The organism is Streptomyces sp. NPDC004266 (genome assembly GCF_042874095.1).
Lineage (GTDB): Bacteria > Actinomycetota > Actinomycetes > Streptomycetales > Streptomycetaceae > Streptomyces.
Genome location: NZ_JBIAMM010000003.1, coordinates 503,167 through 556,062, shown reverse-complemented (window position 1 = coordinate 556,062; position 52,896 = coordinate 503,167). Strand labels below are relative to the sequence as shown.

Annotated in this window: 58 protein-coding genes, 2 tRNA genes and 1 pseudogene (2 of these 61 cut by a window edge); 27 read left to right on the top strand and 34 right to left on the bottom strand. The window is 72.0% G+C overall.

The genetic code is table 11. The features are described from left to right. Positions 1-631 carry the final stretch of a DoxX family membrane protein gene (locus ACFYUZ_RS10645; protein WP_389307569.1) on the top strand. 926 nt of this gene lie to the left of the window's left edge, so the window shows 631 of its 1,557 coding nt (coding positions 927-1,557); its start codon lies off the left edge, out of view; the stop codon is at positions 629-631. A 123-nt stretch (positions 632-754) separates the two neighbouring features. On the opposite strand, the gene ACFYUZ_RS10640 is transcribed toward ACFYUZ_RS10645, so the two are convergent. From ACFYUZ_RS10640 to ACFYUZ_RS10630, 3 genes are all read right to left on the bottom strand, one after another. Beyond that, a complete protein-coding gene (locus ACFYUZ_RS10640) occupies positions 755-1,471 on the bottom strand; it encodes a nucleotidyltransferase family protein (RefSeq protein WP_093874856.1) in 717 nt (238 codons plus the stop codon). A 52-nt stretch (positions 1,472-1,523) separates the two neighbouring features. Next, entirely contained in the window at positions 1,524-1,934 is a 411-nt protein-coding gene (locus ACFYUZ_RS10635; protein WP_093874855.1) for a hypothetical protein, read from the bottom strand. A 207-nt stretch (positions 1,935-2,141) separates the two neighbouring features. Beyond that, on the bottom strand, positions 2,142-3,239 hold the full coding sequence (locus tag ACFYUZ_RS10630) for an ABC transporter ATP-binding protein (protein WP_389307566.1): 1,098 nt from the start codon (positions 3,237-3,239) through the stop codon (positions 2,142-2,144). 182 nt (positions 3,240-3,421) lie between these two features. On the opposite strand from ACFYUZ_RS10630, the gene ACFYUZ_RS10625 reads away from it, so the two are divergent. Further along, a tRNA-Thr gene (locus tag ACFYUZ_RS10625) sits at positions 3,422-3,495 on the top strand. Between the two features lie 192 nt (positions 3,496-3,687). Here ACFYUZ_RS10625 and ACFYUZ_RS10620 read toward each other — a convergent pair. The 13 genes and pseudogenes from ACFYUZ_RS10620 to ACFYUZ_RS10560 all read right to left on the bottom strand — a co-directional run bounded on the left by ACFYUZ_RS10620 (position 3,688) and on the right by ACFYUZ_RS10560 (position 11,131). After that, on the bottom strand, positions 3,688-4,116 hold the full coding sequence (locus ACFYUZ_RS10620; RefSeq protein ID WP_389307564.1) for a hypothetical protein: 429 nt from the start codon (positions 4,114-4,116) through the stop codon (positions 3,688-3,690). A 33-nt stretch (positions 4,117-4,149) separates the two neighbouring features. Beyond that, positions 4,150-5,291: pseudogene (locus ACFYUZ_RS10615) on the bottom strand (tyrosine-type recombinase/integrase). Continuing rightward, positions 5,291-5,494, bottom strand: a complete 204-nt coding sequence (locus tag ACFYUZ_RS10610) for a helix-turn-helix domain-containing protein (RefSeq protein WP_389307562.1) — start codon at positions 5,492-5,494, stop codon at positions 5,291-5,293. The pseudogene ACFYUZ_RS10615 and the gene ACFYUZ_RS10610 overlap by 1 nt, the downstream one beginning before the upstream one ends. 2 nt (positions 5,495-5,496) lie before the next feature. Next, positions 5,497-6,900 (bottom strand): replication initiator protein RepSA, encoded by a 1,404-nt coding sequence (gene repSA / locus ACFYUZ_RS10605; RefSeq protein ID WP_389307560.1) that lies wholly within the window; start codon positions 6,898-6,900, stop codon positions 5,497-5,499. Beyond that, entirely contained in the window at positions 6,897-7,136 is a 240-nt protein-coding gene (locus tag ACFYUZ_RS10600; RefSeq protein ID WP_389307559.1) for a hypothetical protein, read from the bottom strand. Before ACFYUZ_RS10600 ends, repSA begins: the two co-directional genes overlap by 4 nt. A gap of 5 nt (positions 7,137-7,141) precedes the next feature. Next, positions 7,142-7,321, bottom strand: coding sequence for a hypothetical protein (locus tag ACFYUZ_RS10595; protein WP_389307558.1), 180 nt, complete (start codon positions 7,319-7,321; stop codon positions 7,142-7,144). 92 nt (positions 7,322-7,413) lie between these two features. Next, entirely contained in the window at positions 7,414-7,959 is a 546-nt protein-coding gene (locus ACFYUZ_RS10590) for a GGDEF domain-containing protein (protein WP_389307774.1), read from the bottom strand. A 5-nt stretch (positions 7,960-7,964) separates the two neighbouring features. Beyond that, positions 7,965-8,276, bottom strand: coding sequence for a SpdD-like protein (locus tag ACFYUZ_RS10585; RefSeq protein ID WP_389307556.1), 312 nt, complete (start codon positions 8,274-8,276; stop codon positions 7,965-7,967). Between the two features lie 12 nt (positions 8,277-8,288). Next, a complete protein-coding gene (locus ACFYUZ_RS10580; RefSeq protein ID WP_389307555.1) occupies positions 8,289-8,444 on the bottom strand; it encodes a hypothetical protein in 156 nt (51 codons plus the stop codon). Positions 8,445-8,464: 20 nt separating this feature from the next. Then, positions 8,465-8,653 carry a mobile element transfer protein gene (locus ACFYUZ_RS10575; protein ID WP_389307553.1) on the bottom strand — a complete coding sequence of 63 codons (189 nt, stop codon included), beginning with the start codon at positions 8,651-8,653 and terminating at the stop codon, positions 8,465-8,467. Positions 8,654-8,672: 19 nt separating this feature from the next. Next, positions 8,673-9,362, bottom strand: coding sequence for a DUF2637 domain-containing protein (locus tag ACFYUZ_RS10570; protein WP_389307551.1), 690 nt, complete (start codon positions 9,360-9,362; stop codon positions 8,673-8,675). Positions 9,363-9,443: 81 nt separating this feature from the next. Further along, positions 9,444-10,796 (bottom strand): FtsK/SpoIIIE domain-containing protein, encoded by a 1,353-nt coding sequence (locus tag ACFYUZ_RS10565; RefSeq protein WP_389307549.1) that lies wholly within the window; start codon positions 10,794-10,796, stop codon positions 9,444-9,446. A 2-nt stretch (positions 10,797-10,798) separates the two neighbouring features. Continuing rightward, positions 10,799-11,131, bottom strand: a complete 333-nt coding sequence (locus tag ACFYUZ_RS10560; protein WP_389307547.1) for a hypothetical protein — start codon at positions 11,129-11,131, stop codon at positions 10,799-10,801. 154 nt (positions 11,132-11,285) lie between these two features. Here ACFYUZ_RS10560 and ACFYUZ_RS10555 point away from each other — a divergent pair, with 154 nt between their 5' ends. The 5 genes from ACFYUZ_RS10555 to ACFYUZ_RS10535 all read left to right on the top strand — a co-directional run bounded on the left by ACFYUZ_RS10555 (position 11,286) and on the right by ACFYUZ_RS10535 (position 15,061). Further along, positions 11,286-12,080, top strand: coding sequence for a GntR family transcriptional regulator (locus ACFYUZ_RS10555; RefSeq protein ID WP_389307545.1), 795 nt, complete (start codon positions 11,286-11,288; stop codon positions 12,078-12,080). Continuing rightward, positions 12,077-12,757: a YdcF family protein gene (locus ACFYUZ_RS10550; protein ID WP_389307543.1), complete on the top strand. Its 681-nt coding sequence runs from the start codon at positions 12,077-12,079 to the stop codon at positions 12,755-12,757. The genes ACFYUZ_RS10555 and ACFYUZ_RS10550 overlap by 4 nt, the downstream gene beginning before the upstream one ends. 145 nt (positions 12,758-12,902) lie before the next feature. Continuing rightward, positions 12,903-13,241: a hypothetical protein gene (locus ACFYUZ_RS10545; RefSeq protein ID WP_389307542.1), complete on the top strand. Its 339-nt coding sequence runs from the start codon at positions 12,903-12,905 to the stop codon at positions 13,239-13,241. Between the two features lie 587 nt (positions 13,242-13,828). Further along, positions 13,829-14,491 (top strand): HNH endonuclease, encoded by a 663-nt coding sequence (locus ACFYUZ_RS10540; protein WP_389307540.1) that lies wholly within the window; start codon positions 13,829-13,831, stop codon positions 14,489-14,491. Between the two features lie 192 nt (positions 14,492-14,683). Continuing rightward, positions 14,684-15,061 (top strand): hypothetical protein, encoded by a 378-nt coding sequence (locus ACFYUZ_RS10535; protein ID WP_389307538.1) that lies wholly within the window; start codon positions 14,684-14,686, stop codon positions 15,059-15,061. Positions 15,062-15,332: 271 nt separating this feature from the next. On the opposite strand, the gene ACFYUZ_RS10530 is transcribed toward ACFYUZ_RS10535, so the two are convergent. After that, complete coding sequence (locus tag ACFYUZ_RS10530) at positions 15,333-15,647, bottom strand: hypothetical protein (RefSeq protein ID WP_389307537.1); 315 nt, start codon at positions 15,645-15,647, stop codon at positions 15,333-15,335. Positions 15,648-16,313: 666 nt separating this feature from the next. Here ACFYUZ_RS10530 and ACFYUZ_RS10525 point away from each other — a divergent pair. The 4 genes from ACFYUZ_RS10525 to ACFYUZ_RS10510 all read left to right on the top strand — a co-directional run bounded on the left by ACFYUZ_RS10525 (position 16,314) and on the right by ACFYUZ_RS10510 (position 18,633). Beyond that, positions 16,314-16,379: transfer RNA gene (locus ACFYUZ_RS10525), tRNA-Thr, on the top strand. A gap of 72 nt (positions 16,380-16,451) precedes the next feature. Then, positions 16,452-16,751: a YdcF family protein gene (locus ACFYUZ_RS10520; protein WP_389307773.1), complete on the top strand. Its 300-nt coding sequence runs from the start codon at positions 16,452-16,454 to the stop codon at positions 16,749-16,751. 202 nt (positions 16,752-16,953) lie between these two features. Further along, positions 16,954-17,394, top strand: coding sequence for a phage tail protein (locus ACFYUZ_RS10515; RefSeq protein WP_389307535.1), 441 nt, complete (start codon positions 16,954-16,956; stop codon positions 17,392-17,394). Between the two features lie 228 nt (positions 17,395-17,622). Next, entirely contained in the window at positions 17,623-18,633 is a 1,011-nt protein-coding gene (locus tag ACFYUZ_RS10510; protein WP_389307772.1) for a quinone oxidoreductase family protein, read from the top strand. A gap of 604 nt (positions 18,634-19,237) precedes the next feature. On the opposite strand, the gene ACFYUZ_RS10505 is transcribed toward ACFYUZ_RS10510, so the two are convergent. Beyond that, entirely contained in the window at positions 19,238-20,341 is a 1,104-nt protein-coding gene (locus ACFYUZ_RS10505) for a M23 family metallopeptidase (protein WP_389307533.1), read from the bottom strand. A gap of 530 nt (positions 20,342-20,871) precedes the next feature. Here ACFYUZ_RS10505 and ACFYUZ_RS10500 point away from each other — a divergent pair. After that, positions 20,872-21,267 (top strand): hypothetical protein, encoded by a 396-nt coding sequence (locus tag ACFYUZ_RS10500; RefSeq protein WP_389307531.1) that lies wholly within the window; start codon positions 20,872-20,874, stop codon positions 21,265-21,267. Positions 21,268-21,539: 272 nt separating this feature from the next. Here the strand turns inward: ACFYUZ_RS10500 and ACFYUZ_RS10495 are convergent, their stop codons facing one another. After that, positions 21,540-22,268: a hypothetical protein gene (locus ACFYUZ_RS10495; RefSeq protein ID WP_389307529.1), complete on the bottom strand. Its 729-nt coding sequence runs from the start codon at positions 22,266-22,268 to the stop codon at positions 21,540-21,542. A 588-nt stretch (positions 22,269-22,856) separates the two neighbouring features. On the opposite strand from ACFYUZ_RS10495, the gene ACFYUZ_RS10490 reads away from it, so the two are divergent. Continuing rightward, positions 22,857-24,290: a PA14 domain-containing protein gene (locus tag ACFYUZ_RS10490; protein WP_389307527.1), complete on the top strand. Its 1,434-nt coding sequence runs from the start codon at positions 22,857-22,859 to the stop codon at positions 24,288-24,290. Between the two features lie 126 nt (positions 24,291-24,416). Then, a complete protein-coding gene (locus ACFYUZ_RS10485; protein ID WP_389307526.1) occupies positions 24,417-26,510 on the top strand; it encodes a restriction endonuclease in 2,094 nt (697 codons plus the stop codon). Positions 26,511-26,736: 226 nt separating this feature from the next. Here the strand turns inward: ACFYUZ_RS10485 and ACFYUZ_RS10480 are convergent, their stop codons facing one another. Beyond that, positions 26,737-28,125 (bottom strand): NAD(P)/FAD-dependent oxidoreductase, encoded by a 1,389-nt coding sequence (locus tag ACFYUZ_RS10480; protein WP_389307524.1) that lies wholly within the window; start codon positions 28,123-28,125, stop codon positions 26,737-26,739. A 100-nt stretch (positions 28,126-28,225) separates the two neighbouring features. Between ACFYUZ_RS10480 and ACFYUZ_RS10475 the strand changes: the two genes are divergently transcribed. The 3 genes from ACFYUZ_RS10475 to ACFYUZ_RS10465 are packed head-to-tail and all read left to right on the top strand — an operon-like array spanning position 28,226 to position 29,945. After that, entirely contained in the window at positions 28,226-29,107 is an 882-nt protein-coding gene (locus tag ACFYUZ_RS10475; RefSeq protein ID WP_389307522.1) for an aminoglycoside phosphotransferase family protein, read from the top strand. A gap of 19 nt (positions 29,108-29,126) precedes the next feature. Then, positions 29,127-29,606: a GNAT family N-acetyltransferase gene (locus ACFYUZ_RS10470; RefSeq protein ID WP_389307520.1), complete on the top strand. Its 480-nt coding sequence runs from the start codon at positions 29,127-29,129 to the stop codon at positions 29,604-29,606. Positions 29,607-29,615: 9 nt separating this feature from the next. Further along, positions 29,616-29,945, top strand: a complete 330-nt coding sequence (locus ACFYUZ_RS10465) for a hypothetical protein (RefSeq protein ID WP_030691147.1) — start codon at positions 29,616-29,618, stop codon at positions 29,943-29,945. Between the two features lie 3 nt (positions 29,946-29,948). Here the strand turns inward: ACFYUZ_RS10465 and ACFYUZ_RS10460 are convergent, their stop codons facing one another. Together ACFYUZ_RS10460 and ACFYUZ_RS10455 are read right to left on the bottom strand one after the other, a co-directional pair. After that, the gene (locus tag ACFYUZ_RS10460) at positions 29,949-30,953 is read right to left on the bottom strand and encodes a zinc-binding dehydrogenase (RefSeq protein WP_389307518.1); all 1,005 of its coding nucleotides are present in this window, start codon (positions 30,951-30,953) and stop codon (positions 29,949-29,951) included. Positions 30,954-31,011: 58 nt separating this feature from the next. Beyond that, positions 31,012-32,199 carry an FAD-dependent oxidoreductase gene (locus ACFYUZ_RS10455; RefSeq protein ID WP_389307516.1) on the bottom strand — a complete coding sequence of 396 codons (1,188 nt, stop codon included), beginning with the start codon at positions 32,197-32,199 and terminating at the stop codon, positions 31,012-31,014. 99 nt (positions 32,200-32,298) lie between these two features. Here ACFYUZ_RS10455 and ACFYUZ_RS10450 point away from each other — a divergent pair, with 99 nt between their 5' ends. After that, positions 32,299-32,964, top strand: coding sequence for a pentapeptide repeat-containing protein (locus ACFYUZ_RS10450; RefSeq protein WP_389307514.1), 666 nt, complete (start codon positions 32,299-32,301; stop codon positions 32,962-32,964). Between the two features lie 81 nt (positions 32,965-33,045). On the opposite strand, the gene ACFYUZ_RS10445 is transcribed toward ACFYUZ_RS10450, so the two are convergent. The 3 genes from ACFYUZ_RS10445 to ACFYUZ_RS10435 are packed head-to-tail and all read right to left on the bottom strand — an operon-like array spanning position 33,046 to position 35,442. Continuing rightward, complete coding sequence (locus tag ACFYUZ_RS10445; protein WP_389307771.1) at positions 33,046-33,546, bottom strand: hypothetical protein; 501 nt, start codon at positions 33,544-33,546, stop codon at positions 33,046-33,048. A 58-nt stretch (positions 33,547-33,604) separates the two neighbouring features. Beyond that, entirely contained in the window at positions 33,605-34,261 is a 657-nt protein-coding gene (locus ACFYUZ_RS10440) for a response regulator (RefSeq protein WP_389307512.1), read from the bottom strand. Further along, positions 34,258-35,442, bottom strand: a complete 1,185-nt coding sequence (locus ACFYUZ_RS10435; RefSeq protein WP_389307510.1) for a sensor histidine kinase — start codon at positions 35,440-35,442, stop codon at positions 34,258-34,260. Before ACFYUZ_RS10435 ends, ACFYUZ_RS10440 begins: the two co-directional genes overlap by 4 nt. A 132-nt stretch (positions 35,443-35,574) precedes the next feature. Between ACFYUZ_RS10435 and ACFYUZ_RS10430 the strand changes: the two genes are divergently transcribed. Together ACFYUZ_RS10430 and ACFYUZ_RS10425 are read left to right on the top strand one after the other, a co-directional pair. Continuing rightward, positions 35,575-36,516, top strand: a complete 942-nt coding sequence (locus ACFYUZ_RS10430; RefSeq protein ID WP_389307508.1) for an ATP-binding cassette domain-containing protein — start codon at positions 35,575-35,577, stop codon at positions 36,514-36,516. Further along, a complete protein-coding gene (locus tag ACFYUZ_RS10425) occupies positions 36,516-37,322 on the top strand; it encodes an ABC transporter permease subunit (protein WP_389307506.1) in 807 nt (268 codons plus the stop codon). The genes ACFYUZ_RS10430 and ACFYUZ_RS10425 overlap by 1 nt, the downstream gene beginning before the upstream one ends. 68 nt (positions 37,323-37,390) lie before the next feature. Here the strand turns inward: ACFYUZ_RS10425 and ACFYUZ_RS10420 are convergent, their stop codons facing one another. From ACFYUZ_RS10420 to ACFYUZ_RS10410, 3 genes are all read right to left on the bottom strand, one after another. After that, a complete protein-coding gene (locus ACFYUZ_RS10420; RefSeq protein WP_389307504.1) occupies positions 37,391-38,596 on the bottom strand; it encodes an FAD-dependent monooxygenase in 1,206 nt (401 codons plus the stop codon). Positions 38,597-38,702: 106 nt separating this feature from the next. Then, entirely contained in the window at positions 38,703-39,323 is a 621-nt protein-coding gene (locus tag ACFYUZ_RS10415) for a response regulator (RefSeq protein ID WP_389307502.1), read from the bottom strand. Continuing rightward, positions 39,323-40,489 carry a sensor histidine kinase gene (locus ACFYUZ_RS10410; protein WP_389307500.1) on the bottom strand — a complete coding sequence of 389 codons (1,167 nt, stop codon included), beginning with the start codon at positions 40,487-40,489 and terminating at the stop codon, positions 39,323-39,325. Before ACFYUZ_RS10410 ends, ACFYUZ_RS10415 begins: the two co-directional genes overlap by 1 nt. Positions 40,490-40,754: 265 nt before the next feature. On the opposite strand from ACFYUZ_RS10410, the gene ACFYUZ_RS10405 reads away from it, so the two are divergent. Further along, the gene (locus ACFYUZ_RS10405) at positions 40,755-41,291 is read left to right on the top strand and encodes a heme-binding protein (protein ID WP_389307499.1); all 537 of its coding nucleotides are present in this window, start codon (positions 40,755-40,757) and stop codon (positions 41,289-41,291) included. An 80-nt stretch (positions 41,292-41,371) separates the two neighbouring features. Next, a complete protein-coding gene (locus ACFYUZ_RS10400; protein WP_389307497.1) occupies positions 41,372-42,766 on the top strand; it encodes a M1 family metallopeptidase in 1,395 nt (464 codons plus the stop codon). Here ACFYUZ_RS10400 and ACFYUZ_RS10395 read toward each other — a convergent pair. Next, entirely contained in the window at positions 42,763-43,278 is a 516-nt protein-coding gene (locus ACFYUZ_RS10395; RefSeq protein WP_389307496.1) for a GNAT family N-acetyltransferase, read from the bottom strand. The two genes, ACFYUZ_RS10400 and ACFYUZ_RS10395, sit on opposite strands and share 4 nt — an antisense overlap. 135 nt (positions 43,279-43,413) lie before the next feature. Next, the gene (locus ACFYUZ_RS10390) at positions 43,414-43,989 is read right to left on the bottom strand and encodes a TerD family protein (RefSeq protein ID WP_190160808.1); all 576 of its coding nucleotides are present in this window, start codon (positions 43,987-43,989) and stop codon (positions 43,414-43,416) included. A gap of 141 nt (positions 43,990-44,130) precedes the next feature. Between ACFYUZ_RS10390 and arfB the strand changes: the two genes are divergently transcribed. Further along, entirely contained in the window at positions 44,131-44,568 is a 438-nt protein-coding gene (arfB, locus tag ACFYUZ_RS10385) for an alternative ribosome rescue aminoacyl-tRNA hydrolase ArfB (protein ID WP_389307494.1), read from the top strand. A gap of 5 nt (positions 44,569-44,573) precedes the next feature. Here arfB and ACFYUZ_RS10380 read toward each other — a convergent pair whose 3' ends face one another. Beyond that, on the bottom strand, positions 44,574-45,137 hold the full coding sequence (locus tag ACFYUZ_RS10380; RefSeq protein WP_389307492.1) for a flavin reductase family protein: 564 nt from the start codon (positions 45,135-45,137) through the stop codon (positions 44,574-44,576). A 260-nt stretch (positions 45,138-45,397) separates the two neighbouring features. Here ACFYUZ_RS10380 and cdgB point away from each other — a divergent pair, with 260 nt between their 5' ends. Both cdgB and ACFYUZ_RS10370 read left to right on the top strand, forming a co-directional pair. Continuing rightward, positions 45,398-47,149 (top strand): diguanylate cyclase CdgB, encoded by a 1,752-nt coding sequence (gene cdgB, locus ACFYUZ_RS10375; RefSeq protein WP_389307490.1) that lies wholly within the window; start codon positions 45,398-45,400, stop codon positions 47,147-47,149. A 73-nt stretch (positions 47,150-47,222) separates the two neighbouring features. Then, the gene (locus ACFYUZ_RS10370; protein ID WP_389307489.1) at positions 47,223-48,185 is read left to right on the top strand and encodes a CBM35 domain-containing protein; all 963 of its coding nucleotides are present in this window, start codon (positions 47,223-47,225) and stop codon (positions 48,183-48,185) included. 12 nt (positions 48,186-48,197) lie between these two features. Here the strand turns inward: ACFYUZ_RS10370 and ACFYUZ_RS10365 are convergent, their stop codons facing one another. The 3 genes from ACFYUZ_RS10365 to ACFYUZ_RS10355 all read right to left on the bottom strand — a co-directional run bounded on the left by ACFYUZ_RS10365 (position 48,198) and on the right by ACFYUZ_RS10355 (position 51,338). After that, the gene (locus ACFYUZ_RS10365) at positions 48,198-49,118 is read right to left on the bottom strand and encodes a 1-phosphofructokinase family hexose kinase (RefSeq protein ID WP_389307487.1); all 921 of its coding nucleotides are present in this window, start codon (positions 49,116-49,118) and stop codon (positions 48,198-48,200) included. Positions 49,119-49,245: 127 nt separating this feature from the next. Further along, the gene (gene nagA / locus ACFYUZ_RS10360) at positions 49,246-50,400 is read right to left on the bottom strand and encodes an N-acetylglucosamine-6-phosphate deacetylase (protein ID WP_389307485.1); all 1,155 of its coding nucleotides are present in this window, start codon (positions 50,398-50,400) and stop codon (positions 49,246-49,248) included. After that, positions 50,400-51,338: an ROK family protein gene (locus ACFYUZ_RS10355; RefSeq protein WP_389307484.1), complete on the bottom strand. Its 939-nt coding sequence runs from the start codon at positions 51,336-51,338 to the stop codon at positions 50,400-50,402. The genes nagA and ACFYUZ_RS10355 overlap by 1 nt, the downstream gene beginning before the upstream one ends. A gap of 185 nt (positions 51,339-51,523) precedes the next feature. On the opposite strand from ACFYUZ_RS10355, the gene ACFYUZ_RS10350 reads away from it, so the two are divergent. Both ACFYUZ_RS10350 and ACFYUZ_RS10345 read left to right on the top strand, forming a co-directional pair. Further along, entirely contained in the window at positions 51,524-52,831 is a 1,308-nt protein-coding gene (locus ACFYUZ_RS10350) for an extracellular solute-binding protein (RefSeq protein WP_389307482.1), read from the top strand. 12 nt (positions 52,832-52,843) lie between these two features. Continuing rightward, on the top strand, positions 52,844-52,896 hold the 5' portion of the coding sequence (locus ACFYUZ_RS10345) for a DUF3263 domain-containing protein (protein ID WP_389307480.1). It continues 205 nt past the right edge of the window; only the first 53 of its 258 coding nucleotides appear in the window; its start codon is at positions 52,844-52,846; its stop codon lies beyond the right edge, outside the window.

Here is a 52,896-nt window from a genome sequence, read left to right as displayed (position 1 = left end):
GCTGATCATCGCCGGCGCCCCCGTCTACTCCCTCGACGGCCGCCTCGCCGGCGAGGCCTGGCGCACCCTCGGCCCCCGCGCCGAGCTCTGGGACCTCCGCCGCCGCGTCACCCGCCGCAGCACCCTCCTCGCCGCCGTCGTCGTCGGCCTCACCCTCCTCGTCGGCTCCGTCCTCGGCGGCGCCGTCCGCTCCACCGAGATGGTCACCGTCCCGGGCCCCAACGACGACCCGATCAACCACCTCCCCGGCCAGCCGCTCCCCCAGGAGCCGACCCGCCGCGCCCCCTCGAAGGCCGCCTCCACCGCGCCCGAGCCCGCCACCGCGACCAGCGAGGCGCCCGCGCGGAGCGAGGAGACCGAGGAGGCCGCCCGGCCCACCGAGACGACCCGCGAGTCCACCCGGACCCAGGAGCAGCGCCCGACCGCCACCCAGGGCACCAGCACCGGCGGCACCACCAGCCGTACGCCCACGAAGTCCGAGCCGGCGCCCCCGCCGACCACCAGCGACAGCCCGGCCGGCACCACCGGCGGCACGACGAGCGGCGGTTCGACGGGTTCCACCTCCACCCCGTCCGAGAGCGGCTCGACGACGGGCGGCGCGCGGAACCCGATCGGCGGCCTGCTGGGCTGACGTACGGGCGGCTGCCGTACGGCAGCTGACGTACAGGAGCTGACGTACGAGAGGCTGCCGTACGGGAACGAGAAGGCCGGCACCGCGAGGGACGCGGTGCCGGCCTTTCCGTACGCCCGTCGGTCAGGCCTTCTGGGCGGCCAGCTCCTTGGCCGCCTCCGTCAGGTCCTTGGCGGTGTCGATGGCCCTCCAGTACGCGCCGTGGGGCAGCGGGAAGCCCGCCAGGCGGCGCTCGCGGGCGAGGCGGGGGAAGGTGGCCCGCTCGTGGTCGCCGACGTCGGGGAGGAGCTCGGTGAAGGCCGCGGAGAAGACGTACACGCCCGCGTTGATCAGGAACGGCGAGGGCGGCGCCTCGATGAAGTCGGTGATGTTCCCGAAGGTGTCGGTCTCGACGGCGCCCCACGGGATCCGGGGGCGGGCCAGGGCGAGCGTCGCGAGGGCGTCCCGCTCCGTGTGGAAGGCGGCCATCTCGCGCAGCGAGAAGCGGGTCCAGATGTCGCCGTTGGTGGCGTACCAGGGCTGGTCCGGGGCGGGCAGGTGCGCGGCGGCGTACTTGAGGCCGCCGCCGCGGCCGAGGGGTTCGGTCTCGACGACCGTCGTCACCCTCAGCGGCAGGTTCGCGGAGGCCAGCCACTCCTGGAGCACCTCGGCGAGGTGGCCGCAGGAGACGACGGCGTCCGTCACGCCCTCGGCGGCCAGCCAGGAAAGCTGATGGCCGATGATCGGGGTCCCGGTGCCCGGGATCTCGACCATCGGCTTGGGGCGGTCGTCGGTGTACGGGCGGAGCCGTGAGCCCTGGCCGCCCGCCAGGACCACGGCCTGCGTCGGAGTGATGTGCATACGGGGAACGATAGGTGCCCCGTACGTGCTCGGCCGGTCAGCTCGCGGGCGTTCAGCTCGCGCGCATCACGCCGGTCGCGTACGAGGTGTCGCAGACCGGGCGGGAGAAGGACTGGGCGCGCGAGGGGCCGTAGTGCTCGACGGCGGCGCGGCCGAGGGCGCGGGCGATGGAGAAGCAGTGCTGGGCGAGGGAGGGCCGGTTCTCCACCTCGCGCTGGAGGTGGGTGAGGGCCACGCCCGGGTCCTTCTCCTGAAGCTCTGCGAGGAGCTGGTCGCGGAGAATATCCTGCGGGGCACGGGACTTGGCCCGGGTGGAGACGTCCGTGGAGGACGCCGTGAGCTGGGTCCCGGAGTCCTGGCCGGCCCACGGAACGGCGGACACCGCGAGCGTTCCCGAGAGCACCAGGACGACGGGCAGGACGAGGGCGAGAGAGCGGCCGATTCGGCGGGCAGTGTGCGTCACGCAGGCGAGCGTAGCGGCCGGTAGTGATATGGCGACATTTAGTCACTCTCGCGAGGGATGGTTCGAGGCGGCTTTTCGAATCCCGTGTTGACGCGGGGGCCGGGGCGAGGCCCTGAATGCCGGGGTTTTCCGGAGTAAGCCCGTTTAAACGAACGGCCCCGCGTCTGCAACAGACGCGGGGCCGTACGGCAGAGCCAGGGGGCGGTCTCAGTCGCTGAGGCGGGCGCCCGTGGAGGTCGAGAAGACGTGCAGCTCGTCGGCGCGCGGGACGACGTGCAGCGTGGAGCCCTTGGCGGGCACGTCACGGCCGCCGACGCGGACCACGAGCTCCTTGTCCTCGCCGCCGACGCGGGTGGTGCCGTACACGAAGCCGTCCGAGCCGAGCTCCTCGACGACGTTGACCGTGACGGCCAGGCCGTCCTTGCTCGTCGGGCCCGAGACGTCGAAGTGCTCGGGGCGGACGCCGACGGTCACCGTGGTGTCGCCGTTGGCGGAGGCCGCGGCGATCGCGTCGCGGGAGACCGGCACGAGGCTGTTGCCGAACTTCACGCCGCCGTCGGTGATCGGGACCTCGACCAGGTTCATGGCCGGGGAGCCGATGAAGCCGGCGACGAAGAGGTTCGCGGGCTTGTCGTACATGTTGCGCGGCGAGTCGACCTGCTGGAGCAGGCCGTCCTTCAGGACGGCGACGCGGTCGCCCATGGTGAGCGCCTCGGTCTGGTCGTGCGTGACGTAGACCGTGGTGATGCCGAGGCGGCGCTGCAGACCGGCGATCTGCGTACGGGTGGACACGCGGAGCTTGGCGTCGAGGTTCGACAGCGGCTCGTCCATGAGGAAGACCTGCGGCTCGCGGACGATGGCGCGGCCCATCGCGACGCGCTGGCGCTGACCGCCGGAGAGCGCCTTCGGCTTGCGGTCCAGGTACTCGGTGAGGTCGAGGATCTTCGCGGCCTCTTCGACCTTGGCGCGGATCTCGGACTTGTTGACGCCCGCGATCTTGAGCGCGAAGCCCATGTTGTCGGCGACGGTCATGTGCGGGTACAGCGCGTAGTTCTGGAACACCATCGCGATGTCCCGGTCCTTCGGCGGCAGGTGCGTGACGTCGCGGTCACCGATGCGGATGGAGCCGGCGTTGACGTCCTCGAGACCCGCGAGCATGCGCAGGGAGGTCGACTTGCCACAGCCGGAGGGGCCGACGAGGACGAGGAACTCGCCGTCCGCGATCTCGATGTCGAGCTGGTCGACGGAGGGCTTGGTGGCACCCGGGTAGATCCGGGTGGCCTTGTCGAACGTGACGGAAGCCATGGTGATGCGTCCCTTCACCGGCAGGAACGTGCCGGACGATCCGAGTAAAGGAAGGATTGAGGTCTAGTCCACCTGGGTGAACTCCAGGCGACGCTACCTGGCGACGCCCGTTCTGTCAGCACTCACGGCCCCGTGAGATTTCCGACCGCCTCCGGGGCCGGGTTGGTTACACTTCACTCGCTGCCTCCTTAGCTCAGCTGGCCAGAGCACCGCTCTTGTAAAGCGGGGGTCGTCGGTTCGAACCCGACAGGGGGCTCAAGACGAAGGGCCAGCGCAGGGGCATGATTCCCCTGAGCTGGCCCTTTCGCATGATCACGGCCGTGCCGCCTACGTGCCAGAAGGCCCTGGATCGCTGTCCTTCCGGCCCTAGCGGATCGCTCTCTGAGCTTCACCGATATGTGCCGATCACGGTCGCTCGGCATGTGTCGGTAGCGAGGGCGGGTGCGGCTCAACCCTTGGGGTTCGAGCAGTACATCTTGATGGCGGGCCAGGTGTCCGAGGTGATGCGGCCGCCCGTGTATACCTGGGCGGCCTGCTCGTCTCTGGCCCACTCGCCGTGGCAGACGTAGTCTTTGATGCCCTTGTCCGCCTTGCTACGGATCACGTTGATTCCATAGCTCAGCGGGCCATCGATGGTCTTGGCGTAGTCCTGGATGGCTGCCTTGGCGCTCTCCACCGTGGCGCTCGGGATGACGAGGTCAACGCTCCCCACCCCGAACTTCTCGATCTTGTTTGCCACGGTATAGGCCGGCGCCTTGGGCAGGTCCGCCACCTTTGGCGCCTCCACCGCCTTGTCCTCCTGGACGCCGCTGCTGCACGCGGTGAGGACGGCGAGGAGCAGGCCAGTCGTAGTGGCGGTTATGGTGCGGGCGCGCATGGTCTCCCTAGGATTTGTCCTACAAGGAGGACATCATCTCGTGTCCGTCGGATCGCCCTCTCCACGGGCCTGGCGAATCATCTCCCCGAGCTTCCCCGCGATGTGCTGATCACGGTCGCTCGTCATGTGTTGGTAGATCAGCGCGGCCCGGGTCGTGCTGTGCCCCATCCGCGTCATGAGCTCGCGGGTGCTGGCCCCGGCGCTGGAGGCCAGGGTGTTCCCGGTGTGCCGGAGGTCATGGAAGTGCACATCCCCGGAGATGCCGGCCTTGGCGCGGGCGGCGGTCCAGTCGTCCCGGAAGTTGCTGCGGCGGAGGAGACCGCCGCGGGGCCCCTGGAACAGGTGGCCGTCCTGTCCGGCCCCGGCGAAGTGCTCCAGGTGGTGAGCGAGCTCGGGGACGAGTTCGGCCGGGAAGGCGACCGGCCGGACACCGGCGGCGGACTTCGGCGCCTTGTCGGCGAGCTTGCCGTTCTGCAGCTCGGACTGGGCACGACGGACCAGGACCACGGAGCGGGTCAGGTCGAGGTCCCGGCGGCGCAGTGAGGCCAGCTCGCCGAAGCGGAGGGTGGTGAACGCGGCGAGGAGGACGAGCACTCGGTAGTGCGGCTGGATGGCGTCGGCCACCGCGTACACCTCGGCCACGGTGAGGACGGGCCGCTCCGGCACGTCGTAGCGGTCGGCGCCCTTGATGCGGCACGGGTTGCGGCGGATCAGCTCGTCATCGACGGCCGTGTTCAGGATCGCGCGGAGGAGTTGGTACGCCTTGACGACGGTCGGCTCTCCCACACCGTCTTCCAGGAGGGCGGTCCGCCAGGCACGCACGCGGGGTGTGGTGATGGCGGCGAGCGTCCCGGCGCCGAAGGTCGGCTTGATGTGGAGCCGGATCACGCTCTCGTTCCGCTCCCGGGAGCGGTCTTCCAGCTTGCGGTGCTTCAACCAGTCGTCGGCGTACGGTCCGAAGGCGACCTTGCCCGCGTCGGGGCCTGGTAGGTGCCCCGGATGATCTCCGCCTCGATCGTGGTCAGCCAGAGGTCGGCGTCCGTCTTGGTGTCGAAGGTGTGCGGCGCTGACTTCGTCTCGCCCGACAGCGGATCGCGGTAACGGGCCTGCCAGCGTCCGGAGGCGAGTTGCCGCACGGTGCCGAAGCGACGGCGCCGGCCTTTGCTGTTCGCCATCACGCCGCCTTTCCGAAGCGCCGCACGATGGGCTGCACGGTGTGGGTCTCGATGTACTCGTGGACGGCGGGCTCGGGGATGCGGACGTGGCGGCCGACCTTGACGAAGGTGATGCGTCGTTCCTCGATCAGTCGCCGGGGGAACCGGGCGGAGGTGCCGAGGAGTTCGGCGACCTGGTCGACGGTGAGCAGACGTGCGGACATGGTCACCACTCCTGTTCGGTGGACGCTTCGAGCTGGGCGCGGAGTTCGCGGGCGTGTTCGCGGTTGTGCTGGAGGTCGCGGCGGATGTTGGCGGCGAGCCAGGACTCGCCGGGTGTGGCGCCGTGGCCGGCGTAGGCCCAGTGGGCGACCGTGAGGACGGTGGCTTCGGGGTGTTCGTCGGGGTCGGGCAGGCCCAGGGCGGCGCGTTGCTGGGCGGCGCGGTAGTCGGCGCGGACCTGGCGCAGGGCGCCGAGGGTGGTGGAGTAGGCGCGGGATTTGGTGGAGAAGTGGCCGCGGAAGCCGAGCATGTGGGCCCAGGCCCGCAGGCGCCGGTCCGGGTAGGCGGCGTCGAGGTCCATGCAGGCTTCGATGAGGCGCCGGGGGTGGTCGGGGACGTCGAGGAGGATCAGGGCCTCCTTGTTGCCGACGGGGCGGTCGACGGTGCCGGTGGTCTCGGCGGCCTTGGTGGCGTACTTGGCGACGTAGGCGGCGACGGCCTGCTCGGTGAGTTCCTCGCCGTGGCCGAAGGCGCCGATGGGCTGGACGTCGAGCTGGGTGCCCCAGGTGAGGGTGAGGTCCTGGCCGACGCCGTGCGCGGGTGCGGCGGGGACGACGACGCGGACGCGGGCGGCGGCGGCGCGGATGGCGTCGGTGAGCAGGTCGAGGGTGGCCCAGGCCGGGGGCGGGGTGTGCGGTCCGCCGGGGCCGTCGAAGCGGATGACGGCGTGGAAGTGGACGGCGCCGCGCTTCTGGTACTCGGCGACCTTGCCGAAGGAGACGCGGGACTGTTCGCGGGCGGCTTTCTGGGTGAGGCCGGCGCGGGCGGCGATCTCGCGGCGCAGGTAGATCGTGAAATACCGCCACAGCTCGGAGGCGTGGTTGTTCCACAGCACCGCGCCCGCGTAGTCGTACGCGGCCGGGTCGAGCGGGGTGCCCAGCTCCGGGGCGTCCTCGGCGTGCCGGGTGCCGCAGCGGCAGGGCCGATTCCCGGGCCGGTTGTGGACCGGGCCGAAGGACGGGGCGGTCAGGGTGGCGAAGACCCGGGGGTGGTCCCGGATGGTTTCCGGGGTGCCCTTGTCGGGATCTCCGGTGAGTCCGGCGCGGATGAGGTGGTAGGTGTCGCCCGCGTAGGTCCAGGCGCAGGCCGGGCAGCGGGAGGCCCGCCGGTTGCCGCAGGCGACACGGAGGACGCCGCCGGGTTCCGCGTCGGTGTCGTAGGCGTGGAGCACGGTCTTGGTGGCGGGGTCGAGGGTCTTGGTTCCGCCGGTGAGGCGGATGGGGGCGGTGCAGCCGCCGGTGCGGCGGAGTTGTTCGGTGAGGCGGTCGAAGCCGGGGGACCCGGCCAGCCGGAGCAGATCGCTCAGGGTGGCCGGGTCCAGGCCCGCCGCGGTGGCGGTGTCGGTCACGACCGGGGCACCTCTGTGGCGTCGGCGGTGAGGGTGTCGAGGGTGGCAGCGGCCTCTGTCGCGGCGGCGGCGAGGATGCGCAGGGCGCCGGCGGATCCGGGGCGGACGAGAAGCGCGATCTCGATGTCGTCGCCCTCGATGCGGAGGCTGACGAAGGGGCGGCTGCTGTCGGGGAAGGGGGTGACGCGGGTGCGGGTGTCCGGCTGGAGGTGACCGGAGACGGAGAGGCTGTTCATGTCGGTCACCGCCCGGCCGAGGTGAGGGCGGCGGGGGTGCGGGTGCCGGTGCCCTGGCAGGCGGGGCAGGCGGCGGCCAGGGTGCGGCGGCGGCCGTCGGGGGTGAGGGTGCCGGTGGTGATGTGGACGACGGGGAAGCCGTCGCAGTGGGAGCAGACGCGGGCGGTCGGGGTCTGGGGCATCATGAGGTTTCCCTTTCGGGTCCGGTGGATCTGGGAGGGGTTGAAGGCGCCCGGGGCGGCGGAAGTTTGGCGACGGAGGCCGCTCCGGGGGCCGCTCAGTGTGTGTTGCGCCTGCCGTGGCCCTTGGCCGCGTACATCGCCGCGTCGGCGGCGGACAGGGCATCGGTGAGGGTGGGGACCGGCAGGTCGCCGGGGGAACAGCAGCCGACCGAGGCGGAGACCGGCAGAACGTGCCCCTGATGGGTGACCGGGCTGTCCAGGGCGGACCAGAGGTCGAAGAGGTTGACGGCGCCGAGGTCGGTGACGATGGCGGCGAACTCGTCCCCGCCGAGCCGGGCGGCGACCCCGTGACGCCCGCACCAGTTGCTCAGCCGGTCGGCGGTGGCGGTGAGGACGGTGTCTCCGGCGGCGTGGCCGTGGGTGTCGTTGATCGCCTTGAAGTCGTCCAGATCGACCAGGAGCACGAGCGCACCCGAGTGCTTGGCCAGCAGGCGTTCGGCGCGGGTGGTCCATCCGGCGCGGGTGTGCAGGCCGGTCAGGGGGTCGCGGCGGGCGGTGGCCAGACGGCGCGCGAGCAGTCCGCCGTGCAGAGCCCAGCCCAGGGCCGGTAAGCCCGCGGCGGCCATGGTGTACGTGTCCACGATGCTCACCGGCCCTTCTGCATGTCGCGGACCAGCAGCCGCAGGACGACGGCGATCAGGGCGACGGAGGCCCCGGTGATGGCGACGGCGAGGAGCATGGAGACCAGGACGGCGCCGACGACCAGGACGACGGCACCACCGCCGGCGGCGAGGGCGAGCGCGCTGCCCGGGGTGAGCTGGATGGCCGTGCGGGCCGGGGCTACCGGCACCGGGGCGGAGGCCGGGGCGGTCGGCTCGATGTCGGCGGCGGTCGGCTGGGCGAGCGGGGTGACGAGGCCGGTCGGGAGCGGGTTGACCGGGACGTGCGGTCGGAGCATGGCGGGGTCTCCCTACTTGGTGATCGGGTCGATGAGCGGGGCGAGGAGGCTGTCGGCGAGGAGGTAGCCGCCGAGGAGGATCACGACGACGAGCCACCAGGGTGGGCGGATGAGCTTGATACCGAGGCCGCCGACGACGATCAGGGCGAGCCAGAGCGGGACGTCCATGACGCGGAACTCCTTGAGTGTCAGCGGGGGTTGCAGCGGTGGGTGCGGGCGGCGAGTTCGGCGGCGGCGCGGGTGTGGTAGTCGGCGGAGAAGTCGCAGCCGGGGGCGGTGCACACGGCGGTGTGCTTGGTGCGGCCCCGGCCGTCGCGGTGGGTGCCGACCTGCACCGGGCCGATGCGGATCACGTGGTGGAAGCGGTTCGGGCGCACGGGTCTTGCTCCTTCCGGATCAGGCGAGCTGGAGGGCGATGGAGTCGGCGAGGGCGGCGGGCAGGCCGTGCCGGGTGCGGAGGGTCTCCGCGTCGATCGGCTCGCCGGTCTGGGCGCGGTGGGCGTCCGCGATCTTCTGGGCGTGGGCGAGGAGCGCGGGCGGCACCGGGACGGCGGGTGCCGAGGGGGCGGGCTCCGGCCGTTCTTCCTGCGGGACGGGCTCCAGCTGAACTTCCACGGGTACGGGTTCGGGTTCGGCCGGCGGGAGTTCGGGCGCCGGTTCCGGGGTCCGCTCGACGACGAGGTCGACCGGTTCGGGCTCCGGCACGGGTTCGGGGGCGGGTGTGGGGTGGGAGGCGTGGGCGAGGAGGGTGCCGCCGAGGAAGGCCAGGGCGGGCCATCCGGCGACGAGGATGCGCAGCCACGGCGGGACGTCGGTCATGTCGAGGAGTCCGGCGGTGGCGACGTTGGCGCCGAGCGAGGCGATCAGGGCGATGGCGAACCACAGCCACGCGTCGCGGTTGCCGGTGTCGGTGCGCATCCGGCGCCAGGCGGCGACCAGCAGCAGGTCGACGGAGACCGGGTAGGCCCACGCCTTCCAGCCGTCCTGACCGGCCGCGGCCGCCAGGTCGTGCAGGTGGGCGAAGGACAGGGCCCCGGCGATGACGGCCTGGACCAGGACGGCGTCGGGGCGCAGGGTGCGGAACACGAGGGTTCACCTCCTTTCGGGCATGGGTCGGGTAGGGACCTGGCGTGAGACGGTCACGCCGACCGAGGCGGGACAGCAGCGCTACGCGGTGGCCGGACTCGGCTTCGCCAGCGGCACCGGCTCCGGGTCCCCAACGCTGGCCGGGGCGATCGGGCGCCAGGCGGCGACGGCGGCCAGGTCCGGGGTGAGATACGCGTGTTCGGCGCAGATCGCGGCGGCTTCGGCGGCGGTGAGGGCGGGGGTGCGGATGCGGGACCAGCCGCCGGAGGTGTCCCCGGCCACCGCGACGCCGGGCCGGTCCGGCGGGATGGTCAGGACGGTGACCACCGCGTCCGGGGCGATGTCGCCGACGCCCATCTCGGCGGTCTGCTTGTCGTTGACCCGGTGCACGGTCCGGCCGGTGAGCTGGGCGCGCAGGGCGGTGGCGCCCTTGCCGAGGTCGGAGCCGAACCGCTGCCCACACACCTCCAGGAAGATGCCGGCCGCGCGGGCCATCTGGCCCAGGCGGATGAGCTGGGTGACCATCCGGTCCCGGCGTTCCTCGTCCTTCCGTGTCGCCACGAGGAACAGCTCGGCGACCTCGTCGACCAGGACCACGACCGGCACCGGGCGGACATGCTCCGGGAGGGCCCAGATGTCGGCGACACCGTGCTCGCTGAGCAGGTCGAAGCGCTCTTCCATCTCCCCGACCAGCCCGTCCAGCAGGCCGTCCGCCTCCTCCGGGGTGATGGCCAGGGCGGAGAGGCGGGGTGCGTAGCCGCGGTGCTCGACGCCGCGCTTGCAGTCGATGCCGACCAGGGCGACCGGCAGCCGGGCGAGCCCGGCGATCAGGTTGCGCTGGTACATGGACTTGCCGGACTGGTTGGCGCCGAGGGTCAGCGCGTGGGGGACCTTGAGGTAGTCGCGGACGAACGCGGTGCCGTCCTCGCGGAGGGCGACCGGCACCGTCATCGGCCCGGAGGCCACTGAGCGGCGGGGCATCCGTACCCGGTGGAGGACGTCGTAGCCGGTCATCCGCAGCTCGACGAAGCCGGGCTTGGTCTCCACCACATTCACCGAGTGGACGCCCCAGGCGTGCCGCAGCCGCTCCGAGGCCGCCATCACATCGGCGGGCTCCAGACCGGCCGGGAGACGGAGGGTCACCCGCAGGCCGGTCGACGTGCCCCGGAACCGGCGGACCTTCGGCGGAACGGGCTGGACGTCGGGGCGGCGGGCGAGGTTGCGGACCATGAACGCCCGCAGGCGGGACGGCTGCACCGTCAGCCCGCACACGTCCATCGTGGAGCGGTAGGTCAGCGCGAACCGCGTCGTGGCCACCGGCAGACCCGCCAGCGACCAGAAGACACGCGGCGCGCGGACCTTCGCGTAGCCGAGGCCGCCGGCGGTTGCGGCGAGCGGGAGGCCGACCTCCCATAAGGTCGCGATGTCGGTCATGGTCAGGCCCCCATCGGGGTCACGGCGACGGCGCGGAACGAGATGCCGTGCCGGGTCTGGCCGTTGAACGTGTTCTCCCAGTCGCGGGCCTTGAGGCCGATGACCGTCACCGGCATGCCCGGGGCGAGTCCGTCGGGGAGGCCGGTCTCCGGGATGGTGACCTGGTAGAGGTTGCCCTCCCCCTCGTCGGAGATGAGGAGCCCGACGGTGGAGAGGCCGGCGCCGGTCTCCCGGTCCATGGCGCGCTCGCCGGTCTGCTTGCTCACGAGCTTCGGCGTGGGAGCGGTCGCGACGAACACGACGGCGGTAGAAAGGTCGATCTTGAAGGACGGCATGAGCACTCCCTACGTTGTTGGGCAGCCCGAATGGGAACTACCGGCCGTGCTGTCCTAGGACTGCGAGCGGCTGAGTAGATAGTGGCCCGCTGTCCTAGGACTGTCAACAGTCCTAGGACTGTGTTTGACTTGTTCTCGTTGAGAGGGGTACGAGATGGCGCCCAAATGGCGGGAGCTGGCAGACAAGCTGGCTGAGGAGATCAGGAGGGGTGAGTACGAGCCGGGGCAGCGTTTGCCGCAGATCAGGGACCTGGTCGACGCTGGCGAAGGCTCCAAGGCCACGGTCCATGCCGCCTACAAGGCACTGGAGGCGGAAGGCCTGGTCACCTCCACGCGCGGCCACGGGACCGTCGTACGCCAGCAAGTACCCCTCAAGCGGCTCGGCATCGCCCGCTACGACAAGGCCAAGTGGCGAGACGGCGACGAGGTGGCGTTCATCGCGGACCGGGTCGCCTCAGGACGGGCGTACCGCCGCAACGAACAGACGCAGACGGTCAGCCTCGTCGAAGCTCCGCCAGCCGTGGCTGCCGCCCATGGCCTGGAGACAGGGGCCCCGGTCTACGCGCGGGCCCGACTGGTCAAGGAAGGCGACCAGCCGACGCATACGCTGACCAGCTACTACCGCCCCGAGCACGTGGAGGGCACGCGCTTGGTCGACCCCAAGCCCGGTCCGGCCGGCCGAGGCGGTGGCTACCGCGTCCTGTACGACGCGGGGTACGAGATCGACCATATGAAGGAGGCGCTCTTCGCCCGTACACCCACGGCGGACGAGGTGAAGCTCCTGCAACTGCCGCCCGGCGAACCGGTGGTCGAGCTGCACCGGACGACGTATACGGCCGACGGCACCGTGGTCGAGTTCGCCATCGGCATCCATGCCGCCTCCCGCTTCGCCTGGGAGTACGACTTCAAGGTCCCCGACTCCGCGAAGGACAAGGAAGCTCAGCAGTGATCTCCACCCAGGACTGGGCCGACACCCAACGCCTCTGGGACTACCACCAGATGGGCCACACCCCCCGGCCGTGCTCGGTGGCGATCGGACTCGGCAGCCATGACCTGGGGGTGGCCGACACGGCGGTCGACCTGTACAAGCGCGGCATGGCACCGCTCCTCGTGTTCACCGGGGCGACCAGCCCGACCACCCGCGAACGCATGCCCCGCGGCGAGGCCGTGCACTACCAGGAGCGAGCGATTGAACTGGGCGTCCCCGCCTCGGCGGTGATGGTGGAGCCGCGAGCCCGGAACACGGGCGAGAACATCCGCTTCTCCCGCGACCTCCTGGACGAGGCCGGCATCACCGTGTCCTCCGTCCTGCTGATCAGCAAGCCGTACGAGGAACGACGGTCGTACGCCACGGCACGGAAGCTGTGGCCGGAAGTCGAGATTGTCAGCGCCTCAAGCCCGATGACGCTCCAGGACTACGTAGATTCCATCGGAGATGCCCGCTTGGTCATCGACATGCTTGTGGGGGCCCTACAGCGACTACTGGTCTACCCGGAGCAGGGCTTCATGATCAGCCAGCAGGTACCCGCCGATGTGCTCGACGCGTACGACCGTCTGTCCCAGGGCGGATACATAAGCCGCTTGCTGCGAGATGACGAGGGCGAGGCCCTCAAGCCCACCGTCTAGGAGCTGTGCGGTCCATCGTGGCTGTCTGGCGGTCCGGACAGACCCGTGCCGCGTGCAACTCTGTCTCGTGACCTGACCTGGTCTGCGACAGTCGGCAGCCGCACGAACTTGCCCGCCCGGCCGGAGCGCCGTGCATAGTGTGCGCATGGATCGATTCGTGGGTCAGGCGAGCCTGGAATGGTGGGCTAACCACGCGACGTGCCTTGAGAAGTACGCCATCGACATCGCCAACACCGTCAACACGACCGGCATGTGGCAGGCAACCGGTCGGCATACCCATGTCCTGGACACGGCCCAGCGGGAGGGCTGGGACTTCTTGATGGAGATGGACCCCTACTTCTCCGTTGTGTTTCCCGGCGAGGACAACAGCGGGATCTTCGTGAGAGTCCTCGAGGCAGAGGATGGAGCTCTCACGCTCATGGAGGTGCCGAAGGGCGGATGGTCCGATGAACAACACCCTGACCTCCTTGAGCTCAACACTTAGCTGGAGCAGTTGTTACAAGTTTCTCTACCTCATCAAGGCACCCGCCGCGCACGGCGCGGCGCGCGCGGCCCGTCGCCCGGGCCTGCGCTCCTGTCTGCGCCCCGCTCCAGCCCGGCCGCCGTCCGCACGCCTACGGCTCGGGTTGATGGGCAGTCGAAGCAAGCCTTCAAGCACGGCAACCGTCACATGGCACGCGTAGCCACGAACGCTGCCGACCGCGGCCAATGCGGGCAACTAAAAGACGGCCAGCAGCGAGGGAGGGGTGGCCTCTTGCGCACGGCCGGCCGACTGCCGGGCCCGAGGAGGGCGTGGCGCCGTACCCCCGCCGTCACGGATGACGGGAGCGTGAGGCGACCGCACCACCGGGGATGGGCGGGCGGGGAGCAGCTGCTGCCGCGATGCGGCGGAGGCCGGTGTGGTCGCTCCGCGTCGGTGCCCGTATCACCGTGGCGGAGGAGCGTGTCGTCTGACACCGGGACCCGGGCCCGCGTCACGGTGTGCGGGTCGACGGCAGACGGGATGGGAGCTGGGGAGGCTTGCTGTAGAAATCGAGACTAACTGTCAGTCGCATGGCTAGCATGCATGGCATGGCAACGTCGAGACCTAAAATTCCGAGCGAGCTACGTCGCCGCGTACTCATTGAGGCCGGTCATCGCTGCGCGATTCCGACTTGCAAGTCCACGCCCGTAGAGATCGCGCACATCATTCCGTGGGCGAAGGTGCAAAAACATGAGTTCAAGAATTTGATTGCCCTATGTCCGACGTGTCACACGCGTTTTGACGATCCGCATAGCCCAATAGATCGAAAAGCCATGCGCCAATATAAGGCGGACTTGAATCCCCTGCTGGCGATCAGTCTTGCGAGTCGAGGCGGGCAAGCCGACATGCTCGCTGCCTACCAGGAGCTAAGAGGAAGGTTCGCAGAGTGGATCCCGGCCGAGGTGGAGCATGCGGAAATCAAGTCCCGCCGATCCTCCTCGCATGAAGAAGTTGAAACCAGCAGGTCGAATGCGGCGAGTAAGTGTGCATGGGCAATCGGCGCTATAGCTGACTTTCAATCAGCTTGGGGTGAATCGGAGGTTTCAGATCTGGCCGGAGCAATCTTTTATCATGTTGCCGACTGGTGTGATGAGGTCCAAGGTGCGCCATCCCCTCTCCCGAAAGACGTGAAGCAGCGGGACATTCTAGAGGAAATTTCAGAAGCATCATCAGACCTTCATCTGATGGTGTGCGCGGAGTTCTCTATGTAGGGCCCACCACTCATCGGCTGAACCATCGGCGGCAGACTGGTTGCAAGCGCAGGCGGGGGTGCATGTGGGAGTCGCAGCGGTCTCGCCTTCGGAGTGGCTAAGAGGGACCGGGTAAGCCTGGCCGAGGTGTGCTTGTAGGCAGAGTGGCCTGAACGAAGTGTCGCATCACCCAATGTCCAGAGGGGGACTCACATGCTCGGTAGTACACGCACCCTGAGCAGTTTCAAGGTGGGAGACAAGGTCACTGTCAGAGTGCCAAGCGACAGACCCCTGTACCACCACAGGTCACACGGGACCGTCGTCACCGTAGGCACCAAGCGGGTCCACGTAAGGATGGACAAGGCCGCGTTCGAGGACCACGACGGCGAGGTAGCGAACTTCCTCCCCGGTGACCTGGAGCTGGGTCACGTCGGTACACCGCGGAGCACCGACCGCATGAATGATGCTTTCAACGCTCTCAAGCTGGCAGCTGGTACCGATCTCGTGGCCGTGGCGATGGACGCTGGGATCATTACGGCCGAGCAGGGTGAGCAGATTAAGGCTGCATGGGCCAATCACTTGCAGGGCTGACGAATGCGGCCACGCTGCCGCTCTAGCAGTACCCCGAGTGAGTGTCTCCCTGCCTGGCAAGGCCGAGGAACAGCGGCGGGCGAGCGTGAACATCTGTGGACCATCAGTGCAAGTGAGGGGCGCAGTAGCCCAAAGCAGCGTTGCCACCCAGTTACTTCGGGACGCAGAGGTCCCCCACACCTGTGTTAGATCGTGTGGCGACTTGCGGGAGGCGGTTTGGTGCGACCTCTGTGCTGAACCGCCTCGGCGAGTTGATGGTGCTTCTCGACCGCTACCGCCCCGGCTTCCAGTCCGCATCAAGAATCGCGGCATGCACTGCAGCAACGATCATCGTGATCGCGAGAACGCCACCCATCCAGTTCTTCGGGTTACCGAGGATCGATCCCAGAATGGCCGACCCGTAGATGATTGCCGCGTACGCAGCCGGAACCACCATGGTGACCACGTGCTTCTTGGCTGCGATGAAGAACAGAGGTGGGGCGAGCAGGCCGGCCGACGCCACGACCGCGACGACCCAGACAACCTTGTGGACGGTCGTCGCGTACATGCGAGCCTGGATGGGCGCGTTGAGATACGGATTCGTCATGGTTCCCCCTCGGCTTCACAGACGCCCAGTGTGGCCTACAGCACCAACAGTCCGAAGGGGTTTCGAACGATACGCGGGCGGACCTCAGACGTTGCTCGGCTGCTGAGGCCCGCCGCTTCGTTCTCGGCCAGGCGCCTCGCAGTCGCATGCCAGATGGGTTGGGCAACAGCGGTCAACGCCGGTGCGGCAAAGGAGCCCCAGGGGGCGCGTCGACACCCGTTTTCCCTGGCCAGCGGGGGGCAACGGGCTCCAAGCTCGGTGATTCCTAAGCTCGTGATCTCTTGGGTATGGTGCGCGGCATGCCTAGCGGACCTCCCATCTGCCCCGAGTGTGCTCAGCCGATGAAATCGGGCGGCTTTGCGCTCATGCAGCGGCAGGAGGACGGCAAGCGGACATGCCGCGCTCTGTGGCGGTGCCCAGACCGGCAGCTTTGGTGGCATTGGGCCGATCAACCGGATGCACCCATGGAGCTGTGCCCCTTCCCGCACGTGTTCGGCAAGTGAGAGCAGCCAACCGCGCGCAGGTGAACGCTATCCCGAGGCACTGACAGATGGCGGCGAAAGCCGTGCCACATCCGTGCCAGATCGTGCGGGGAACCACGGGGAACGAGGGGCGGTGCCGGGGTCTGAGATGTCGATCAGCTCCCGCAGCGTTTGTACAGGTCAAGCCCAGGGGCGTCCTCCCGCTCTTGTAAAGCGGGGGTCGTCGGTTCGAACCCGACAGGGGGCTCCAGGTGGGAAACGCGAAGACCCCCGACCGATCTTGGTCGGGGGTCTTCGACATCTGCGGGTGACATCAACGGCGATGGTCGGCGCCGGTCGGGCCGCTTCCGAATCGGCAGCCGGTCTGTACTGCCAGGAGCGAGCGATCGAACTGGGCGTCCCCGCCTCAGCGGTGGTGGTGGAACCGCGGGCCCGGAACACCGGAGAGAACATCCGCTTCTCCCGGGAGCTCCTTTGCCCTGCTGATCGGCAAGCCCTCCGAGGAGCGACGGGCGTACGCCACGGCGAGGAAGCTGTGGCCCGACGTCGAGATCGTCAGCGCTTCGATCCCCATGACGCTTCAGGACCACGTCGTCTCCATCGGCGGCACCCGCCGCAGTGATCGCCTCATACGAACGTCTCCGCCAAGGCGGATTCACGAGCCGTCTGCTGCGAGACAGTGAGGGTCAGGCCCTCACTCCCACCCGCTAAGCCTGGCGGGTGGATCATGTGACCTCCTCATGCTCATGAGGTTAGGCATACGCGCAGCGGGCCGGAGAAGACGACCACCGGCCCTTCAGTCATGAGCAGTGGAGGGAGGGAACGTGTTGACCGGTGACACCTTCAGCAGCACTACCTTCGCCATCGAGCTGGGCAAGTTCCAGGTGGAGACGGTCCAGGACGTCTCGGGGCTCACTCTGGAGCAGGACGTGGTGGAGACCCGGCAGGTCTCCTCGACCGGTGAGCTGATCGTTCGAAAGCAGCCGGGGGCGCGCAGGACCGGCGAGATCACGATCACCCGTGGCATGGACAAGAGCACCGCGTTCACCGACTGGATCAAGGCCGCTCTGGTCGACGCCGACCTCGACTCCGCCCGTCAGAACCTCACGATCGCATGGAAGGACGCGCAGAAGCAGACCGTCCGCCGCATCCACCTCGGCAACGCCTGGGCGTCCCGCTGGGAGGGGCCCTCGCTGGGAGCCTCCGAGTCCGGGACCGCGACGGAGCAGGTGACGATCACCTACGAAGACATCACCGTCGAGTAGTGGTCCGGAGCGCGAAGCCGAAGCGAGCTGGTACGGGTTTCTCCACCTCGTCAAGGCACCCGCCGCGCACGGCGCAACGCGCGCGGCCCGTCGCCCGGGCCTGCGCTGACGGCCTCGGTCTCCCGTCCCGGACCCGGGTGCAAAGGATGCGTCTCGGCTCTCGGCGGGGGCGGCGGGCCGGTCTGCTTGCCGGGAATCGGATCGCCGTCAACGGGGTTGGTGGGGGTCATGCGAGCGATTCAGGTGTACGAAGTGGGCGGTCCCGAGGTGCTCCAGGAGGCCGAGGTGGACCAGCCGCGGCCGGGTCCGGGCGAGGCGGTCGTGGAGGTCGCCGCATCCGGGGTCAACTTCCTCGACGTCTACCACCGCGAAGGCCGGTACAGCCTCCCGCTGCCCTTCACCCCGGGCTCCGAGGGCGCCGGCACGGTCGTCGAAGTCGGACCCGGCGTCGCTGACGTCGCAGTCGGGGACCGGGTCGGTTGGGTGGAGATTCCCGGCACGTATGCCGAGCGGGCCGTCGTGGACTCCTCCCGGCTGGTGCCGCTGCCCGACGACATCGGCTTCGAGACAGCCGCCGCCGTGCTCCTCCAAGGCATGACCGCGCACTATCTCGTCAAGGACGCCTACCCGGTCCAGGAGGGCGACACGGTGCTCGTGCATGCGGCCGCCGGTGGCATGGGGCTGCTTCTGACCCAGCTCGTCACCCATCTCGGCGGCAGGGTGATCGGCACGACGTCGACCACGGCGAAGGCCGAGCTGGCGAAGCGTGCCGGGGCCGCCGAGGTGATCCTCTCCTCCGAGGTCGACGATCTCGCAGCCGAGGTGAGGCGGTTCAACGACGGTCAGGGACTGCCGGTCGTCTTCGACGGCGTCGGCGCGCACACCTTCGATGCGAGCCTCGCCAGCCTGCGACCCCGCGGCCATCTCGTGCTCTTCGGCGCGGCAAGTGGTGCCGTGCCTCCGTTTGATCCGATGCGGCTCGCCCACGGCGGTTCGCTGACCCTGATCCGGCCCAGCCTCGGGCACTTCATCGCCGATCGGTCCGAACTGCTCCGACGGGCCGCCGACGTGTTCGAGTGGGTGCGCTCCAAGGCGCTGGAGGTCACCGTGACGGGCCGCTACGCGTTGTCCGAGGCCGCCCGGGCCCACAGCGACCTGGAGGCTCGGCGTACCACCGGCAAGCTGCTCGTCGTACCCGATGCGGCCGCTATCGGACGCCGCGAGGAGACGCAGAGCTGATCGCGGGTGACGAGGTCGGGGATCTTGGAGACCGAGATGTCGAGGGCATGGCCGACCGTCATCACCAAGATCCCCGACAGCGGCAGGCACTCAGCAGGCCAAGATCACGTTCTGGCGGGTCTCTGGCGCATCTGGGTCACACCCCTTCAAGATCCCTCGGCCGAGACCTGGCTCGCTCGTCCACGACCTCCCGGGACGGAACAGCCAGGCCTGGATGGTCCCCCAGGAGGCCCGCGTGAATCCGTTCCTCCACAACGGACATCGGCAGACGAGCACGAACGTCTGCGGACCATCAGCACAGGTGAGGGGCGCAGCAGCACATGGCAGAGCGCCCGCCCGAGTTGCTTCGGGACGAAGAGGTCGTCGTGCCGTTTCCGTGCCAGGTGGGACGGGGAACCACGGATGACAACGGGGACTCGCAAGGGCCGCACGGCTCGGCTCGGCGGCCGTTTCCGCAGTTCACAGCACCTATCAGGCGTCACAGCTCGGTGATTCCCGAGCTCATGGCGCGGGTTCGATTCCCGTCATCCGCTCAGATACGAAGGCCCAGGTCAGCGACCTGGGCCTTGTCGGTGTCTCGACCGTCCGCGCGACCGGAATCCGGTCAGAACTCCAGCACCTCGCGGTCGAGCGGATACCGCGCACGGTGAGGGCCCTCGTACGGCGAGGGCGTGATCGGCAGGACGCCGGTCGGCTGCAGGCCCAGGTTGTCGTCCCAGATGCGGGGTTCGACCTGTCCGACGACGCGGAACTCCCGGAAGGTGAACGGCGGGCTGTCGGTCGGGAAGAACTCGGCTGTGGTCATCACCTGGAAGTGCAGGTGCGGCGTGGTCGAGTTGCCGCTGTTGCCGATCAGCCCGAGAACCCGGCCTGGTTCGACGCGGTCGCCTTCCCGGACCATGAGCGAGCCGGGCTTCAGGTGGGCGTAGAGCAGATAGCGGCCCGGCGCGACCTCCAGGGTGACGTGGTTGCCGACGGTCTCCTCGATCGGCGGGACCGGTGGGGTGACGGGCGGCGCGTTGTCCGGGATCCCGTCCTGGACCTCCACCACTCTGCCGCCGGCCGCGGCGACCACCGGCTGCCGGTAGCTCAGGTAGCTGGTGAGCCGCGCGGGGTCGCCTTCCCAGGTCTGTCCTTGCTCGCCGACCCGGTACCAGTCGATCGCGAAGCGCTGCGGCACGTCGAAGCGACCGTTGATCGGGCCGAGGCCGCGCCGGTGGTGGGTGTTGCCGCAACACGACTCGCTGGAGTACCAGGTGCCGGGGCGGACCGGCGCGTTCAGGTTCATCGGCGCGGTGCGGCCGGTCGGGGTGATCTGAACCGTCTCCTCGAACGGGGAGGAACCGGAGGCGGTGACGACAGCACCCGAGAGGTGGTGTTCGAGGACCTTGGGCACCCGCTGACCTCGGTCGAGAGCCAGGTCGAGCCAGATGACCCACTCCTGGGAGCCCGGGATGACGGTCGGCGTGGGCCCCGGGGGCGCCGGGGTGTACCCGTCCGCGCCCGGCAGGGGATCACCCACGGGATTGGCGGCATCGGCCAGCGCCTGCCCGCTCAGCGAGCCCACCACCCGGTGTGTGCGGGCGTCCCGGACCTCGACACGGTCGAGGCGCACCTGCGTGCTGCTGGGCAGTGCGTTCGTGGTGAGCAGTTCGTACGAGAGGTGCGTCCTGCCGTCCGTGGCATGGAACGGCGTCGGTTCGGTCATCACCGCCGCCGTCAACGGCGTGAACTGTGGGCCGGGGGCTGGACCGGCCGCGTCGGTCCCGTATCCGGGTGGCGTCGAAGCCGTCAGCATGCCGGCTGCGAGCACGGCGGTCACGAGCCCGCGACGTAGCGGGCTCCGGCCGGTGCGGGTGCGAGGGTCGCGCTTTGCCATGGTGCTCTTCCAGTCGTCGGGTCCCGGGCCGTGAAGGGCACCGGCACGCCCCGCGCCGAGGCGCAGGCCCATGTGTAACCCGGCGACGCGCCGCTCCGGCCGAGGGCACCGGAGCCAGGTCCGAACTGCACCCGTCCAGCCCCATCGACCAGCGAACCCGGGTCACGGGGTGAGCTGCCCAGAACGCATCAGAACGACCACTTCGGGCCGGCGGGACGCCTCCGGGGGATGCCAGCGCGATTACGGCCGTTCCCGCAGTTCAGGCGACGTTTCCACGTGCGGGTACCGGGCGGTTCCCCGGCTCATGCCGTGATCGCGCAGCAGACCTGCTGTCAGAGGCGCGTTGTACGGTCCGCGCCATGGCTGAGAGACCGACAACGAGCTGGCGCGAGGGCATAGGCCGTGAGGCCGAGCAACTGGCTGCCGGCACCCTGGATCCCGGCTGCGCTTGCATGGCCGACTTGTACCCGGATGAGCTCCTGGTGGCGACTGACACCGTCCTCGACGCCTTCGACGCGGACGTGGCCGGGCTGAACAGCGCAGAGGATGTCGAAGTCTTCGCCGTGGTCGAGCGCGTCGTCCTGGCCCTGAATGCCGTCGACGACACCCACTGCGGCTACGAGACGGATGAACGTGAGGCGCTGTGCGACTACATCGACACGGCTCTGACTGAGCACGGCGTCGACGTGGCGGCGCTGACCGCCCGGCACGGGCTCGGGCGACATGAGCTCACGGACAAGTGGCGCGATTGGTAGACGCCCCCATCGACGGCTTCGCCGTCGTGCCACACCTCTTCCCGCTGGGCACTCGGGGGAGGCCTCGGAGCTGCGCGGCTCGATTCCCCGGACCGCGCTGACTGCTGCGGTCGGTTTCTTCTCCCTGGGCGCCTCGTTGAGCTGGTCGCGTGATGGTGAGTCGGACGGGGGCCAGAGGAGCTGGTCGAGGTCCGGATACTGCTCGAAGGCGATGCGATGCGGGGCGCCCACCAGCGTCTCCTGTCGGGTACGGTGTGGCCGGTCGCGGCGGGCTACGGCAGTTTGAGTGTCACGCAGGTGGGACCACGCGATGAACGGACCTCGCACTTCTCCCCGCCCCCCGCAGACTGTGCGGTGACCTGGATACCCCACGCGTTCTGCGGGACCGAGACGGGCACGCTGACGCGCTGGGCGACCTCGCCCTTGTCATTGGGCCGGAGGGTGCCTTCGTACAGATTTTCGCCCCCGACGGGTTCTCCGTCCTTGTCCACGCCATTGACGAACACGTCGATGGTGGCCCACCGGTCGACACCGTCCGCGTGGACGTCGAAGTTCAGTTTCAGATCGGGTCTGTGGCCTTCGATGACGACGGCAGTGACGTTCGGGCGCCCGTTTCCGCCCGCCGCCTGGGCAGCGCCGACGACGGCCACGCTCAATGCCGTCATGTAGAAGACCACCCCCAGCACCAGGACCACGGTCTCCCAAACGTTGCCCCGGCGGGTGGGGTGGATGAGCAGGGCCACGACGCTGCATGTGATGGCCAGAATGGCGCAGAGGGAGGCGACGTAGATGGGCCAGGACTCGTTGTTGAGGGCGACGAAGACCACATCGCTCGTCAAGCCGAGGGTGGTCATGATTCCCGCGACGGCGACCAGGGCGCCGGCCAGGATCTTGGCAACGTCGTCCAGGCGGCGCTTGCCGACTCTGGCCTGGGCCTCGTCGGGTTCCGCCGTCAGCGGCTGGGGCTCACGGCCAGCGCCCGGCTCGGGGAGCCAGCTCATGGCACCACAGTACGGTCGCGCCCGGAAACAGGCCGTTCGGAGCTAGCCCGAAAGAGAGCGCAGCTATGAGCGCGGGCAACAGCTCACTTCCTGCCGGCGCACCGAACCCGGTGGAGGGCCGGCCTGCGGACCCTTCGTGGACCGAGGCCGCCCGGCAAGCCCCGCGCGAACTCCCGACCCGCGAAAACACGGGAGACGCACGAGGCCTCCGGAGCCGTGGGCCTCACCGCGCACCCGTGTGCGCCTTCCTCGGCCTTGGCGTCGGCTGGACGCTGCCAGGATCCGTACGAGTCCCCCACAGGGAGAGGATGGGGTGTGACCCAGCCGAAGCGCGGGGCTCCGAAGAAGGAAGCCGAAGCGAAGAAGCGGGAGCTTCGTGTTTCGCCCCCGACAACAGCCGACACCCCCACACCACCGCGAGTGCCTTCGCTTCGTCCTTCATGGCCTCCGCCTCCTGCGGACAGCACGGTTCTGCGCGTTCGGTGTGTTCCTTCCGTGTCCGACCGGGCGGCGGGCCGGGGGCAACCTTCGGGGTGGGTCGGGAGTCTTCGTGCTGAGCGTTTCCTCTGTCCTGTCCGAAGGGTTCCCGTGTCCTCGAAGAGTCTCGTCGCCGCTCTCGGCGGTGGCGTCATGTCCGCCGTCGTCCTCGGCGGTCTGGTGGTCGTCGCCCCGCAGGCGGCCGCCGCCGGTGTCGTCTGCCCCACCAACGTCCCCATGCGGACCTTCTACAACAACGCCTCGTTCTCCGGGACGCCCGTGAAGACCGACTGCGACGCCGTCGTCGCCGAGAGCTGGGCGGGCAGCCCGGCCGCCGGCGTGGCCGCGAACAACTTCGGTGTCCGCTGGTGGGTGTCCCGCGACTTCGGCTCCGGCGGGCCCTTCACGTTCGCCGTGTCCGCCACCGACGGAGTCCGCGTCTACGTGGACGGCGTCCGCAAGATCGACCTGTGGGCGAACACCGGGGACACCGCGCGCTCCCGGAGCGTCAACCTCACCGTGCCCTCCGGCCGGCACACCGTCCGCGTCGACCACGTGAACTGGAGCGGCGCCGCCAAGGTCAACTTCGCCTACGCGCCCCGGACCTCGGCCACGTACGACAAGGTGAAGCCGCTCGCCCCCACCGGCGTGGCGACCGCCTACAACACCACCTCCCGCCGGACGACCGTCTCCTGGGCGGGCAACAAGGAGATGGACCTCGCCGGGTACTCCCTGCACCGGCGCGCCGTCGGCTCCAGCACCTGGACGACCGTCACCGCCTCCACCACCGCGCGCAGCTTCACCGACCCCCTGGTGAACCCCGACGACCGCACGCCCTACTACTACGAGGTGCGCGCCAGGGACAAGGCGGGCAACGTCTCGGCCGGCAGCGCGGACGTCATCGTGCGCCCGCTGCCCGTCGTCACCTCCCTGACCGGCACCTTCGACAAGGCGACCCGCAAGGTCACCCTGAAGTGGCCCCTCAACACCGAGCCGCACTTCGACCACTACACGGTCCTGAGCAACGACAAGGTCGACGGCTCCTACGTCTGGGTCCCCCTCGGCACCACCAAGGGCAACACCTGGACCACCGCCCCCGTCGCCGCCGACGGCGAGACCCGTCACTACCGCGTCCTCGTCACCAACGACGGCGGCACCACCACGTACAACCCGAACTGGCTCGACGCCACCGCGCTCAACGAGCTGTGGCTCGACATCCCCGACGGCATCGCCCCCGCCTCCGCCCCGGACCTGACCCTGGGCTCCTGCGCCGGCGGGGTGCGGGCCACCGCCACCGACTGGACCCCCGCCCCGATCCGCGACTTCTCCGGCTTCGAGATCACGCGCCGCGCGGCGGGGGCGTCCACCTGGTCGGTCGTCCTGCACGAGGAGTACGACCCGCGCCTCGACCCGGCCGAGGCCACCGTCTGCGCCCCGCAGGCCGCCGACGGCGTCGCCTACGAGTACCGGGCCCGCACCTACGACGAGGCCGGGAACCACTCCCCGTACAGCGAGAGCCGCACCGCGACGCTGCCGCTCGGCTGACCCCCGGCGGGTCGGGGCACGACGTCGGGGGCACTCCGGCGTTCTCGTGCCCCGGCCCGCCGCCGTCAGGGACACTTGTGCGACACGGGGGCGTGCAGGTGTCGGGGTCGTGGGAGGGGTGCGCGGATGAGTCGGCGTTCCGGTGGGCTGATCGGCGTGTGGGCCGAGCAGCAGCGGGTGGCGCAGAGGCAGCGGGAAGGACAGCACCAGGCGGTGCTGCGGCAGCAGCGGGACGCCGAGCGGGCGCAGCGGGCGTACGAGCGGGACGTCGCCCGGACGCAACGGGAGCAGCGCGCCGCCTACCGGCAGCAGCGGGACGCCGACGCCCTGCGGCGCACCCGCGAGTTGGAGGAGCAGGTCGCCCTCCTGGAGGGGCTGCTCGCGGCCGGCTGCCGCGCGCCCGCCTTCTCCGTGGAGTCCCTGCGCCGCGCCGAGGACGTCGAGCCCTTCTCGCCCGGCCCGCTCGCCGAGCCCGTCGCCATGCCCGATCAGCGCTTCTACCAGCCGCAGTCCGCCTGGACGCCCTCCGGGCGCGCCCAGGCCGAGCGGGACGCGCGGGCCCGGTTCGAGCACGACTGGTACGCGGCACAGGCCGCCGAGGCGCGGAGGGTCGAGCAACTCGCCGCGTACCGACGGGAGTACGACGCCTGGGCGGCCGCCCGGCTCGCCGAGATACGCGCCCACAACAGCGGGATCGACGGGACCGGCGAGGCCCTGCGGAGCGGGGAGGCCGGCACGGTCGTCGAGTACTTCTCCGCCGTGCTGTTCGCGTCGACCGCCTGGCCCGAGGGGTTCCCCCGCGAGGTGTCGGCCGCCTACGACCGGGCCGGGCGCGGGCTCGTCCTCGACTGGGACCTGCCCGGGTACGAGGTGGTTCCGGAGGCCAAGGGCGTCAAGTACCTGCCGAGCACCGACCAGGAGAAGGAGGTCCCCCGGCCGGTGACGCAGCGGCGGGCGCTGTACCGGGACGTGCTGGCGCAGAGCGCGCTGCTCGCGGTGCGGGAGCTGTTCGCCGCGGACCGGTTCGGGGCGCTCGACGGGGTGGCCCTGAACGGGTACGTGAGCGGGGTGGACCCGGCGACGGGCCTGGACGCGCGGGTGTGCGTGGCGTCCGTGGTCGTGGAGCGGCAGGCCTTCGAGCGGCTGAACCTGGAGCTGGTGGGGGCCGTGGAGTGCCTGACGGGGGCGCTCGGGGGCCGTCTGTCGGCGAAGCCCGAGGAGCGGGTGGCGGTGGAGCCGCTGAGGGTGCCGGGCCAGGTCGGGTCGGACGTGGTGTTCCAGGGGGACGGCGAGGAGCCGGACCTGCTCGCCATGGACCCGATCGCCTTCGAGGGGCTCGTGGCCGAGCTGTTCCGGGCGCGGGGCCTCCAGGCGGTGACGACGCAGCGGTCGGGCGACGGCGGGGTCGACGTGGAGGCGCTGGATCCCGATCCGATCAGCGGCGGGTCGATCGTGGTGCAGGTGAAGCGGTACCGGAACACCGTGCCGCCGAGCGCCGTACGGGATCTGTTCGGGACCGTGCAGGACAAGGGGGCCAACAAGGGCGTCCTCGTCACGACGTCGAGGTTCGGTCCGGGCTCGTACACCTTCGCCAACGGCAAGCCGCTGACGCTGATATCGGGGACCGAGCTGGTGGACCTGCTGCACCAGCACGGTCTGCGGGGCCGGCTTGGCGGGGCCGCCCCGGCGGCGGCGCCCGTGGCCGCGCCCGTGTCCGCTCCCGCCGAGGCCGCCGAGGGCTTCAACCTGCTCGGGATGGTGTGGTCGGGGGCCGCCGCCCTCGACGTCTGCGCGCTGGTCTGCGCCGGGAACCGGGTCCTCGGCGACGAGTGGTTCGTCTTCTTCAACAACCCCGCGACGCCCGACGGTTCGGTCGCCGTGGTGGCGGCCGCGCCGGGGGACCGCGCGGCCGTGCGGGTCGGCTTCGACGCGCTGCCCGCGCGGGCGGACCGGCTGGTCCTGGTGGCGGCCGTGGACCCGGAGGTGAACCCCGACGCGGATCTGGGCGGGTTCACGGAGGCCGGGATACGGCTGCGGGACGACTCGGGCGCCGAGCTCGACCGGCTGGAGGTGTCCGACGGGCGGCCGGGGGAGAAGGCGCTCGTCCTCGGGTCGTTCCGCCGGCGGGCCGGCGGGGACTGGGACTTCGTCCTCGGCGGGAAGGGGTACCGGGGCGGCTTGGAGGAGCTCGTGGGGGACTTCGGGATCGAGGTGGAGTAGGTCCGTTCGCCGGATGGGGGCCGCGCCTGCGTGAGGGGCACGCCTGCGTGAAGGGGCGCGCCTGTGTGAAGGGCCGCGCCTGTGTGAAGGGCCGCGCCTGCGTGAAGGGGCGCGCCCTCACGCAGGCGGGACCCTCACGCGGCGCCCCTGCGTGCGGGCCCCTTACGCGGCACGCGGCGCCCTCACGCAGGCGGGCCCCCACACGGCGCCCCGCCCGACGCCTCTCTCAGCGGCCGCTCAGGCGGTTCGCCAGGAGGGCCACGCGGTCCGTCGTGGCCGTGTGGGTCGTGGTCTCGCGGCGGTCGGCGCCCCGGAAGGCGGCGTACATGGTCTGGACGCCGAGCCAGCGCAGCGGTTCCGGCTCCCACTTGCGGACCCTGTGGTTCACCCACGGCAGGGCCGTGAGGTCGGTGGGGCCCGACTGGCCCGAGTCCTGCTGGATCAGGTCGCGGAGGGTGCGGGCCGCGAGGTTGGCGGTGGCGACGCCGGAGCCGACGTAGCCGCCGGCCCAGCCGAGGCCGGTGGAGCGGTCGAGGGTGACGGTGGCGCACCAGTCGCGGGGGACGCCGAGGACGCCGGACCAGGCGTGGTCGATCCGTACGCCGGCGAGCTGCGGGAAGAAGCGGATCAGGATCTCGCGGAGGGCTTCGATCGTCTGCGGCTGGGTGCGGCCGTCGTTGTCGGTCTTCGAGCCGAAGCGGTACGGGACGCCCCGGCCGCCGAGCGCGATGCGGCCGTCGGCGGTGCGCTGGGCGTACATGTAGGCGTGGGCCATGTCGCCGAGGGTCTCGCGGCCGGCCCAGCCGATGGACTCCCACTGGGCGTCGGTGAGGGGCTCGGTGGCGATCATCGAGGAGTTCATGGGGAGCCAGGTGCGGCGCTGGCCGGCGAGGGAGGCGGTGAAGCCCTCGGTGCAGCGCAGGACGTACGGGGCGCGGACGGTGCCGTACGGGGTGACCGCGTGCTTCGGCTTGATCTCGGTGACGGGGGTCGACTCGTGGATCGTGACGCCGAGGGCCTCGACGGCCGCCGCGAGGCCCTGGACGAGCTTGACCGGGTGGAGGCGGGCGCCGTGCGGGGTCCAGGAGGAGCCGACGGCCCCGGCGACGCGGACGCGTTCGGCGGTCTCGCGGGCGCCGTGGAGCTCGCGGTCGGTCTCGCCGAAGGCGAGCTCGGCGGCGTGGAAGGCCTTGAGGCGGGCGAGCTGGGCGGGGGAGAGGGCCACCTCCAGGACGCCGCCGCGGTGCTGGTCGGCGTCGATCTTCTCGGCGTCGCAGACGTCGAGGACCTCGGTGACGGTGGCGTTCATGGCCTGCTGGAGGCGGACGGCGGCCTCGTGGCCGTGGAGCCGGGCGTAGCGGTCGCGTCCGGCGATGCCGTTGTAGAGCCAGCCGCCGTTGCGGCCGGAGGCGCCGTAGCCGCAGAACTTGGCTTCGAGGACGGTGATGTTGAGGAAGGGGACGGCCTTCTTGAGGTAGTAGGCGGTCCACAGTCCCGTGTATCCGCCGCCGACGATGCAGACGTCGGCGCCGGTGTCGCCGGGGAGCGGTTCGCGGGGCGCGGGGGCGCCCTCCTGCGCGTACCAGAACGATATTCCGCCGTTGACCGTGCTCATGTGTATCCCTCTTCCGGGTGCGTGGGCGGGAGGTTACCGGTGGCGCGGGTTCCGTGGATACGGGGTCGATCGGCGGGCGTTCGGCGTCTAGGGTCGTCGGGTGATCCGCGTACCGGAGGAACTGGCCCGTTCGCAGGTGAAGTACAACGGCGAGGCCGGGCGGCTGTTCGTCGACGGGCTGCCCGGGCGGGCCGAGGAGTTCCTGGGGCGGTGGGGGCTGCGGGTCACCGGGCCCTCGATGCACGGGGTGGCCTCGCTGGTGCTGCCGGTGGAGCGGGACGGTGTGCGGGCCGCCCTCAAGATGCAGCTCCTCGACGAGGAGACGGAGGGGGAGCCCGTCGGCCTGCGCGTCTGGGACGGGGCGGGCGCGGTGCGGCTCCTCGATCACGACGCCGCGACCGGGACGATGCTCCTGGAACGGCTCGACGAGGCCCGGCCGCTGTCCACGGTCGCGGACACCCGCGAGGCGCTCGGGATCGTCGCGGACCTCCTCGCCCGGCTCGTCGCCGTCCCCGCCCCGGAGGGGCTGCGGACGCTCGCGGACATCGCGGCCGGGATGCTCGCCGAGGTCCCGGAGGCGACGGCCCTGCTCGGCGCGGACGACGCGGCGGTGCTGCGGGACTGCGCGGCGGCCGTACGGGAGGTGGCGGGCGAGCCCGGCGACCGGCTGCTCCACTGGGACCTGCACTTCGGGAACGTCCTGGCGGGCGGGCGGGAGCCCTGGCTGGCGATCGACCCGAAGCCGCTGGCGGGGAACCCGGGCTTCGACCTGCTCCCGGCCCTCATGGACCGCTTCGATCCGGACGAGGCGCTGTGGCGGTTCGACCTGCTCGCCGAGGTCGTGGGGGACCGGCGCCGTGCCGTGGCCTGGACGCTGGGCCGGGTCCTGCAGAACGGCCTGTGGGACGTCGAGGACGGCGAGCCCGGCCTCGACCCCGAGCAGGTCGCCCTCGCGCGGATCCTGCTGGCCAGAAGGGCCTGACCCGGGGCAGGCTGGGCCCATGATCCGTACAGCCACGCCCGACGACGTCCCCGTCGTCCACGCCCTGATCCGTGACCTCGCCGCATACGAGAAGGCCCTCGACGAGGTCCGTGCGACCCCCGAACAGCTCCACGAGGCCCTGTTCGGCGAGCGGCCCGCCGCCTATGCGCACATCGCCGAGACGGAGACGGGCGAGGCGGTGGGCTTCGCGCTCTGGTTCCTCAACTTCTCGACCTGGCGCGGGGTCCACGGCATCTACCTGGAGGACCTGTACGTCCGCCCGGAGGCCCGGGGCGGCGGCCACGGCAAGGCCCTGCTGCGCGAGCTGGCCCGCATCTGCGTCGAGCGCGGCTACGAGCGCCTGGAGTGGTCGGTCCTGAACTGGAACAAGCCCTCGATCGACTTCTACGAGTCCCTGGGCGCCCGTCCGCAGGACGAGTGGACGGTCTACCGGCTGACGGACGGGGCCCTGGCGGAGCTGGGCGGAGCGACGGTGTAGGAAGGGGGCATGGACATTGAGCAGCGGTTCCAGCGGATCACCGGCTTCATCGAGGCGCGGCTGACGCCGCTCTTCGACCCCGCCAACGGCAGCGACCACGGATTCGGCATGGACGACACGTCGCGGGCGCTGCGCGCCCTGCGCTACACCGTGCAGGCCGCGTCGGCGGTGAACGGGCTGGTGGAGAAGCGGGAGACGGCGCCGGAGCTGCGGCAGGTCGTCGACCAGGCGCTGGAGCACAACTGGGACGTGCTGCGCTCCATCGCCCGGATGTGGGAGGACCACCCCGACTTCACGAAGGAGTTCAAGGCGCACTCCTGGGACGTGCTGGGCGTCTGACCCTCAGGGGACGAGCACCACCTTGCCGGTCGTGCCCCGGTTCTCCAGGGCGCGATGGGCCTGCGCCGCCTGCGCGAGGGGGAAGCGGTGGACCGCCGGGCGCAGCGTGCCGGTGGCCGCGGCGTCGAGGGCGGCGAGTTCGAGGGTGCGGATGTCGCCGCCCGCCTTCTGGATCATGACGGGGCCGAGGACGGACTCCGAGGTGATCCCGCGGGCGGTGAGCTCCTCCTCGGTGAAGGTGAGCGGTTCGCCGTCGTGGAGTCCGGCTCCGGACCAGCCGAAGACCAGGTGTTGCCCGCCCTTGCCGAGCAGGTCGACGGCGGCGCGGCCGGTGTCGCCGCCGACCGAGTCGAAGACGACGGTCGCGGCGCGGTTCCCGGCGGTCAGGTACGCGCGGACCTTCTCCGGCCAGTCCGGCAGCTTGTAGTCGACGGCCAGGTCGGCGCCGTTCGCCTCGACGAGGGCGACCTTCGCGGGACCGCCGGCGAGGCCGATGACGGTGGCGCCGGCGTTCTTGGCGTACTGGACGAGCAGGGTGCCGATGCCGCCGGCGGCGGCCGGGACGATCGCGACCGAGTCGGGTCCGAGTTCGGTGAACCCCAGGATGCCCAGGGTCGTGCGGCCGGTGCCGATCATGGCGACGGCCTCCGCCTCGCCGAGGTGGTCGGGCAGGGCGTGCAGGCGGGCGGCGTCGGTGACGGCGAGTTCGGCGTAGCCGCCGGGGTTCATGCCCAGGTGGGCGACGACGCGCCGGCCGAGCCAGGCCGGGTCGGTGCCCTCGCCGAGGGCGTCGACGGTGCCGGCGACCTCGCGGCCGGGGATCGTGGGGAGCGCGGCGGGCGCGGGGAAGGGGCCCGTGGCGCCCTCGCGGAGGGCGGTGTCGAGGAGGTGCACGCCGGCCGCCGCGACCCGGACGCGGACCTGGCCGGGGCCCGGCTGGGGGTCGGGCGTCTCCTCGTAGGTGAGGTTCTCGGCGGGGCCGAAGGCGTGGAGGCGGACGGCGTGCATGGCGTTCCCCTGTCGTCGTACGGGCGGGCGGGTGCGGTGACGCGACCAGCCTCCGACCTCAAGCGCGCTTGAGGTCAAGGCCGTGCTTGTGGCGGCGGCCCACGAGGTCCGCGCGCAGGGCCAGTGACACCGCCTCGACCGCGCTCGTGAACGACACCTCCGAGAGCACCCCCGGCGCCGCCACCTGGTCGCCCGCCAGGTACACCCCGTCGCCCCGGTCGACGGCCGGCCGGTCGCGCCAGGTCGTGCCCGGCCGGTCCACCGCACCCGTACGGCCCTGGGAGACGGACTCCCGCCGCCACACCGTCCGCTCCCGCCAGCCGGGGAAGCCGAGGTCGAGGAGCCGCTCCGCGTGGGCGACGCCGTTCGCCTTCGACGCCTCGGGGCCGATCGGCAACTGAGCCTGGAGCAGCTGCTGCCCCGCCGGGGCCAGCGAGGGGTCCTGCGCCGTGAACCGTTCGATCCAGCCGGGCGCGTCCAGGTCGGACACCACGAACGGATCGCCCTTCCGGGTCCGCAGCGCCAGGTCGAACAGGACCGTGCGGCCGCTCTCCCAGGTCACCGACGGGTCGCCGAGGAGCCGGGCGGCGGCCGGCAGGGCGGTCGCGACGATCACGGGACCGCCGCCGAGCGGCAGGGAGTCGACGCGGGACGAGGTCTCGATCCGCACGCCCAGCTCACGCGCGCGCGTGGCCATCCGCTCGATCAGCTCGCCCCAGCCGCCCCGGACGTAGTGCGCCTCGGGCGGCAGGGCCGCGGCCCGGTGCAGCCGCTCCTGCACGAAGCGGGCCGAGAGGGAGCCGGGGTCGTGGTGGAAGAGCGCGACCCCGCTGTACGCCGCGGCCACGCGCGCGGTGCGCTCGCCCGCGAGCCCGGTGGCCCAGGTGCGGAAGTCGAGGTCGACGGGGGCCTGTTCGGGGCCGCGGCGGGCCTGACGGAACAGGCTCAGCGGCGGGGTGCGGCGCACGGCGCCGTCGAGGTGGACGCGGAACCGGAGTGCCTCGGCCGTCGGCAGCACGGCGAGCGGGGGGACGAGACCCCGCTGCTCCAGCCAGGTCCAGTGGGGGCCGCCGTTGTAGAGCGCGTGCGGGCCCTCGTTGGTGCGGTACGGGCCGTCGGCGGTACGGCCCCGGCCGCCGAGCGTCCGGTGCGCCTCGTGGAGGGTCACCTCGGTACCGGCCTCGGCGGCCGTGATGGCGGCGGTCAGTCCGGCGAAACCGCCGCCGATGATCGTGAGCTTCCGCATGTCCGTCTCCCTCGTGTGGTCCTTGTACGGGGGACGAAGGGCGGGGCCGGGGACGTGACATCGGGGGCGTTGTCAGTGGCGCACGTCACGATGGGGTGCATGGCGAATCGGCAGAAGAAGGTGGCGGGGGCACGGCGGCCGGAGGTGCGGCTGCCCCCGCTGGAGGCGTACGGGGGCGGGCTCGACCCGGACGGGGACTACGACGGCCTCGAACTGGCCGGGCTCGACCTGACGGGCCAGTCGGGCGAAGGGGCCCGGTTCCTGGACTGCGCGCTGCGGGAGTGCGGGCTCGACGGCACGCGGCTCACGGGGGCGCGGTTCCTCGACTCGGTGCTGACGGGGGTACGGGGGGTGGGCACCGAGCTCGCCGGGGCGCAGCTGCGGGACGTGGAGCTCGTGGAGGCGCGGCTCGGCGGGGCGCAGCTGCACGGGGCGGCCTTGGAGAGGGTCGTCGTCCGGGGCGGCAAGAGCGACTACCTCAACCTGCGGGCGGCGAAGCTGAAGGACGTCGTCTTCGAGGGGTGCGTGCTGAGCGAGCCGGACTTCGGGGGCGCGGTCCTGGAGCGGGTCGAGTTCGTGGACTGCGTGCTCACGGGCGTGGACTTCACGGGGGCGCGGCTCACGGACGTGGACCTGCGGGGGGTGCAGCGGCTGGAGATCGCGCGGGGGGTGGAGTCCCTGGCGGGCGCGGTGATCTCCGCGGCGCAGCTCCTGGACCTGGCGCCGGTGCTGGCGGCGCGGCTGGGGGTGCGGGTGGAGGACTGACCCCGCGCGGCGGCGGTGGGCCAGCGCCGGCCGGGGCGGGGCGGGGCGGCACCGCCCGGCCCGCCCCGCCCCGTGTGGCGGCTAGGGCAGCCGGGGGAAGCGTGACTGGAGGGTCCAGATCGTCGGGTTGTCCGCCAGGCCCTCGTGCATGTCCGTGAGGTCCGCGATCAGGTCGTGCAGGAAGTCCCGTGCCTCGCGCCGCAGTTCGGCGTGGTTGAAGGTGACCGGCGGCTCGTCCCCCGGCATCCAGTCGGCCTCGACGTCCACCCACCCGAAGCGCCGCTCGAAGAGCATCCGGTCCGTGGACTCGGTGAAGTCGAGCTCCGCGTACTGCGGCTGCGCGGCGCGGCTGCCGCGCGGGTCCTGGTCGAGCTGCTCGACGATGTCGCACAGGGCCCACGCGAAGTCGAGCACCGGCACCCACCCCCAGGCCGTGGACACCTCGCGGTCGGTTTCCGTGTCGGCGAGGTACACGTCCCCGCAGAACAGGTCGTGGCGCAGGGCGTGGACGTCCGCGTGGCGGTAGTCGGTCTGCGGCGGGTCGGGGAAGCGACGCGAGAGGGAGTAGCCGATGTCGAGCACGGGACCGATGGTGTCACGGCGCCAGGCCGTCCCGTGCGCGAGGACCACCGGCCCGTCCTCACGGCACCAGCCCCGTCTCGTACGCGAGGATCACCAGTTGCACCCGGTCGCGCGCGTCCAGTTTGGAGAAGAGGCGCGCCACGTGCGCCTTCGCGGTGGCCGCGCTGATGTGGAGCCGGTCGGCGATCTCGCCGTTCGACAGGCCCCGGCCGACGAGGGTGAGCACTTCCCGTTCGCGTTCGGTGACCCCGTCGAGTCCGCGCGGGGGGCGGCGTACGGGGTCGGGCCGTGCCGCGAACTCCTCGATCAGGCGGCGCGTCACGCCCGGTGCGATCAGGGCGTCGCCGGAGGCCACCACCCGGATCGCGGCGAGGATGTCGTCGAGGGCCATGTCCTTGACGAGGAAGCCGCTCGCGCCGGAGCGGAGCGCGCCGTACACGTACTCGTCGTCGTCGAACGTGGTGAGGACGAGGACCCGGGGCGCGCCGGGGCCCGCCGTGACGATCCGGGTGGCCTCGATGCCGTCCATGCCGGGCATCCGTACGTCCATCACCACCACGTCGGGCCGGAGGTCCCGGGCCAGCGCGACCGCCTCCGTGCCCGTGCCCGCCTCGCCGACCACCGCCAGGTCGGGGGTGTCGGCCATGAGGACGCGCAGCCCGGCCCGGACCAGGGGCTGGTCGTCGACGAGGAGGACGCGGATCTGCGGGATCACGGCGTGCGGGTTCCTTCCGGGAGGCCGGCGGGCAGCGGCAGCAGCGCGGAGACGTGGAAGCCGCCGCCGGGCCGGGGCCCCGCGGTGAGGCTGCCGCCGAGGAGCGCGGCGCGTTCGCGCATCCCGACGAGACCGTAGCCGCCCCCGGGGGCCGCGCCGGCGGCGCCGCCGGCGCGGCCTTCGTCGGCGATCTCGACGAGCAGGGTGTCGGTGCGCCGCTCCACCGTCACCCGGCAGGTGGGCACGGCCGCGTGGCGGACGACGTTGGTGAGGGACTCCTGCACGATCCGGTACGCGGCGAGGTCGACCTCCGGCGGGAGCGCCGCGTCGGGGTTGCCGAGGTGCCGCAGTTCGACCCGTACCCCCGCGGCGGCCGTGGACGCGGCGAGCCGGTCCAGGTCGGCGAGGCCGGGTGCCGGGTCGCGCGGCGCGGGACGGCCGTCGGCTGCGGCGCCCCGCAGCGCGCCCAGGGTGCGGCGCAGCCCGGCGAGGGTCTCCCGGCTGGTGGTCTCGATGGTGGCGAGCGCGTTGCGGGCCTCGGCGGGCTGGGTGTCGATGACACGGCGGCCGACACCCGCCTGGATGGCGATGACGCCGATGCTGTGCGCGACGACGTCGTGCAGTTCGCGGGCGATCCTGAGGCGTTCGGCGGCGACGGCCTCGGCGGCGGTCGCGGCGCGCAGTTCGGCCGTGTGGCTGCGCCGATCACGTACGGACCGGCCGAGGAGCCCGGCGGTGAGCAGGGCGAGCGCGAGGGCCACGACGGTGCTGACGAAGACGTCCTGCCCGGAGGTGGTGTACGTCGCCGCCGCGATCTGTACGACGAGTGCGCCGAGGGCGGCGGGCAGCAGGATCCGGAGCGGGCGCGTGGCGGCGATCCGGCCGACGACGGCGTCGGCGGCGAGCACCGGGAGGTAGAGGAGCACGGCGTCCGGCCGGGTGGTGGCCGCCGTGAACAGCCCGGTGAGCAGCAGCCCGAGGGCGGCGATCGGGTTGCGGCGGGCCAGGGGCAGGGTCAGGCCGACGGCGACGGCGGTGAGGAACAGCCGCAGCCCGGTGGAGCGGTACGGGCCGGTCCGCAGGGCCGTGAGGAGCAGGAAGGGGTGTGCGACGGCCGCGCCCCAGGCGAGGGCCGCCGGTGTCCGCCCGCGGGCGGGACGGTCGGTCGTGGTGGCGGGCATGAGCGTGATCGTAGGCGCGGCCGTCCGCGGGGGCATCGGCCCACGGGCGTACGCCCCCGGGCCGTTCCTTCGCCCGTGTCGTGGCCGCCGGGCCGATGTGCCGGGGGGTGCCGGGCGGCCACTGTGGGCCGCATGATCGAAGTCCACGAACTGACCAAGCACTACGGCCGGGGCCGGGGCCCGTCCCGCCTCGGGGGCTCCGCTTCCGGTCGCCTCGCCGTCGACCGGTTGGGCTTCTCCGTGAAGCCCGGGCGGGTGACCGGGTTTCTCGGGCCCAACGGGGCCGGGAAGTCGACGACCCTGCGGTTGATCCTGGGGCTCGACGAGCCGACGTCCGGGACCGCCACCGTCGGCGGGCGGCGCTTCCGGGAGCTGCCGCGCGGGCTGCGGGACGTCGGGGCGCTGCTCGACGCGCACGACGTGCACGGCGGCCGGACCGCCGAGGCCCATCTGGCGGCGCTGGCCCGCACCAACGGCATTCCCCGCCGCCGGGCCGCCGAGGTCCTCGACGAGGTCGGGCTCGCCGAGGCGGGGCGGCGCCGGATCGGCGGCTACTCGCTGGGCATGAGACAGCGTCTCGGGATCGCCGCCGCGCTGCTCGGCGATCCTCCCGTGCTGCTCTTCGACGAGCCGGTCAACGGCCTCGACCCGGAGGGCGTGCTGTGGGCGCGGGGGCTCTTCCGGCGGCTCGCCGCCGAGGGGCGGACGGTGTTCGTCTCCAGCCATCTGATGAGCGAGATGGAGCACACCGCCGACGACCTCGTCGTCATCGGCCGCGGCCGGCTCATCGCGGCCGAGAGCGCGGCTGCCTTCGCCGCCCGCGGCACCCGCCGGAGCGTGACGGTGCGGACGGTCGATCCGGCGGCCGCCCGGGGCCTCGCCGATGCCCTGGAGGCAGCGGGCGCCACCGTACGGCGGGAAGAAGGGCGCCTCGCCGTGACCGGGGCCGACACGGACCGGGTCGGTCTCCTCGCCTTCCGGCGGGGCGTCCCGCTCGCCGAACTGACCGCGCGCGCCTCCTCCCTGGAAGAGGCGTTCATGGAGCTCACCGCCGACAGTGTGGAGTACCGCTGATGCCGGACGCCCGTTTCCGTGACCTGCTCGCAGCCGAGTGGATGAAGCTGTGGTCGCTCCGCTCCACGCCCTGGGCGTTCGCCGTCGGCGCGGTCGCCGTCCTCGGCGTCAACCTCAACGCGACCCTCGCCGACTACCGCAACTATCCGGACTACTCGGACGGCATCAAGGAGCTCTTCGTGCCGATCTGGGCGATGCGGGACGCGTTCACGCTCGGCGGGGCGATGGTGTTCGTCCTCGCGACCGGCTCGATCGGCGCGCTGATGATCGTCGGCGAGTACGGCACCGGCCAGATCCGTACGACCTTCGCGGCCGTCCCGGCCCGCCGGTCGGTCGTCGCGGCGAAGACGCTGGTGCTCGCCGCCGTGATGCTGGCGTACGGGGCGCTGGTCGCCGTGGTCTCCTTCGCCGCCACGCAGGCCGTGCTCGACGGCCGGGGCGTCGGCATGGCGATCGGTGACGAGGGCGTGGCGCGGGCCGTCGCCGCGTCGGCGCTCCTCGCGCCGGTGTGCGCGCTCGCCGGCTTCGGGATCGGGGCGCTGCTGCGGCACACGGCGACGACGATCGTCTCCCTGACCGGTGTGCTGCTCCTGCTGCCGGCCCTGATGGACGAGCGCAACCGCTGGGGCGCGACGTTCCTGCACGCGCTGCCGCAGGGCGCGTGGAAGCGGCTCACGGAGGTGGGGGTGTCGCCGGTGCCGGTGGACCACCCGTGGACCGCGGGCGGGGCGTGGACGGTGTACGCGGCCTGGGCGGTGGGCGGGGCGGTGGTGGCCTTCCTCGCCGTCCACCGCCGGGACGTGTGAGCCGGTACGGACGGGTGAGCCGGTACGGGCGTGTGAGCCGGTACGGACGGGTGAGCCGGTACGGGGGGTCAGCGGCGGCCGTGCACCGCCCGCGCCACCCGGGGGCCGAGCCAGCGCTTGAGCCGGCGCAGGGCCTCCAGCTGCTCGGCGGCCCGGTCGATCCGGTAGTACAGCTGCGGCGGGACGTGCGGCAGCAGCGGCGAGTGGCGCTGGCCGAGGAGCGCGAACATCTTGGCCGGCTCCAGGCTCATGTAGCGCGGCAGGTTCTCGTACCACTGGGCGCTGTAGCGGGCGGCGCTCTGCGCGGAGACGAGTTCGGCGCGGCGCCGCTCGCCGTACGCGGTGAGGGCGGCGTCCAGGTCGCCGGGGGCGCGCAGGGCGCCCGCGAGGGCGAGCGCGTCCTCCAGGGCCAGGGTGGTGCCCGCGCCGATGGAGTAGTGCGTGGTGTGGGCGGCGTCGCCGAGGAGGACGAGGTTGCCGCGGTGCCAGACCCGGTTGGTGAGGGTGCGGAAGGTCAGCCACTGGGCGGCGCCGTCGGCGCGTTCGCGGCCGATCAGCTCGTGTCCGTCGAGGAGGTCGTGGAAGAGCTTCTCCAGGAGGTTCAGGCTGTCGGCCTCGCCGCGCGTGTCGAGGCCGAGCCCGGTCCAGGTCTCCGGGGAGCATTCGACGACGCAGGTGGAGCGCTCGCCGCTGAAGCCGTAGGCGTAGCACCAGATCCAGCCGTGCTCGGTCTCCTTGAAGGCGAAGCTGAAGGAGTCGAAGACCTTGGTGGTGCCGAGCCAGATGTAGTGGTTGCGGCCGCTGGTGACCTCGCTTCCGAAGTGGTCGGCGTGCGCTTCGCGGAGCACACTGTTGACGCCGTCGGCGGCGACGACCAGGTCCGCGCCCGTCAGTTCGGGCGCGTCGGGGCCCGCGATGTCGTGCTCGAACCGGACCCGCACGCCGAGCTCCTCGGCGCGGTCGGCGAGCAGCGCGAGCATCCGGCGCCGTCCGATGCCGAAGCCGGCGTCGCCGCGGTGGACGGTCCGTTCGTCGCGGACGATGGCGATCCCGTCGGTCCAGGTCACGGACGCCTCGGCGACGGCCGACGCGGACTCGGGGTCACCGGCGCGCAGCTTGTCGAGGAGCCCGGCCCAGTAGGTGACGCCCCAGCCGTACGTGGAGCCCTCGGGGTTCCTCTCGTACACGGCGATGTCGTGGGACGGGTCCTGCCGCTTCAGCAGGATCGAGAGGTAGAGGCCGGCGGGTCCGCCGCCGACGATCGCGAGCTTCACGTGCGCTCCCACTGAGACATGACACCGTGCGGTCGAGTGACGACGCACGGTAGCAGTGGGGGGTCGTCCGGTGCCCGGGAACGGCGCCGGGGACCAGCCCAACGGGCTACGGCAGCAGGCGGCGCTCCTTCGCCACCGCGACCGCGCCGGCGCGGGTGTCGACGCCGAGCTTGGCGTAGATCCGGCCGAGGTGCGTCTTCACGGTCGCCTCGCTGATGAACAGCGCCCGCGCGATCTCCCGGTTGCCGAGGCCGCGCCCCAGCTGGCCGAGGATGTCCCGCTCCCGGTCGGTGAGCGAGGGGCCCGCCGCGCCCCGCATGCGGTCCATGACCCTGCTGGCCACCGGCGGGGAGAGGGCCGTGCGGCCCTGGGCGGCGGAGTGGATCGCGGCGAACAGCTCCTCGGGCCGCTCGGCCTTCAGCAGGTAGCCCGTCGCGCCCGCCTCGATCGCCCGCGTGATGTCCGCGTCCGTGTCGTACGTGGTGAGGACCAGGACGTGGACGCCGGTGGGCGCGATCCGCCGGGTCGCCTCCACGCCGTCGATGCCCGCGCCGAGCTGGAGGTCCATCAGGACCACGTCCGGCCGCAGCTTCGCCGCCATCGCGACGGCCTCCTCGCCGCTGCCCGCCTCGCCCACCACCTCGATGTCGGGGGTGCTGCCGAGCAGCGCGAGCAGACCGGCGCGGACGACGACGTGGTCGTCGCAGAGGAGGATCCGTACGGACATCAGGACTCCAGGGTGAGCGGGATCGCGGCGGAGAGCACCGTGCCCTCGCCCGGGGTGGACTCGACCGTCAGGGTGCCACCGAGCTGCTGGGCGCGCACCCGCATCGCGGGCAGGCCGTGGCCGCGCTCCGCCTGCTCGCGGGCGAGCGCCGGGTCGAAGCCGCGGCCGTCGTCGGCGATGTCCAGGACCACCTGGTCGTCGAGGTAGGTGAGGGTCAGGGCGGCGGAGTCGGCGCCGGCGTGCTCCCGGATGTTGGCGAGGGCGCCCTGCGCTATCCGCAGCAGCGCCGACTGCGCCCTGTCGGGCAGCGGCACGGCGATCCCGTCGATCCGGAAGGCCGCCGACTCGCGGGCGGCGAGGGAGCGCAGCGCCTCCTCCAGGCCGCCGCCTCCGGCGAGGTCGACGGGGGCGAGGTCCTGCACGAAGCGGCGGGCCTCGGCGAGGTTGCGTTCGGCGATGGACTCGGCGGTGCGGACGTGCCGGCGGGCGGCGGCCGGGTCGGTGTCCCAGAGCCGGTCGGCGGCCTGGAGCAGCATCTGCTGGCTGGACAGGCCCTGGGCGAGGGTGTCGTGGATCTCCATGGACAGCCGCTGGCGCTCCGCGAGGGTGCCCTCGCGGCGTTCGATCGCGGCGAGTTCGCGGCGGGTCCGGATCAGGTCGTCGATGAGTGCCCGCTGCCGGGCGGCCTGCCGGTCGGAGTGGACGAAGACGCCGGTGGCGAGGGCGGCGACGGCCGGCGGGGCGACGATCAGGTTGGGATCCCAGCCGCCGTGCGAGAGCTGGACCTGCGCGAAGACCACGAACGCGGTGAGCAGGGCGACCAGGCCGAGCGCGGCGCGCGGCGGGAGGGTGCGCAGGCCCGTGTAGAAGAGCGGCACCGCGCACCAGGCGAAGCTGGGCGCGAGGACGACGAGGAGGACCCAGACGGCGACGACCGTGCCGAGCCAGGCGATCCGGCGCGGGGTGGCGCGGGTGCCGAGCACCGGGCCGAGGAGGTAGAGGGAGGCGAGCGCGCCGGTGAGGGCGATGATCCAGGGGCTGCGGGGCTCCCACGCGTGCCGCAGCAGGAAGCGGGCGAGGGAGGCGCCGAGCAGCAGGAAGAACGCGATGTGCATGACCCGTGCGAGCCAGCGGGCGTCCGGGTCGTGCTCCGTGGGCCGGGTCACCGTGCCGCCTCCCTGCCGTCCTGACCTGGGTGTACCCGTCCATGGTGGCCCGGAGGGACCAGGGGGGCATCAACCGATCGGCTGACAGGCCCGTCGTCCGGTGTGCGCGCGGAGGGCAGCCGGACCGTGGACCGGGGGGCGCCGGTTCCGCCCGGAGGATGGAGGCAGAGCGAAGGACGGACCGGGCGGGGCGAGAGACCCGGCGGGCCGCTCCGGGCTCGAAGGTTTCTCCTCCTCTCTCCTCCTCACCTCCACGGAGTCCCTCATGAAGAAGATCCTCCTCGGTGCCACCGCCGCCGCTGTCGTCGCCGCCGGTACCTTCGGCGTGGTCTCCGCGAACGCCGCCGCCCCGGCCGCCGCTCCCGCCGCCGTCATGGCCGACGCGGACAACGGCAATCTGCAGACGTCGACGCACCTGACGATCGAGGCGGCCGTCAAGGCCGCGCGGGCGGCCCTCGACGCGGCCGAGCAGGAGAACCAGCGGGTGTCGGTCGCGGTCGTGGACCGCAACGGCAACACCGTCGTCACCCTGCGCGGCGACGGCGCGGGCCCGCAGTCCTACGAGTCGGCCGTGAAGAAGGCGTACACCGCCGTCTCCTGGAACGCCCCGACCTCCGTCCTCGCGGGCCGCCTCACGAACGCGCCGACCCTGAAGGACATCCCCGGCACCCTCTTCCTCGCCGGCGGCGCCCCGGTCACCGCCAAGGGCGCCCCGATCGCGGGCATCGGCGTCGCCGGCGCCCCCTCGGGCGACCTCGACGAGAAGTTCGCCCAGGCCGGCGTCGCCTCCCTGGCGAAGTAACGCCCCCAGCCGGTGGTGGCGCCCGGACCCCCCGCCGGGCGCACCACCTTTTTTCGTTTTTGACCTTTTAAGATCGGTACGTGTCACAGCGCAGCCGGACCCCAGTCGCCGCCCTCGCCGCAGTCCTCGCGCTGCTCGCGGCCGCATGCACCGACGTCGGCGGCGGCGTCCGGGGCACCCCCGGGGCCGCCGGGCTGCGCGACCCGTACTTCCCGAAGCTCGGCAACGGCGGCTACGACGTCGGGCACTACGGCCTCGCCCTCGCCTACGACCCCGCCTCCGGCCGCCTCGACGGCACCGCCGAGATCACCGCCCGCGCCACCCAGGACCTCAGCGCCTTCAACCTCGACCTCGCCGGCCTCACCGTGCGCCGCGCGACCGTCGACGGCGCCCCCGCCGCGTACAACCGGGCCGGGAACGAGCTGACCCTCCGCCCCCGCGAGGAGCTCCCCGAAGGGGCGGAGTTCCGGGCCACCGTCACCTACTCGGGCGTGCCCGAACCGCTCACGGACGCCGACGGCTCCGAGGAGGGCTGGCTGCGCACGACGGGCGGGGCGGTCGCCGTCGGCGAACCCGCCGGCTCCATGACCTGGTTCCCCGGCAACCACCACCCCTCCGACAAGGCCTCCTACGACCTCACGCTCACCCTCCCCGCCGGGGTCGACGGCATCTCCAACGGCGTCAGGACCACGCGGCGCACCGAACCGGACGGGCGCGTCACCACCGTGTGGCACACGGCCGAGCCGATGGCGAGCTACCTGGCGACGGTCGCGATCGGCCGGTACGAGACGGCGACGGCGACCGCGCTCGGCACCGTGCCCGTCCTCACCGCCGCCGAGCCCCCCGCCGCGGCGGGCAGCGCCGCGCTGCGGAAGGAGATCCCGGGGATCCTCGCCCGCCAGGTGAAACGCTTCGGGCCCTACCCCTTCTCCGCCGCCGGGGCCGTCGTCACCGGGAACGGAAGCCTCGGCTACGCCCTGGAGACCCAGACCCGCCCCGTCTTCCCGGCCGACTCCTTCGACCGGACGACCCTCGTCCACGAGCAGGCCCACCAGTGGTTCGGCAACTCGGTCACGCCGAGGACCTGGCGGGACATCTGGCTGAACGAGGGCTTCGCGACGTACGCGGAGTGGCTGTACTCGGAGGAGTACGAGCACGTGCCCGCGCGGACCCGCTTCGAGCGGGCCTTCGCCCAGGACGCGAACTGGGCCTTCCCGCCGGCCGCCCCGCCCGCCGCCGAGAACCTCTTCGACCCGCCCGTCTACCAGCGGGGCGCGATGGTCCTGCACAAGCTGCGCGAGACGGTCGGCGACCGGGTCTTCGACGAGATCATGCGCGGCTGGCCCGCGAAGTACCGCCACGCCAACGCGACCACGGACGACTTCACGGCCTACGCGGAGAGCGTGGCGGGCCGCGACCTCGACGCCCTGTGGGACGTCTGGCTCTACGGCGACAAGAAGCCGGACGCCCCCTAGACCAGGCTCTTGCGCATCACGACGCACGGGCGGCCGTGGGCGAGGTCCGGGCGGCGGTCCGTCTCCTCGTAGCCCAGCGCGGTCCAGAAGGCCAGCGCCTTCGGGTTGTTCTCCAGGACGGCGAGCCGCAGCCCGGTGCGGCCCTCGGCGCGGAAGCCGGTCTCGACGTACGCGGCGAGCCGGCGGCCGTACCCGGCGCGCCGCGCGTCGGCGTGGACCATCAGCAGGCCGAGCCACGGGTCGGTCTGGAGCGGGTCGGGGTGGCGGCCGAGCGTGACCGCGACGGCGACGAGCCGGCCCTCCGCGCGGGCGAGGAGCACCTCGGCCGTCGGCTGCGCGAGTTCGTCGGCGAGGGCGGCGGCGACCTGCTCGGGCCGGATGTCGTCGGGGTCCGGGAAGTCTCCGCTGAGCTGCTGGAACTCCTGGTTCGACGCGTACAGCGCGGTGAGTTCGGTGAGCAGCGGCCCGGGGAGGGCGTGCGCTTCCGTGCGCGGGAGGGCTTCGACGATCACGCGGAAAGGGTAGGCCCCGGCGAGTGTCCCGCCGGGGCCCTTCCGGTGCGTGGCGTCCGTCAGAAGGTGACGGGTCCGTCAGAGGTGGACGGGTCCGTCAGAGGTGGACGGGTCCGTCAGAGGTGGACGGGTCCGTCAGAGGTTGACGCCGAAGTCGCGGGCGATGCCCTCCAGGCCCGAGGCGTAGCCCTGGCCGACGGCGCGGAACTTCCACTCGGCGCCGTTGCGGTACAGCTCGCCGAAGATCATGGCCGTCTCGACGGCGGCGTCCTCGGAGAGGTCGTAGCGGGCGATCTCGGTGCCGCCGGCCTGGTTCACGATGCGGATGTACGCGTTGCGCACCTGGCCGAAGTTCTGCGAGCGGGACACCGCGTCGTAGATGGAGACCGGGAAGACGATCTTGTCGACGTTCGGCGGGAGGGCCGCGAGGTTGACGTTGATCTGCTCGTCGTCGCCGCCGCCCTCGCCGGTGCGGTTGTCACCGGTGTGCACGATGGTCTGGTCCGGCGTCGACTTGTTGTTGAAGAAGACGAAGTGGGCGTCCGAGGCGACCCGCCCGGCGGCGTCCACGCCGATCGCGGAGGCGTCCAGGTCGAAGTCGGTGCCGGTCGTGGTGCGGACGTCCCAGCCGAGGCCCACGGTGACGGCGGTGAGGCCCGGGGCCTCCTTGGTCAGGGAGACGTTGCCGCCCTTGGACAGGCTCACAGCCATGGAAAGTCCCTTTCATCGTTCTGTCGTCGCCTGGAGAAACGCGGTTCGGCCGCCGGCGGTTCCCGCCGTCTCCACGCACGCGTGCCGCGTGGGGCGGTCAGCGCGAAAACAGGATGACTCCTCCCCGCCCCTCCGGGGAACATGGAGGGCATGTCCGGTCCGTATCCCATCCGCGGCTCCGTCTCGCTGCCCGAGGCCGAGCTCCAGTGGCGTTTCTCGCGGTCGTCGGGGCCGGGCGGCCAGCACGTGAACACCAGCGACTCGCAGGTGGAGCTCCGCTTCGACCTCGCGGCCACCGACGCGCTGCCCGAGGTGTGGAAGGCCCGCGCCCTGGAGCGGCTCGCCTCCCGCCTGGTGGGCGGGGTCGTCACGGTCCGCGCCTCTGAGCACCGCTCCCAGTGGCGCAACCGCGAGACGGCGGCGGTCCGCCTGGCCGCGCTCCTCGCCGAGGCGACGGCCCCGCCGCCGAAGCCCCGCCGGCCCACGAAGATCCCGCGCGGGATCAACGAGCGGCGGCTGCGCGAGAAGAAGCAGCGATCCGAGACCAAGCGCATCCGCCGGTCCCGCGACTGGAGCTGAGCGGGTCAGCCGAGGTGCCGGTACTTCCCCTGGAAGTACGTCAGGGGGCCGCCGCTCCCCGAGGACAGACCGACCGTCAGGACCCTGCCCACCACCAGCGTGTGGTCGCCGGCCACGACACGGCTCTCCGTGCGGCACTCCAGGACCGACAGCGCGCCGCCCACGAGCGGGGCGCCGCTCTCCTCGCCGCGCGTGTACGGCAGGTCGGCGAAGAGGAGCCGGTCGCTGACCCGGTTCTTCATGGCGAACCGCCCGGCGACGTGCCGCTGGTCCTCGGCGAGGATCGACACCGCCCAGACCGGGACGTCGGCGAGCAGGTCGTCCATGCGGGAGCCGTTGCGGAGGCTGACGAGGACCAGGGGCGGGTCGAGGGAGACCGACATGAAGGCGGTGGCCGTCATGCCGACGTCCTCGCCGCGCGGGCCGTCGTCGGGGTCGTGCGCGGTCACCAGGACCACGCCCGCCGCGAGGCGGGACATCGCCGCCCGGAACTCGTCGTTGCTCACCCCCTCAGCATGAGGGATGGCCAGGTCGGACACGGGGGGCGAGGCGGGAGACTTCTGAAGCACCCTCGCACGCTAACCCCGGCCCGCCGGGTCCCGCATCGGACCGGGGGACCAGCCGGGCACGGACGCCGGACCTAGGTCCTGGCATATGCCGCAGGGCGGAAGGACTCGCATGAGCTGCTGTGACTTGAGTCACAGAGGGCAGTAATTGCTGACCCTGTGTACCGGGTGCGCAGCTCGCTGTGATTCAGTGGCGGTGACAGTGCAGTACGAAGCCGATGAGAACCCTGGAGTTGCTGTCGAGGTCTCGGGGAGAGCGAGCGATGGAGACCGAGTCGGAGCCTTACGTCCGTCTCTCGACCCTGCGGCAGCTGCATCAGGTCGTGGCGGACCTCAACACTGCCCGGAGCCTGGCGGACACCCTGCAGACCGTCGCCGACGGTGTGGTCGCCGGTCTCAACTACGAGCTTGCCTGCGTCAACCTCGTCCGCCCCGACGGTGACCTCGTCGTCGCCGCCTTCGCCGGAAGCTCCGCCGCGGAGGCCCTGATCACCGGCCGCGTCGGCTCCCGATCCTCCTGGGACCGCCGTCTGTCCATGGGCGTCGCCTGGGGCGACCTGCGGTTCATCCCGCACACCGAGGGCTGGGTCCTCATGGAGGACGACGTCCCCCAGTGGCACACCGACGGCCCCGCGCCCCGCTTCGAGGACGAGTGGCACCCGCACGACCGCCTCTACGCCCCGATGTACGCGCCCACGCTCGGCTCCGCCCGCGCGGGAGGAGCCCCGTCCGCCTCCGGCCGTGAGCTCCTCGGCGTCATATCCGTCGACCGCCCGCGCAACGGCCGGCACCCCGGCCCCTGGGGCCAGGAGGCGCTCCAGATGTACGCCTCGCAGTCGGCGATCGCCATCAGCAACGCCCGCCTCCGCTCCAACATGCAGCGCGCCCTGGTCCGCCTGGAGCGCGAGCAGCAGGCCCTGCGGGCCAGCGAGGAGTCCTTCCGGCAGGCCTTCGAGTACGCCCCCTCCGGCATGGCCATCGCCGAGATGGGCGGCGACCAGCACGGCCGCCTCCTCCGCACGAACGACGCCCTGTGCCGGCTCCTCGGCCGCCCCGCCTCCGTCATGCGGCGCTACTCCTTCGCGGACCTCGTCCACCCCGAGGACATCGGGACGCTGCTCCGCACCTCCGCCGAGGGCGGCCGGGCCGAGCTGCGGCTCGGGCGGCGGGACGGCACGTACGTCTGGGTCTCCCTGCGGAACTCGGTGGTCGCCGACACCGCCGACGGCCCTCGCTTCCTCCTCACCCACGTCGAGGACATCGAGGAGCGCAAGCGGCACGAGCTCCAGCTCGCCCACCGCGCCTCGCACGACGCCCTCACCGGCCTCCCCAACAGCGCCGAGCTGCGCTCCCGGCTCTCCGCCCGGCTCTGCGAGCGCCCGTCGGCGCTGGGAGGCGAGACGGCGTACGGCGGGTACGACCCGCGGCGGGACGGCGGCTACGGCACGGGCCACGAAACCGGCGCCCACGACCCCGCGTACGACGCGGGCTACGAGCCGCAGCCGTACGAGCACGAGCACGAGCACGGCTTCGGTTTCGAGCCGGCGGGCGGCGCCGGACCGTACGACCACCACGTCCACATCGTCGCGCCCACGGGCGGCGAGACCGACGACGGGACCAAGGGGCTCGCGGTCCTCTTCTGCGACCTCGACGGCTTCAAGTCGATCAACGACCGCTTCGGGCACCACACCGGCGACGCCGTCCTCATCGAGGTCGCGCGCCGGCTCACCACCGGCGTGCGGGACGGCGACACCGTCGCCCGGCTCGGCGGTGACGAGTTCGTCGTCCTCGCCGACGGCCTCGGCGCCGCCGACGCCGCCGACCTGGCCGTGCGCCTGCGCAACGCGATCATCCCGCCGATCCGGGTGGACGGACGGGCGGTCCGTGTCGGGGCGAGTTTCGGCATCGGCTGGGCCGAGTGCGGGATGACCGTGGAAGAGGTCCTGAACTCGGCGGACCAGCGGATGTACGTGGAGAAACGCTCCCGCGCCAAGGTCCACCGGCGGGCGGGCTGAGCCGCGCGCTGGTCCGTTCGGGGTAGGCTCGCCCGGTCGGCGACGGCTGGCGAGCATGGAGAGGATGACCCGGATGGCTGCCGGTAACGACGGCGCGAACAAGCCCGAGGACGACGATCCTTTCGGCTACCTCTACGAGGACGGCCAAGCGGCGGGTGCCCGGCCTCCGCAGGGCGGCGGCTACGGCTACCCCGGCCCCGCCCCCGCCCAGCCGGGCGTGCCCCGGACCTCGTACAACCAGGTCAGAACGGTCGGCGAGCGCAAGTACGGCCACCAGCAGCAGGCGTACGTGCCGCCGCAGCAGCAGGCCCCGTACGGCCAGCCGCAGGCGCAGTACGCGGCGCCCGAGACCTACGGCGCCCAGCCGCAGACCCGCCCGGTCCCGCCCCAGCGCGGCGGCGGCTCCGGCCGGGGCCCCAACACCAAGGGCCTTCTCGCGGGTGCCATCGCGGTCGTCGCGGTCGTGGTGATCGGCATCGGGGTCGCCCTGATCAACAACTCGGGCAAGGAGGACGACAAGAACTCCCAGGCCGGCGGCAGCACGCCGTCGGCCGCGTCCACCCAGGTCTCCGAGACGCCGAGCACGGAGCCGACCGCCGAGAAGACCCCGGAGGAGCTCCCCAAGCAGGACGCGGCGACGCTGACGCTGGGCGGGTCGGCGACGACGGGGAGCGGCGTGAAGGGCGCGAAGGGCACGAACGGCGCCTACGTGACCCTGAGCGGTGTGGGCAGCTCCGCGAGCTGGTCGGTCGACGTGCCGAACACCGGCGAGTACACGCTCCGCATCACGTACAGCGTGCCCGGCAAGGACGCCAAGACGTCCCTGACGGTCAACGGCGAGACGCCGCGCGAGATCAACATGTCCAACTTCGCCAAGGCCGCCGAGGGCGACTGGGAGAAGGGCTGGACGTACACGTACGCCTACGTGAACCTCAACAAGGGCTCCAACGCGCTCAAGATCTCCTGCGAGCCGGGCAACCAGTGCGAGGCGATCCTCGACCAGGTCTACCTGGAGGCCGGGCACACCGGTAACTGACGCGAGGGCCCCTTACGGGGCCTCCTCGGCGACCTTCACCCGCGTCAGCAGCTCCTCGTACGCCGTCGGGTCGAATTCGCCGGCCACCGGGGAGAGGACCGTCGCCGCCGAGAGGGCGACCGCGCGGGTGAGGCGGTCGGGCCAGGGGGTTTCGTCGACCAGGCCCGAGAGGAGGCCGGCGACGGCGGAGTCGCCCGCGCCCGTGGGGTTGCCCTTCACGGTGGCGGGCGGGGTCGCGCGCCAGACGCCCTCGGGGGTGGCGGCGAGCAGGCCCTCGGGGCCGAGCGAGGAGACCACCGCGCGGGCGCCCCGGCGGCGGGCGTCGCGGGTGGCCCGGTGGGGTTCGCGGGCTCCGGTGAGCCGGGCGAGTTCCTCGGCGTTGGGCTTGACCAGGTCGGGGCGGGCGGCGATGCCCCGGCGGAGGGGTTCGCCGCTGGTGTCCAGGAGGACGGGGACGGCGGCCGCGCGCGCGAGGCGGATCAGTTCCGCGTACGCGCCGACGTGGATGCCCGGCGGGAGGCTGCCGCAGAGGGCGACCGCGCGGGCTCCGTCGAGGAGCGCCGTGAAGCGGGTGCGGAAGGCGGTCCATTCGGCGGCGGTGACGGTCGGGCCCGGTTCGTTGAGCTGGGTGGTGTCCCCGCTCGTGGCGTCGACCACCGCGACCGTGCGGCGGGTGGGCCCGGCGGTCTCGACGAGCTCGTCCCGTACGGGCGTCGGCGCGAGCTGGTCCCGCAGGGTCGCGCCGGTGACGCCGCCCGCGAAGCCGGTGGCGACCGTCTCGTACCCGAGGGCGGCGAGGACGCGGGCGACGTTGAGGCCCTTGCCGCCGGGCCGCTCGATGACCTGGGTGACCCGGTGGGAGGTGTGCGGGGTGAGGGCGGGGACCCGGTAGGTGAGGTCCAGTGCCGTGTTGAGGGTGACCGTGAGGATCACGACCTGTCCGCCCCCCGTCCTCGGTGTGAAGTCCTGTGGAACGTGCGTTCCGACGGGCACCGATCATGCCAAAGGAAAGGCGGTTGGCCCAGACCCGTGGCCGACCGCCTTCGCGTGTGACACCTGATCAGGCGGCCGTGTCCGCCGTCGGGTCGACGATCCACTCGCCCTTGCGCATGACGCCCTTGAGCTGGAACCCGGCGTCGAGGACGACGACGTCGGCGTCCTTGCCGGGCTCCAGGGAGCCGACGCGGTCGTACATGCCGAGGAGCCGGGCCGGGTTGGCGGAGACGGCCTGGACGATCGACTCGACGGGGAGGCCGTCGACGGTCGCCGCGCGCCGGAAGGCGCGGTCCAGGGTCAGGGTGGAGCCGGCGATGGAGCCGCCCTCGACGAGGCGGGCGACGCTGTCCTTCACGTCGACCGCGAGCGGGCCGAGCATGTAGCGGCCGTCGCCGAAGCCGGCGGCGTCCATGGCGTCGGTGATGAAGGCGACGCGTTCGGGTCCCGCGTGGTGGAAGGCGAGCTCCAGGGCGGCGGGGTGGAGGTGGGTGCCGTCGTTGATGAGCTCGACGGTGATCCGCTCGTCCTCCAGGAGGGCGGCGATCGGGCCGGGGGCGCGGTGTCCGAGGGCGGGCATCGCGTTGTAGAGGTGGGTGGCGACGGTGGCGCCCGCGTCGATGGCCGCCCGCGTCTGCTCGTACGTGGCGTCGGTGTGGCCGATGGCGGCGATGACGCCGTGCTCGGCGAGGAGGCGTACGGAGTCGAGGCCGCCGGGCAGTTCGGTGGCGAGGGTGACCATCCTGGCCTGGCCGCGGGCGGCGTCGATCAGCTTGCGGACCTCGGCCGGGTCGGGGTCGCGGAGCAGGGTCTCGTCGTGGGCGCCCTTGCGGCAGGGGGAGATGAAGGGGCCCTCGAAGTGGAGGCCGGCGAGGTCGCCCTGCTCGGCGAGCTCGGAGAGCAGTCCGGCGCGCCGGGTGAGGAAGTCCATCTCGCCGGTGACGAAGGAGGCGACGGTGGTGGTGGTGCCGTGCAGGCGGTGGGTGTGGACGCCCTTGAGGACCTCGTCGCCGGTGCCGGAGGTGAAGGAGGCGCCGCCGCCGCCGTGGTTGTGCATGTCGACGAAGCCGGGGACGAGCCAGTGGCCGGTGAGGTCGACGGTCGGGGCGCCCTCGGGCGCCGAGCCGGCGATGCGGTCGCCGTCGACGATCACGCGTCCGTTCTCGACCGTTCCGGTGGGCAGCACGACGTGTGCGCCGGCGAGAACCTTGTGATCGGCCATCAGGCGGAAACCTCCGAGTCGAGGGAGAGAAGGTCCCAGGCGAGGAGGCCCGCGCCCAGGCATCCGGCGGTGTCCCCGAGGGCCGCCGGGACGATGGCGGGCAGCTTCTGGAACGTGACGCGTTCCTCCACGGCGGCCCGGAGTGGTGTGAACAAGGTTTCCCCGGCCTCGGCGAGACCGCCACCGATGATGAGCGTGCGGGGGTCCAGCAGGGTGAGCGCGGTGACGAGCCCGTCGGCGAGGGCGTCGACGGCGTCCTGCCAGACCCGTGCGGCCGTGGGGTCGCCGGATTCGACGGCCTTCGCGCAGTCGGCGGCGTCGGCCTCGGGGTCGCCGCCGGCCTCGGCCCAGGCGAGGGAGACGGCGGAGGCGGAGGCGTACCGCTCCAGGCAGCCGCGCTGGCCGCAGCCGCAGGCGGTGCCGCCGGGACGGACGACGATGTGGCCGATCTCTCCGGCGTAGCCGTGGGCGCCGGCCTCGATGCGGTCGCCGATGCCGATGGCTCCGGCGATGCCGGTGCCGAGGGGGACGAAGAGGAAGCGGTCGGCGCCGTTGCCCGCGCCGATGCGGCCTTCGGCGAGGCCGCCGGTGCGGACGTCGTGGCCGAGGGCGACGGGGATGCCGTCGAGGCGGCGGCTGAGGAGTTCGCGCATGGGAACGTCGCGCCAGCCGAGGTTGGAGGCGTAGACGGCGGTGCCGTTCTCGGCGTCGACGATGCCGGGGACGGCGACTCCGGCGGCCGCGGCGGGCTCTCCGTACCGCTCCTGGCCGAGGGCGCGGAGCTCTTCGGCGAAGCCGAGGATCGTCTCCACCACGGCCTCGGGGCCGCGCTCGCGCCCGGTGGCGCGGCGGGCCTCGTGCAGCAGGGTGCCGTCCGCGCCGACGAGGGCGGCCTTCATGCCGGTGCCGCCCACATCCAGGGCGATGACGTGTCTCACGGGGGACAGTGTGTCGCTAGAGGACCCAAAAGGTCTAGTCCACTTTCGAGGATTGTTGCGTACGGATACAAATTCGGGAGCCGTCATGCGGTCATGGTCCCGCCGCAGTTGCGGAAGTGATACCCGAGTGGACTAGACCTCATGCCCGTACACGGGAGAGACTTGCGGCCCGAAGACGAGCAAACATGCAGCTCAACGACGAGCAAAAGGTGGATGAAGCCGTGGAGCGGCGACGATTCCTTGGACTGACCGCGGCCGCCGCCGCCCTCGGACTGACCGCGACGGTCGCCGGCTGCGGCGTCCTGGGCGGCGACTCCGGCGACGTGACCCTGCGGCTGGTCGCCGCCGACTACGACCTGACCGGCGGCGACACCACCAGGAAGTACTGGGCCGGCCTCGTCGCCGCCTTCGAGGCGAAGCACCCCGGCGTCAAGGTCGAGGTCCAGGTCGAGTCCTGGGACGACGTCGACCGCAAGGTCGCCGAGATGGTCGAGGCCGGCAAGGCCCCCGACATCGCGCAGATCGGCGCCTACGCCGACTACGCGGCCGCCGGGCAGCTCTACGCCGCCGACGAGCTCCTCTCCATACCCGTCCAGGCCAACTTCCTCGGCCCCCTCGTCGCGGCCGGCGAGTACAAGCGCACCCAGTACGGCATGCCGTTCGTCGCCTCCACCCGGCCGCTCTTCTACAACAAGGACCTCTTCCAGGAGGCCGGCGCCAAGGCCCCCACCACCTGGGACGAGCTCGTCGAGGCCGCCGAGAAGCTCAAGGCCGAGGGCGTCCCCACCCCCTTCGCGCTGCCCCTCGGCCCCGAGGAGGCCCAGGCCGAGGCCCTCATGTGGCTGCTCAGCGGAGGCGGTGGCTGGACCGACGCCTCCGACCGCTACGCCGTCGACTCCGACGCCAACGTGCGCACCTTCGAGTGGCTCCGCAAGAACCTCGTCGGCAAGGACCTCACCGGACCGGTCGCCCCCGGCAGGCTCAACCGCAAGGCCGCCTTCGCCGCCTTCGCGAACGGCGAGGTCGGCATGCTCAACGGCCACCCCTCGCTCCTCAAGGAGGCCGCGAAGAAGGGCGTCCAGGTCGGACAGGTCCCCCTCCCCGGCGTCGACGGCCCGCCCAAGACCTCCATGGGCGTCGCCGACTGGATCATGGGCTTCCGGCAGAACGGTCACCGCAAGGAGATCGGCGACTTCCTGAACTTCGTCTTCAGCGACGAGAACGTCCTGAAGTTCGCCGGGGACAACGACCTGCTGCCGGTCACCGTCACCGCCTCCACCCGCATGGAGACCGACCCCGCCCACGCCAACCTGCGCGTCTTCCTCAAGGTCCTCCCCGACGCGCAGCTCCCGCCGGTCGGCAAGACCTCCTGGGCCAAGGTCAGCGAGGACGTCAAGCAGAACATCGGCAGGGCCGTCGCCCCCGGCGGCCGCCCCGCCGACGTCCTCGGCCGGATCGGCCGGGCGGCGACGGCGGCGGAGGCAGCCGAGTAATAGGTTGGTCCTATGACCGAGGAGACGGTGGACGGCGGGAGCGGGCTCGGGGAGCGCGAGCGGGC

What these genes read in the sequence shown, in the direction of transcription:
- ACFYUZ_RS10640 (WP_093874856.1), bottom strand. Translation starts at nt 1,471, where the DNA reads ATGCACATCACTCCGACGCAGGCCGTGGTCCTGGCGGGCGGCCAGGGC.
- ACFYUZ_RS10630 (WP_389307566.1), bottom strand. Translation starts at nt 3,239, where the DNA reads ATGGCTTCCGTCACGTTCGACAAGGCCACCCGGATCTACCCGGGTGCC.
- ACFYUZ_RS10620 (WP_389307564.1), bottom strand. Translation starts at nt 4,116, where the DNA reads ATGCGCGCCCGCACCATAACCGCCACTACGACTGGCCTGCTCCTCGCC.
- ACFYUZ_RS10610 (WP_389307562.1), bottom strand. Translation starts at nt 5,494, where the DNA reads ATGTCCGCACGTCTGCTCACCGTCGACCAGGTCGCCGAACTCCTCGGC.
- ACFYUZ_RS10600 (WP_389307559.1), bottom strand. Translation starts at nt 7,136, where the DNA reads ATGAACAGCCTCTCCGTCTCCGGTCACCTCCAGCCGGACACCCGCACC.
- ACFYUZ_RS10595 (WP_389307558.1), bottom strand. Translation starts at nt 7,321, where the DNA reads ATGATGCCCCAGACCCCGACCGCCCGCGTCTGCTCCCACTGCGACGGC.
- ACFYUZ_RS10585 (WP_389307556.1), bottom strand. Translation starts at nt 8,276, where the DNA reads ATGCTCCGACCGCACGTCCCGGTCAACCCGCTCCCGACCGGCCTCGTC.
- ACFYUZ_RS10580 (WP_389307555.1), bottom strand. Translation starts at nt 8,444, where the DNA reads ATGGACGTCCCGCTCTGGCTCGCCCTGATCGTCGTCGGCGGCCTCGGT.
- ACFYUZ_RS10565 (WP_389307549.1), bottom strand. Translation starts at nt 10,796, where the DNA reads ATGACCGACATCGCGACCTTATGGGAGGTCGGCCTCCCGCTCGCCGCA.
- ACFYUZ_RS10560 (WP_389307547.1), bottom strand. Translation starts at nt 11,131, where the DNA reads ATGCCGTCCTTCAAGATCGACCTTTCTACCGCCGTCGTGTTCGTCGCG.
- ACFYUZ_RS10555 (WP_389307545.1), top strand. Translation starts at nt 11,286, where the DNA reads ATGGCGCCCAAATGGCGGGAGCTGGCAGACAAGCTGGCTGAGGAGATC.
- ACFYUZ_RS10545 (WP_389307542.1), top strand. Translation starts at nt 12,903, where the DNA reads ATGGATCGATTCGTGGGTCAGGCGAGCCTGGAATGGTGGGCTAACCAC.
- ACFYUZ_RS10540 (WP_389307540.1), top strand. Translation starts at nt 13,829, where the DNA reads ATGGCAACGTCGAGACCTAAAATTCCGAGCGAGCTACGTCGCCGCGTA.
- ACFYUZ_RS10535 (WP_389307538.1), top strand. Translation starts at nt 14,684, where the DNA reads ATGCTCGGTAGTACACGCACCCTGAGCAGTTTCAAGGTGGGAGACAAG.
- ACFYUZ_RS10530 (WP_389307537.1), bottom strand. Translation starts at nt 15,647, where the DNA reads ATGACGAATCCGTATCTCAACGCGCCCATCCAGGCTCGCATGTACGCG.
- ACFYUZ_RS10520 (WP_389307773.1), top strand. Translation starts at nt 16,452, where the DNA reads ATGGTCGGCGCCGGTCGGGCCGCTTCCGAATCGGCAGCCGGTCTGTAC.
- ACFYUZ_RS10510 (WP_389307772.1), top strand. Translation starts at nt 17,623, where the DNA reads ATGCGAGCGATTCAGGTGTACGAAGTGGGCGGTCCCGAGGTGCTCCAG.
- ACFYUZ_RS10505 (WP_389307533.1), bottom strand. Translation starts at nt 20,341, where the DNA reads ATGACCGAACCGACGCCGTTCCATGCCACGGACGGCAGGACGCACCTC.
- ACFYUZ_RS10500 (WP_389307531.1), top strand. Translation starts at nt 20,872, where the DNA reads ATGGCTGAGAGACCGACAACGAGCTGGCGCGAGGGCATAGGCCGTGAG.
- ACFYUZ_RS10495 (WP_389307529.1), bottom strand. Translation starts at nt 22,268, where the DNA reads ATGAGCTGGCTCCCCGAGCCGGGCGCTGGCCGTGAGCCCCAGCCGCTG.
- ACFYUZ_RS10485 (WP_389307526.1), top strand. Translation starts at nt 24,417, where the DNA reads ATGAGTCGGCGTTCCGGTGGGCTGATCGGCGTGTGGGCCGAGCAGCAG.
- ACFYUZ_RS10480 (WP_389307524.1), bottom strand. Translation starts at nt 28,125, where the DNA reads ATGAGCACGGTCAACGGCGGAATATCGTTCTGGTACGCGCAGGAGGGC.
- ACFYUZ_RS10470 (WP_389307520.1), top strand. Translation starts at nt 29,127, where the DNA reads ATGATCCGTACAGCCACGCCCGACGACGTCCCCGTCGTCCACGCCCTG.
- ACFYUZ_RS10465 (WP_030691147.1), top strand. Translation starts at nt 29,616, where the DNA reads ATGGACATTGAGCAGCGGTTCCAGCGGATCACCGGCTTCATCGAGGCG.
- ACFYUZ_RS10460 (WP_389307518.1), bottom strand. Translation starts at nt 30,953, where the DNA reads ATGCACGCCGTCCGCCTCCACGCCTTCGGCCCCGCCGAGAACCTCACC.
- ACFYUZ_RS10455 (WP_389307516.1), bottom strand. Translation starts at nt 32,199, where the DNA reads ATGCGGAAGCTCACGATCATCGGCGGCGGTTTCGCCGGACTGACCGCC.
- ACFYUZ_RS10450 (WP_389307514.1), top strand. Translation starts at nt 32,299, where the DNA reads ATGGCGAATCGGCAGAAGAAGGTGGCGGGGGCACGGCGGCCGGAGGTG.
- ACFYUZ_RS10435 (WP_389307510.1), bottom strand. Translation starts at nt 35,442, where the DNA reads ATGCCCGCCACCACGACCGACCGTCCCGCCCGCGGGCGGACACCGGCG.
- ACFYUZ_RS10430 (WP_389307508.1), top strand. Translation starts at nt 35,575, where the DNA reads ATGATCGAAGTCCACGAACTGACCAAGCACTACGGCCGGGGCCGGGGC.
- ACFYUZ_RS10425 (WP_389307506.1), top strand. Translation starts at nt 36,516, where the DNA reads ATGCCGGACGCCCGTTTCCGTGACCTGCTCGCAGCCGAGTGGATGAAG.
- ACFYUZ_RS10415 (WP_389307502.1), bottom strand. Translation starts at nt 39,323, where the DNA reads ATGTCCGTACGGATCCTCCTCTGCGACGACCACGTCGTCGTCCGCGCC.
- ACFYUZ_RS10405 (WP_389307499.1), top strand. Translation starts at nt 40,755, where the DNA reads ATGAAGAAGATCCTCCTCGGTGCCACCGCCGCCGCTGTCGTCGCCGCC.
- ACFYUZ_RS10390 (WP_190160808.1), bottom strand. Translation starts at nt 43,989, where the DNA reads ATGGCTGTGAGCCTGTCCAAGGGCGGCAACGTCTCCCTGACCAAGGAG.
- arfB (WP_389307494.1), top strand. Translation starts at nt 44,131, where the DNA reads ATGGAGGGCATGTCCGGTCCGTATCCCATCCGCGGCTCCGTCTCGCTG.
- cdgB (WP_389307490.1), top strand. Translation starts at nt 45,398, where the DNA reads ATGGAGACCGAGTCGGAGCCTTACGTCCGTCTCTCGACCCTGCGGCAG.
- ACFYUZ_RS10370 (WP_389307489.1), top strand. Translation starts at nt 47,223, where the DNA reads ATGGCTGCCGGTAACGACGGCGCGAACAAGCCCGAGGACGACGATCCT.
- nagA (WP_389307485.1), bottom strand. Translation starts at nt 50,400, where the DNA reads ATGGCCGATCACAAGGTTCTCGCCGGCGCACACGTCGTGCTGCCCACC.
- ACFYUZ_RS10350 (WP_389307482.1), top strand. Translation starts at nt 51,524, where the DNA reads ATGCAGCTCAACGACGAGCAAAAGGTGGATGAAGCCGTGGAGCGGCGA.